The sequence below is a fragment of the Streptomyces sp. NPDC057136 genome, from assembly GCF_042670885.1.
Taxonomy (GTDB): domain Bacteria; phylum Actinomycetota; class Actinomycetes; order Streptomycetales; family Streptomycetaceae; genus Streptomyces.
Map to the genome: position 1 here is coordinate 165,302 of NZ_JBHUUV010000007.1, position 57,671 is coordinate 222,972.

The following is a 57,671-nucleotide window of genomic DNA, read 5'->3' on the forward strand; positions in this document are numbered from 1 at the left end:
GCCGCCACCGGCCCGGCCGCGGCCGACGACCCGCCGAAGAAGATCTCCGGCAGCGGGTCGGGCGGCAGCGCCGTGAGCGCGCCGTCGACCTGGTAGTGCTCGCCCGTGAAGTCGTACGGCCGCCCGCTCCACGCGCCCTTCACCACCGACAGGAACTCGGCGGTCCGTGCGTAGCGCCGGTCGTGGTCCAGGTGGTCACCGAAGCGCCGCTGCTCCGTGGAGTCGCCACCCGTCACGACATTGAGCAGCAGTCGCCCCCGCGTGATCCGCTGGTACGTGGCTGCCATCTGCGCGGCGAGCACCGGGGAGATGACCCCGGGACGGAAGGCCACGAGGAACTTCAGCCGCTCGGTGTGCTGAGCCAGCGCCACCGTCGTCAGCCAGGCGTCCTCGCACCAGGTGCCGGTCGGCGTCAGTACCGCTTCAAAGCCCAACTGCTCGGCGGCTTTGGCTATTTGGATCAGATACTCGATATCGGGAGCGCGCACCCCGCTCACCGGGGTGATCCGGTCCCGCTTGATTCCGCCGTCGGTGTACGCGTGTCGGTCGACCAGCGTCCGGCCGTCACCACCGGTCGGCAGGAACCAGTGCAGGGAGACGGTCATGAGGATGCCTTTCCGTAGGAACGGGGAGCCGTTGAGGACGGGGGAAGATCACGGTTGAAGCGGGTGTCGACGTACTCCTCGAAGGAGAAGCGGCGAGGGATCAGCTTCAGCTCGGCGAAGGTGTCGGCGATCGCCTGCTCGGAGGCGATCGCGGCCGGATCGATGGCGACCGGGACGCGTGTGCCGTAACTGCGCTTCACCGCGTCGAGCGCCACCTCGTACGGCAGTCCGGTCTCCTTCGCCCAGACCTTCGCCCAGGCTTCGGGGTGCTCGAAGACCCAGCTCAGCGCCCGCTCCAGCCGGACCAGCAGATCACCGATGGCCCGCGACTTCGCTTTGTCCTTCAGGGCGGAGGGCGAGGCCACCTGGAAGCCGAGTCCATTGACCACACCATCACCGGTGGTCAGCACCCGGGCCTTCGTGGTCCGCAGGATCTGCGAGGTGTACGGGTCCCAGATCGCCCAGGCATCGACCTTGCCCCGGCTGAAAGCGGCCAGCGCGTCGGCGGGCTGCAGATAGTTCAGCTCGACGTCGGAGACGGACAGGCCGGACTTCTTCAGGGAAGCGACCAACTGGTAGTGGGCGGAACTGCCCTGGGCCACCGCGATCGACTTGCCCTTGAGCTGCGCGGGGCTCTTCAGCGGCGAGTCCTCGGGGACCACGATCACCTCGCCGGCCGACGAGCCATGGGTGGCGCCCACCACGACGATCTTCGAGTCGGCGCCCGCGGCGAAGACCGGCGGGGTATTGCCGACCCCTCCGATATCGACGGCCCGGGCGTTGACCGCTTCCAGCAGCGGTGGCCCGGAGGTGAAGGTCGACCACCTGATGCGGTAGTCGAGGTCGTCCAGCTCCCCGGACGCCCGCAGGATGGCTTCGTAACCACCCTTCTGGTCGCCGACGTTGAGCGTGACAGCGCCTGAGCCGTCGGTGCTGTCCGCGGTGCCGGCGGAGGACGTCCCGCCGCAGGCGGCGAGCAGCAGGGTGAACGGCAGCAGCAGAGCGGGCAGGGTGCGGCGTCTCATGAGATGTCTTTCCTGTTCCTGGGAAGGTCGTACGGAGCGAGCGAAGGGCGGGGTCGGTTCAGGCAGCGTCGGCCTGGCCGGCCGGGCCCTCGACGCCCAGCTCGGACAGCAGCCGCGAACGCAGCGCGGCGAACCCGGGGCTGCCCACACCGCGCGGCCGGTCCAGGGTCACGGGTGTGTCGTAGGCGATCGCGCCGTCCCGCATCACCAGAGCCCGGTCGGCGAGCAGCAGCGCCTCGTCCACGTCATGGGTGACCAACAGCACCGCGCAGCCCCGCCGTTGCCACAGCTCGGCCACCAGCTGCTGAGCCTTGATCCTGGTCAGTGCGTCGAGCGCGCCGAACGGCTCGTCGAGCAGCAGCAGATCGGGTTCGCGTACGAGAGCCCGGGCCAGTGACGCGCGCTGTGCCTCGCCGGCGGAGAGCGTCTTGGGCCAGGCGCCCGAACGCTCCGACAGCCCCACTTCCTTCAACGCCCGTTCGGCAACGGCCCGTGTGGGATTGCCCGGCAGTCCGAGCAGCACATTGCGCCAGACCCGCTTCCACGGCATCAGCCGCGGCGCCTGGAAGGCGACGGCCCGCCGCCTGGGCACGAGCACCGTGCCCTCGATCTCACGGTCCAGACCGCCGAGCACCCGCAGCAGCGTGGACTTTCCGCAGCCGCTGCGCCCGAGCAGGGCGGTGAACTCCCCTGCCCGCAAGGTCAGATCGAGCCCGTCGATGACGGGCCTGCCGTCGAAGGACCGGGTCAGCCCCTCGATCCGTACAGCGGCCTCCGGCTCTGCGCCGGGGTCGGGGGAGAGGGCGGTCACTGGCCCGTGAAGGTCGGTCGCCATTGCAGCAGCAGCCTTTCGAGAATCCGGACGATGACATCGGCGGTGAGACCGAGGAAGGCGTAGACGACCAGGCAGACGACGATGACGTCCGTACGGAAGAACTCCCGGGCCTGGTTCATCAGGAAGCCGATACCGGCGTCGGCGTTGATCGACTCGCCGAACACGAGCGCCAGCCAGGCGGTCGCGAGGGAGTAGCGCAGCCCCGTCATGGCGCCGGGCAGTGCACCCGGCAGCACCACATGCCGGATCAGACCCCACCGGCCGAGACCCAACGACTGCCCGGCTTCGATGAGTTGGGAGTCCACGCCACGGATTCCGGCGTACACGTTGAGATACAGATGGAAGGCGACGCCGAGCGCGATCAGTGCCACCTTCGGGGCCTCGCCGATCCCGAGCCAGATGATGAACAGCGGGATCAGACCGACCCAGGGAACGGTCCGCAGCATCTGCACGCTCGCGTCCACCAGGTCCTCGCCGAGCCGGGAGAGCCCGGATACCAGCGCCAGTGCCGTACCGATGACCCCACCCAGCAGCAGCCCCACGGCCACCCGCCGGAGCGACACGCCCATCGCGGACGGCAGGGTGCCGTCCGCGACCAGATCCGCTCCGGCGCGGGCGATGGTGCCGGGGGAGGCGAGCACGTCGGGATGCAGGACCCCGGTGGCGCTGAACACCTGCCACAGCGCGAGAAGCAACAGCGGACCGATCGTGCGCCGCACCCACCGGGGCACGGAACCGAGCCGGAGACCCGACGTCGCGACAGGGACGACCGGCTCCAGATCGACCGACGGCGGGGAGGTCCGGGACGACGGGGGCGACGAGGAGAACTTTCCGGATACCGGCGATATATCCGGCGGGGCATGGTCAACGGTCATGAGGGCTCCATGAGCAGGTGAATGCGGGAACGCACCCCTCACGCCGCGTACGACGCCACGCCGAGCCGAGGCGCGGGCCCGCTAGGAGAAGCGGACGCGCGGACGCAACGGCAGGCGCAACGGGAAGGGGGTGGTGAGGTGGTGCACGGGCGCGCACGGCAGGAGCGGGCGCGTCGCGCGCCCGGTCACCGTGGGGAGAAGCGCTGAGAGAACGTCAGCAGCCGCGACAACACGCGGCGGATGCCACTCGCAGCAGGTCGATGTGACCGCGCGAAGTGAGCAGTGCTGAACGGAACATGGCGCCGAACGTAGCGACGCGGAACGGAACCGGTCAATGCCGTCTCGTTCCGTGGACGGGCGATCCCACTCCGCAAGCGGGAGAATGGGCGCCATGTCTGAAACCTTCACCACACGCGTCCTGAACATCGCCACAGGAGCGACCGAGACCGTCAGGGACCTGACGGCGGAGTGCGCACAGTTCCTCACCGCCGCCGCCCAGGGCCGCGACGGCCTCCTCAACATCTTCGTGCCGCACGCGACGGCCGGAATCGCCGTCCTGGAGACGGGGGCCGGCAGCGACGACGACCTGCTGGCCGCGCTCCACACCCTTCTCCCCGCCGACGACCGCTGGCAACACCGCCACGGCAGTCCGGGCCACGGCCGCGACCACGTACTCCCGGCCCTGGTGCCGCCGCATGCCACGCTGCCGGTGATCGGGGGGCGGCTGGAGCTGGGGACGTGGCAGTCGGTGTGCCTGGTCGACACCAACATCTCGAATTACAACCGTCAGGTGCGGTTGAGCTTCTTCGGATAGCGCGTCGCTTCGGCGGGACTGTAGAGGGGAAGTCCGGCCGCGCCAACTGAGTGGTGCGCACGGATGCCCACCGGTCCGCCGGCCCCTGAGCTTCGCTCCACTTCGGGCGCAGGGGGAATCCCCACTTCTGCGCCGTTCACCTGTTGCCGATGACCTCGCACGTGGAGTGCGTGGCTGTTTTGGAGCCTGTGCAAAAGGGCTCCTGACCTGCGGTTTCGCTGCCTGAGTGGTTCGCTCGACCTGTTTCCGGCCATCCAACGGGTCGAGTGGACGGATTGGCCGCTGGATGTGCTTTGACCTGCGGTTTCATGGCGGAACGGCCCTATCGGCGACGACTTCGGGGCCTCGTTCGAAGAATCTTGACGCTCGGATGACGCTGGCTTTGGCTCCGCATGGCTCTGGTTGGAACTCCGCACGATCCAGCGCCGGGACCTCGACGCCACGATCAAGATCCGTGCGGCCGGTCGTCCGAAGGGCAGCCGTCCTATTCCGGATCCGCAGGGACCTCCGAGTCACCCGGATGGAAGCACTTAAGAGAGCCCGCGCAGGCAGGTGCGGCTGTCCTTCCTCAGCTGAGGGATACCGGGGCACCGCCCCACCTCCCGCCGCGTCGGCTGGTCGCCGACGGGTCGTAGCCCGGGCAACTCCCGGGTGTGCTGTTCCCACGCCCGGCGTCCCTTGCTTTGCTGGATTCGTGACGTGATCGAACGTCGGAACGGAGGGGGCACGTGGAGGTCGGGAGTCTGACCGCCCTGGCGGCCGTCGTCGTCGGGTGCGCCGGGACGTTGCTGTCCGCGCTGCTGACCCAGCGCGCTGCGGACCACAGCCGGCAGCGTGAGCAGGAGCGTGCGGAGCTCGCACGGCAACGGCACAGCGACATCCGGGAACTGCGGGCCTGCTACGTCGGCCTCAACACCGCGTCGCGGCAGTACCTGGCCGCGCTCACCGACCAGGTGCATGCCCTGAGCCGCGGCGACGACATGAGTGCCGTACGGCAGCGGCTGACCGAGGCACGCGACCAGCATCGCGACGTGTACGCGGAGGCCCAACTGCGCGTCCCTGACCAGGTTCTCGACTTCGCGGGCGAGGTCAGCCGCGAACTGGGTACCGTCTACGGCATGGTGCGGCGCCTCGACGACGGGCTCGCGTACGAGGGCGACTCCGTGGCGGTGGTTCAGGAGCGCATCGACGTGCTCTGGCGCCGGTTGCGCGAGGTGCGGCGGGAGATGCGGGTCGAACTGGGTGTGCCCCGGGCGCCTCGTGGTCAATGCCAGGGATCTCGTCGCCCCGCGTCCGGGGGATCGGCATAGTGGAGTCGTTGTCCTGGGCGGGTCCGGGCTTCGGGGGAGAGGCAGTGCCGGTGAGCGACGAGGAGAGCGGCGGAGTCCAGGGGCTGCGCGCGTGGGCGGCGGAAGCGGCGGAGCGGGTCAGGAAGCTGATCCCGGCGATGGGGGCGCGAGCGGTGCCGCCGCGGGCGTACGACGAGTCGATCGCCGAACTCGACCAGTTGGTGGAGCTGTTGGACCACGACCCCGTCCTGCGAGGGTCCGTGGGCGTCTGGCTGGGCGGGGCACTCGCCCTGCGGCTGTCGGCGGGGGCGGGGGGCCCCGCCGACCGGGAGCGCGCGGAGCGGCTCCTGCGGGACGCACGGAACGCCCGTACCACGATCGGCGCCGCGATCGGAGCGGAGGATCGGCGCTGGGCGGCGCTGTTCCTGCTGACGCTCCTGACGCCGATCCGGTCGCAGCCGGGCGTCCCCGGGAACGTGCCCGACCTGACGGCGTTCTGCGACTGGCTGATGGGGGCCGGGCTCGCCGGGACGATGAGCGCCGCAGCAGAGATCCATGAACTGACCGACGAGATCGCCGAGTTGCCGTTGCCGCCGGAGTTCCTCGCGGAGTACCGGCGGATGAGAGAGCTGTTCCAGGCCGGCACGGGGCCGGAGTTCACCGCGATCCTTGCGGACCTGATGCCTCCTGGCGACCCGTTCGCGCAGACGCTGCTGCAGACGGTGGGGCAGATGGTCGGCGGGGGAGAGAGGGCGGCGACCGAGGCACCTGCGGGCGGTGAAGCGGCGGCGTCGACGTCCTCCGTCGCTGCGGAACCGGAGGACGCGCCCGTACTGGGGCTCGGTGACCTCCGGCGCATCGCGTCCGCCATGGATGCCGTGGGTGCCACGTCCCAGGGGTTCGACGAGATGCTCAGGAGCGGCGACCCCCAAGTCCTCAACGACCTGCTGGGGAAGTTGCAGTCCGTGCAGGAGCAGCAGCCGCCCGGCCCCGACCCGACAGCCGGGATCGAGGCCCTGAAGGCACTGCTCCTCAGCGTCAGCCCCGGCGTCGGAGGCACGATCCAGGACCGGTCCGCGGGCCGTGCCCACATGGACGCGATCGCGCGCTACTTCGAGGAGTACGACGGGCCGTTGCCTCCCGGGGTCCGGGACCCGGCAGTCATCGGGCGGGTGCAGGTGCTCTACGCCAAGGTGCTCGACGCGGGCGAGGCGCAGGATATCGGCGTACTGCGCGAACTCGTCGCGGAGGCAGAGGAATTGGGGCGGTCCATCGCCGACGATCACCCGCTCCGTTTCGTCGTGGACCTGACACTGGGCGCGGCCCACACCCAGCTCGGCGCCGCGACGGGCGACCTCGACCTGGTACGGCTGGGCACGCCCTTCCTGGAGAAGGGGATGACCGGCGCCCGCACGAGCGGCCTGGGGTTCACCGACGAGATGTCCCCGCCGCACGTCCCCGACTTCGGCCTGCTCAAGACGGCGCTCGCGGGCGGTGCGGCGCCCGTCTTCGACCGCGTCCCACCGCCGCCGGACGCGTCCGCGGACGAGGTGTACGCCGCCGCGCTCTCCACCGCCCTGCAGTACGGGCTCACCCATGACCCGGCCGTCCTGGACGTGCTCATCGGTGAACTGGAGCGGGTCCGGGACGCCGTGCGCGAGGGGAAGGCTCCACGGATCGCCGCCGAGGCGCTCTGGAGGCTGGCCGAGGCGTACCGGGAGCGCGGCGTGCTCAACCAGGACGTCAAGGACATCAGGGCCCTCGGCGCGGCCGACGAGGCGCTGACGGCGCTCGCCGCCGACGTGCTGCTTCAGGCCGGTGCGGAACACGGACTTCTCGCCGCCCGCTCCGGGGCGAACCGGGGCGTGCAGGCCGCGCTGTGGGCGACCTCGCAGGGGCGCCTGCACGAGGCGGTGGCCGCACTCGAACAGGGGCGGGCCCTCGTGATGCACGCCGTGTCCACCTCGTCCGCCGTGCCCGAACTCCTCGACGCGGGCGGGCACCACGAACTCGCCAGGGCGTGGCGCAGAGCCGTCGCGACCGGGTCCGGCGCGGAGTCGGGCCGGGCCGGGAAGCAGGGGGTGCCCAGCGAACTGCCGAGCACCCTGCGCCGCCGAGCCCTCGAAGCCCTCGGCTACCGGGACCACGACGGTCTGCTCGGCACACCCACACTGGCCGCCCTCACGGACGGGATCGAGGCGAGCGGTGCCGACGCGCTCGTCTACCTCGTGCCCGGGGAGGACGCGGACGCCGGAGTGGCGATCGTGGTGGCGCCCGAGCGCGGTGTCGCCTTCAAGGTCCTGCCGCTGCTGTCGGGCGCCGAGAACGGCCCGCTGGAGCGGTACCTGGACGCCACCGCCCTGCGGGACGCCGCGGACCCCGACGACGGGGCCGCCGCCCGGGCCTGGGAGGAGTCGCTGGCGGGCCTGTGCGACTGGGCCCACGACGTCCTCGCCCCGGTCGTCGCCGCCCTGGACGAGGGGCTGACGCGCGGCGGCGACCGGGGCGAGGACCCGCTCCGGATCGTCCTGGTGCCCTGTGGCCGCCTCGGCATCGTGCCCTGGCACGCCGCACGCATGCCCACCGACACCGGGCACGCCTTCCTGTGCGAGACCACGGTGTTCAGCTACGCATCGTCCGGCGGGCAGTTCCTGCGCACGGTGCGGCGCGCACCGCGGGACCCGGCGGCCGCTCCTGTGTTGCTCGCCGATCCCACGCTGGACCTGGCGTACGCCGAGGCCGAGGTCATGGCCCTGCGGAACGCCTTCTATCCGGGGGCCCGGCTGTGCGGCGAGGTCTGTGACGTGCCCGAGGAGGAGCTGGTCGCCGGTACCCCGGACGACATCCTCGCGTTCCTCGCCGACGGGGCCTCCCTGCTGCACGTCGCCTCGCACGGCTCGACGGGCACCCGGCCCACGGTCTCGGCCCTGCACCTCGCCGAGCCGCCCGGGCCGCCGCCCGCGGACGGGGACGGCACGGACCCGGGCGCGCTCACCGTGACCCGGCTGCTCGACCGGCCGACGGACCGACAGGAGCCCGTCGACGGGCCGTTGGTGGTCCTCAGTGCCTGCCGGACCGACCTGAGCACCCGTGACCACGACGAGGCCCTGACGCTCACCACAGCGTTCGTGTCGAGCGGCGCGCGGGACGTGGTCGGGTCTCGCTGGGCGACCGACGACGGTGCCTCCGCCCTGCTTATGACGGTGTTCCACCACTACCTGAACGCCGAGGGGCTCAGCCCCGTCGACGCGCTCCGGGCCGCCCAGCTGTGGATGCTCGACCCCGGCCGCGAGAACCCGGGACCGCTCGGCGGCGTGCTGCTGCGGCAGGCGGAACGACCAGACCTCGACCGCATCCCGCTGTGGGCGGCCTTCATCCATCAGGGGCACCCCGGCCCGACCGGGACGACGAAGAACGACGGAGGAGGGGGATCGGATGAACGCGAGCGGTGACGGCCCGGTCGGCCGGACGCTCAGACTGATCGGGGAACATCGCACAGCCGTCCGCGAGGCACTCGGTGACCAGCTGTACGCGTCCCTGCTCACCAAGCTGGAGGTGCTGGCCACTGTGGCGTCCGACGACGGCCGGGCGTTCCGCAGGGCCTGGCAGGGCGTCCGGCAGATCCTGCTGGAGCTGCCGTTCGGCCACCCCGCACGACTGCCCGACTCCGTACGGCTGGTCGGCACGGCGCCCGAACCGGCCGGGGTCGCGGGCGCGCAGGAGCTGCTGGCCCTGCTGCTGGCGACACCTGATCCCGCACCGGAACCAGGCATGTCGGACGGCACCCCGGACGACATCCTCCGCGCCCCGGCCCTCTCCGCGGACGAGGCGCACGCCCGGTGCGGTGGAGCGGCACCGCCGCCCGAACTGATCAGGCTCGCCGACCCGCAAGGCGGCGATCGCTACCCGGATTTCCAGTTCCCCACCGGCTGCGGAACCCCGTACGAGATCGTCCTGCGGATCAACCGGCTACTCCTCGCCGACATCGACCCCTGGGGAGCGGCGGCCTGGTGGCTCAGCGGGAACACCTGGCTGGGCGGGGCGCCCGCGGCGCTGCTGGGCCGACGGCCGGACCAGGAACTGGCGGTCGCGGCCGCCGCGTTGGTGGAGGGGGACTGATGACCGGCCTCTTTCCCATGACGTCGCTGGAACTGCGGCCCGTGAGGCATGTGATCCCGGCCGGTACGGAGCTGTGGCGGGTGCACAACATGCGGTACGCGCCGCACGAGTTCAACCCGAACCTGGCGGACCCGTTCGAGTTCACGGACGGCAACCGCTTCGACGGCACGCCGCTCGACCCGTACCACTGCCTCTACCTGGCGGACACCGCGACCACGGCTCTGGCGGAGAGCGTGCTGCGCTCCCGCCGCTTCGAACAGCCGGCCGGACGGCGGCGCATCCCGTACGCCACGGTCGTGCGCCGCTCGCTGAGCGTGCTGCGCACCCGGTGCGACCTGACCCTGGTCTCGTTGATCGAGGCCAAGGACCTCGCCGCGGTCTGCCAGGAGTCGACGCTCCTGGAGGACGAGCGCAACTATGTGTCCGCCCGGCGCTGGGCGAGCGAGATCCGGGCGCAGGCACCTGACGTCATGGGGCTCATCTGGCAGTCCCGGCACAACCGGCCGCAGAGTGCTCTGGTGCTCTTCCACGACCGGTTCCCGGACTGCGGCGGCAAGCCGCTGGACGTCGTGGCCGACTCGGGGATCGCGGAACTCGACTCCGACGCGGGGATCGGCCGGGCGAACGAGTACCTCGAACCGCTGCGCGCGGAGATCTCACGCCCACGTCGGGAGTGACGCTCGCAGACTCGCTTGTCCACAGAGAGGCATGGTGCCATGGTGAGCGCATGGCATCGCCGACTCCTGACCATGCGGCAGTTCTTCACGAAATCAGGGAAGTCCGGCGCATCGGTCTCGTTCGGTTGCGCGGACGCTCGCTGCCGCACCTGGAGTCGGCGGCGGAATCGGTGGCCGAAGAGGGCTCCCGCGCCCGAGGGGCGACCGTCGAGGCGCTGCTGCGGCGCGCAGTGTCGCTCCTGGACGGGGGCACCCTGCGCACGGCCGCCGAGTACAGCCTTGGTCTCGCGCAGGGCACCCGGGACTGGCCGGCTTCCTCGCGAAGGGCCAGGGCCGCGTCGTTGTACGGCGTGAGCGTCGAGCGCTTCCGCAAGGACCACGAAATGATGGTTCTGGGGCAGGTCGCCGAGTACGTCGTGCGCCTCGTGGCGGCGCGTGAGGAGCAAGGGGCCGGAGCGGGAGCGCCGTTGGGTGACTCGGGGGAGTGGGGTGTCGTCACGCACCGGACGGTCCGGGTGCTCGCCGGCGGCACACAGACCCTCACCGTGCACCTGCACCCCGTGGACCTGCTGCGGGACGTGGACGTCGTCGTCTCTCCCGCGAACGTCCACCTCGCGCTGCCCGCGCCGTACAAGTCCTCGGTCGCGGCGTCGCTGCGGCGGGCGGCGGCCGTGCGCGGGGTGACCGGAGACGTGAACGACGACCCGCTCCACGACGAACTGCGCAAGTGGGCCGCACGGCACGGTACTTCGGGCCGAGCCGTGCTGCCCGGCACGGTCGCGGCCACCGGCTCGGGCGCCATGATCGCCCAGGGAGTGCGACGGGTCTACCACGCCGCGATCGCCGTGCCCCGGGCGGGCACCAACGACTACCACGTGTTGCCTGCCGACGTGACGAGGGCGGTGTCCCGGGTCTTCGCGCTGCTGGCCGAGGAGTCCGGGCACAGCGATCCGCCGCTGCGCTCGGTGTGCTTCCCGCTGCTCGGATCCGGCCGTGGTGGACTGCCGTACCACGTCAGCCTGGGCGCCGTATGGGCTGCGGTCGAGGCGGAGTTGGCGCGCGGGGCGTCCTGGGACGTCCACTTCGTGATGCGCACGCGGGAGGCGGCGGCTCTGGTGGAGCGGATTCCGGCCGGGATCCGCCCGGAACGTGCCCGGCCCACGACCGGCTGACCCGCTGGAATAGAAGGACGCCGCTTCTTCCGGGACGTGCTCGAGGTGCGTGATCGGGTCAGGGCGCGGCGCAGTTCGGGTCGCCGGAACCACCGTCGGGCGTGCGCTGTGATGCGTGCCCTGAGGGTGCCGGCCGATGAGTGGCAAAGGCGGTGAGCAAGATCATGGGGTGGTGTGTCCGGGTGGTCGCGCCGGTACCGGGGAGCGGCGCGGCGCCGACGGGGACTGAGAGGCGGGATTCCATTCGTGAGCGCATGATGAAGCCCACGAGGAGTTCTGTCAGCGGTTCGCGGAAGTTGCCCGCACACATACCTGACTCGCCATCATGATGTGTCCTCTGAACGCCAGTTGGCCGTACACCGTAGTCGCACAGGCATGTTCTCGACAGCGGTCGGACCGCGTTGGTGCGCCAGGAGAAGAACGGATGACGGGGGGCTGTGATTTGAATGCTGCCTGTCCGGTGTGCGCCACTCCGGAGGGTCGGCGCGACGTCTGCGCGGTCTGCGGCTGGCGTCTCAACGGCGACCTGGTGCTCGGTGCGCTGACGGCCCAGGACCTCGCCGACGCCGAGGCTGTGCTGGGCGCGGCGGAACACACCTGGGACCTGCGGGCGGCGGCGCTCGCCGCACGCAACCCGGATGAGCACCGCCGACTCGGCGACATCGTCCGGGGAGGGCAACCGAAGCCGGACGAGGCGGTCCCAGAGACCACGGAGACCGTCCCCGCGACGTCCGGGCACGGTCCGGCGCTCGATGAGCTCTGCCAGGGCCGGCTGGAGGAACTGTCGTTCGTCGAGGCCGCGGCCGACGGACTCCACCTGACGCGGGTGGGCGTCACGGAGGCCGGGATCCCGGTGCCGTACGACGCGGGCAGTGTCACCTGGCGCGCGGTCCTGCCCTCATTCGACTCCGGCGAGGCACTGCGCCGTTTCCAGCTCGCGGGTGGCTGCGGCACGCTCCCGCCCGTGGACCGCGGGGAGTTCGACGCCGCGGTGGAGGAATGGCTCGCGGCGAGCCTGCCCGCCGATCCCGAGCCTGTGGTCGTCCTGCTGCGGCCCCCGCCGGGCTGGGAGTTGCTGCGGCGCGCCGCAGCCGTCGTGGCACGGACCTGCGCTGTGCGGCTCGAACTGGCGTTGGAGGAAGTCATGTTGTGCGGGCCCTCCGAGGACGAGGACTCCATGCCGTCGCCCTGGCGAGGCGGGGCTGAAGGCCCCCTGGAGCGCCCCGCCGTCTTGGGCAGGGTGCGCCGCCTCCTTCGTACGCTCCCGCTCCTGGCCGACCACACTCTGCTGCTGGCCCGCGCCGACCGGGACACCGGGGCCGTACGCCCGCACAGCCACGTGCTGTTCCCGGCGGGTTCCCGGCTCGGCCCGGGCGAGACCGCGACGACCGAGGTCACCGTGCACGGCGGCACCGCCGGACATGCTCCGCTCCACCTGCCCGTCCTCGCCGGTGCGCCGGCCGCCGACGGGAGCGGCGCCCCCATTGTGACGGTGCATCAGGTCACGGTCGGAGCGCTGGAACCGGCCCGGCTCACCTTCGTGCTGCGCGGGCCGGGCGAGGTGGACCTCGTCGCCTCTGCGGCCCACAAGGGCGGGCGACTGCCCGAGCCCGCCGTCCTCGACGTCCCCAGACTGCTGTCCCGCCTGCCGCGCCGGATGGTGCGCCCGCCCCGCCTCGAGCTGCTCTTCACCGTCGAACTCAGCGGCGCCGACCGGGCGGAGACCGAGGAACGCCTCACCTTCGTGCGGGACGTCGCCGCTCTGCTGGCCCACAGGGACCACGACGGCACCGCCGTCCGGGTCGGAGCCGTCGGCCACTACGACCACGCGGACTACGAGAGCGCCTGGGCCAAGGAGGGCACCCTGCTGCGCGCCCCGGTCCTCGCGCGCCCACCCGCCGAGCTGCCCGCGGCGCTGTCCGACTGGGCACCGGCCCCGCGGCGGCAGGACACCGTGTCCTCCCTGGAGGACGCGCTGCACCAGGTGGCTTCGCTGCCCGCCCGGCACCCCGGCGACACCGAGGTGTGCCGTGTCCTCCTGATCGTCGGCCGTCGGCCACCCGCCCCGCCCCGCCAGCACGGCGTCGTACCGGCCTGCCCGCGCGCCACGGACTGGCGGACCGCCCTGAACCGGCTGCGCGCCGACGGCTTCCGCGTCCTGGCCCGCGTGGACGCCCCGGCCGGTCCGGCGCCGGACGCGGCGAGCGTACGGGCCGCGCGCTACGCGGCCGAGGCATGGCGGGCCCTCGGCGCCGACGGGGCGTTCCGTCCCGGCACCGACTCGGCCCAGGACGTGGTCCGGGCCGTCGATCCGCCCTGGCGGCACGAGGGCCCGGAGTGCCCGCTCGCCTTCGCCGCCCCGCTCATGTGACACCACCCCACATCGTGGCCCCAGTACGAGGAGAGCCCATGACCGATCTCTACGACCCGAACCGGCACGGCCCGAGCCGCGACGAGCCGGACGGCACGACACCGGAGGCCACCGGCAACGGGGCGCGCCAGCCCGCGGGACATGGCGAGGGCAGCCCCCGGGCGACGCCCTCCGACCCGGCCCCGGCTCCGATCCCGGCCCCGGCTCCGTCCCCCGACCCGACGCACGCACGGGCGGGAGCGGACGAAGGTGCGCAGCTCCCGCCCGTCCCGGACTCCGTGTCGTCTTCGGAGCCCGCCCGCGTCCCGTCCGGCGGCGAGGACGCGGACCGCATCAGAATCGGCCTGTGGGGCGCGCCGCGTTCGGGCAAGACGACGTACCTGGCCGCCCTGCCCATCGCCGCCATGCAGTACCAGCGCCACCACGAGGGCGCCTGGAACATCAGCGGCATGACTCCCGAGGCCAACGCGTTCCTCAGCCAGGGCATCGACCTGCTCACCCGTCAACGGACCTTCCCCGAAGCCACCATGGGCATCAGGGACATGGCCTGGTCCGTCCAGGGTCCGCAGAGGAAGGGCAAGTGGGGGATCGGCGGCCGACGGCCCAGCTTCGTCCTCGACATCCAGGACGCCGCCGGCGAGGTCTTCGGTGACGGCCACCCCCAACAGGCGCAGCTCGTCGGCCGACTGGCCCGCGCCCAGGGCCTGATCTACCTCTTCGACCCGCTCGGCGACGCCGAAGAGGCCACCGAGAACTTCAACTTCCTCCAGTCGACCCTGACCCAGCTGACCGCGCAGGTCCGCAACCGCCAGGGGCTCATCGGGGGCAGGCTCCCCCACCATGTGTCCGTCTGCATCGCCAAGTTCGACCACCCGGACATCTTCAAGCCGAGCGCCGAACTGGGCTGGGTCAAGCAGGACACGGAAGGAGCCGCGCTGCCCCGGGTGCCCGAGGAGCAGGGCGAGCAGTACTTCCAGTGGATGTGCGACGACTTCCGCGGCTCCAACGCACGCCTCGTACGGGACGCCCTGTACGCCTACTTCGACCCTCGGCGTATCTCCTACTACGCGACCTCGGCGATCGGCTTCCGGTTCACCCCGCAGCACGTCTTCGACTACAACGACTACGTCCAGCCGGTCCTGGTGGAGAGGAAACAGCGCCTGCGCACCTCCCCCGTGCCGATCAACGTCCTGGAGCCGCTGATCGACCTGGAGGAACGCGTTCACCGGGACCGCAGCCGCGAGCGTCGCACGAACGTCCGGCGCGGGAGGAAGCAACGGTGAACGAGCGCCTCGGAGCGGAGCGGCTGACCGCCCACACGGCGGTGCTCGGCAAGTACCCGGGACGGACCATGGGGTACAAGGTGCTGCGGAGCAGCCTCCCTGACGGCCGTGCCGACGTCCACCTCTGGCGAGCTGCCGCCACCGGTGCGCCCAGTGGACACGAGGACCCCGACGGTGCGCTGCCCTGGCGGATGTTCCTCGGAGCGACAGAAGCCGTCCCCGACCCCGGCTGCGCTCGTGTCGAGATCAGCTGGGACGGGACGACCGACGGCACCGGCGCGCCCAGCTACACCTGGCGGCTGACCCTGCTCGACTGGGCGGCGACGCAGCGCGCCGCCCTGACCTGGTCCGGGATCGACCGGGCACGGTCGGCGGACCCGCAGGATCCGCCGGCCGACGACGCCCCGGCCGTGCTCACCGTGCCGGGCACGTCTCCGGACGCACTCGCCGCCGTCATCGACGATCTGGGGTTCGCCTGGGTGTCCGGCGTCGCCGCGCTGCTGCTGGACGACCGGCAGGTGGCCCTCACCCCGGCCCCCGGCCGACCGCTGCCGGATGTCGCGGAGCGGGTGCGCGTCCTCGACGCGGTCTGCGCGCTCCTGCCGTACGCCTGCCGGGCGTGGCTGAGCGCCGCCACGTGGACCGGCGAGGCGGGGCACGACCTGCGGCTGTTCTTCGCGTCGACGGCGCGAACCGGACAGACCGAGGCGGTGTTCGGCGGGGCCGTGCCGCAACAGCCGCGCGACGGAGCCGCCCTCGCCTACGTGCAGGACCTGCAACGGCTGCGGGCGAAGAACCCGGACACCGCGACACTCGTGAAGCACCTTCTGACCGCCGCGGAACCCGTCACGGCTGCACCCGACCCGCGCGCCGCCCTTGACGTCCTGCGCGAGGCCGATCTGCGGGACCTGGTGATCGAGGAGGTCCGCTCCGGTGCCGCACGGACGGCTGATGTCGCGCGAGTCCTTGCCACGCACCCGTCCGCGTCCCTCGACGATCGGCAACTCGGAGCCCTGACCGTCTACCTGGCCCGTCAGGCACGACGTGGGAACGCGGCCGCCGGCGCGCACCTCGCCGAGCACTGGTCCGCGCGTATGTGTTCCTTCCTCGCCCGGGACGTCCTGGCCGCCGGAGCGCCGGCCCAGTCCTTCGAACGGGCCGAGGACCACCTGGGCGTCGTCCACGACCAGGTCGAGGCGCACCGGACCGGAGGCTTCGACGACCTGTTCCACGCCCTGGTGGAGGTCGCTCCGGAGCCGACGCGAGGCTGGGCGGGATCGCTGATCTACATGGCGGAGGACCTGTGGGGCCGCAGCACGTACCGCGCCGACAGTCTCCTCGTCCGCGATCCGGCCGTCGGAAAGACATGGCTCGGGTACCTCCTGAAGGACAGGAAGCGCAGCAGCCTCGAACCGCTCGAACGGCTGGTGAACCGGGCCAGGACCGAGATGTCCACCGACGCCACCCCCGGCTGGCTGCGCTTCGGGGGCGTGCTGCTCGGCGGCCCGCCGGCCGGTGCCACAGCCACGGACGCCGCCGACTTCGCCGAGGCGTTCGAGAAGGGCTGGTCGACCACGCTGGACATCGCCCAGCTGCAGCGACGGCCGGCCGTACTCGGGCTGATGTGGCCCGGACTCTGGCGCGCCGCCCGCCAGGAACGCGCTCTCGGCTACGCCGTGGGGCGCCTCGTACCGGTCGATGAACCGGTCCCAGGGTCGGTGGCGGCTGACGCGGACCTCTTCTGCGCGGCCACCCGTACCGGCAGTGGGCCGGGCATGCCCCGTCTGGATCGACTGGTCCACGAAGAGGAACTGCAGGCGTACACCACCGCGCTGCTGGACCGTATCGACTCGGACTCGGAACTGGGGCGCCGCGCCCTCGACGCGCTCGTGGAGGGGACACCCGGCCGGAACAGCTGGTGGGTCATCGAGCAGCTGACCCGCTCCCGGCCCCACACCCTCCGAAGCGACCTGTGCGAGCGGTTGTACCGGCGGCTGACCGGTCACGGCGGGCCTCTCAACGACCTCGACGTACCGGACTACCTCATGGAACTGGTGGGCCGGCAGTTCGACATGGTGTGGCTGCGGGCCGTGCACGCCTTCCGCGAAGCGGTGCGTGAAACGGAGCCGTACGAGGAGGTGGCCCGCATCCTGCTGGCCTCCGCGCCCGACGGGCGGCTGCCCGCGCAGCTCGCCGACGCGGTCGCTGCCTGGACTGTCGCCCAGGGCCCGTACTGCCTGGAGCAGGTCGCCCACTACATGGACGGCCTCGCGGCGGGCCTGCCGGGGCTGCGGATGTACGAGTTCCTCGTGCGGGGCGACAGGCGCGAGGGGCTGCGCGAGATGCTGGCCGACTACAGCCGGGATCAGCAGACCTGGCACACGACGGTCCTGGCACACCTGCGGCGCGCGCCGGACGCTCCGCAGGTCGCGGTGGTCCCCAGCGGAGACGAACGCCGGGACAGCCGCAGAGGGTTGGGCCGGCTCATGCCGCGGAGGAACCGATGACTGCGCCCGCCGCTCCCGCCGTCGCTATCGACGTCGGCTCGCGCTTCCTCCGGGTGGCCCGCGTCGAGGCGGACGGGACACCCCGGCTGGTGGACCTGCCGGGTGCGGTGCCCGGGGAGGGTCTGCCCACACCGGCCGCGGCGTGCGAGGACCGCGACGCCGGCCTGCGCCTGGCGTACGCCGCGTACCGCGAACACTGCGGGACGCCCGATCGGCTGGTTCTGGTCGTGCCGCAGTCGGAGCAGGACAGACCTGCCCCGGACGTCGGGGTGCCGCGACCCCGGCTGCTCGGCACGCCGCACGCGGTACTGGCGCTGCTGCGCCATGCGGGCGGTCAGCCCGCATGGCCGCTGCTGGTGTGCGATCTGGGTGCGTCGGGGATCGACATCGCGCGGTGCGCCCTCGTCGGCAGGATGGTGGGCGTATCCCGGGTGACCCGGTACGAACCCGGTCCCCCCGGCTATGGCGCCGCGTTCGACGCGGCGGTGCTGGACGGGGCGGGAATCGCCGCCGAGGAGCCGGAGGTGCTGCGCGGACTCGCCCTGGCCAGGTCGGCGAACGCCCGGCGGATCGAGGCCGCGCTCGACCGGATGGCCCTGCGCCCGGACCGCGCGGAGCGGTTCGCGGACACCGTGGTGCACGAAGTGGCCGGCCGGGAGATCACCGCGGGCGTCGTGTACCGGGCCCTTTCCCGGCTCACCGACGGACTCGACCGGGCTCTCGCGGAGGCCCGCCCCGGCCCGGACCGCCTGCCCGTGATCGCCGTGGGCGGCCCCGCCCGGTCGGGAGCGCTGATCCGGCACCTGACGGAACGCCTGGGCCCTGCGGCCCCGCTGCCGGACGGCACCGACCCGGCGTCGGCCGCGGTGCTCGGCGCCGCTCTGGTGGCCGCCGGACGGGCCGACGCGGCCGACCGGTACTCGTACGCCGTCGCCGTGCGCGTCCACCGCACCGTCGCCGGACGGCCCCGGGACAGCGAGCTGCTGATCAGCCCGCCGGGGACGCTGGTACCCGGGGGAGCCACCGTGTTCGCCGAGGACCGTGGGGAACGGGTACGGCTCAGGACCGCTCCGGCCGCGGGCGGGGGCGACCGCGAGGTCCGGCTCGTGGTCCGCGACGCCGGGGCGGGGACCGCCGTGCCCGCCGGTACGGCGATGGTGCCCGCGATCGCCGACGCGCGCCTTCACGTAGGGCTCCGCATCACGAGGGACGGCACGGCCCGGCTCGTCCTGCAGCCGCTCGGGCGGAGCCCGGACGACGCGCACCCGCCACAACCTCCGCCCACGGAGATCCCGTTGGGCGCCCTGCCGGCCGACGCCCGGCCCGCGGAGACCGACCGCCCGCCCGATACCTGAGGAGTCCGCACGTGAAGCCATTCACCTGGTCACCGCGAGCCACGACCGCGCTGCGGCGCGGGGCAGCCGTGACCGCCGCCCTACTGGTCGCCCTGTCGGCGGCGGGCGTCCCGGCGGCGGCCGCCGAAGGGCCGAGCCGCGAAGAGGTCTACAGACAACTCGGCGTGGCGGAGCAGCCCGTCGACTACGTCATCCTGGTGGACACATCCGGCTCGATGAAGGCCAAAGGTCGCTACGACACGGTTCGTTCGACCCTGCGGACTTTCCTCGGCGGGCTGACCCGCTCCGACCACGTCGCCCTCGTCACCTTCGACGACCGGCCCGAGGCGCGCTACATCGGATCGGCCGGAGACCCCGCGGCCATCGTCTCCCGGCTACCCAAGAAGCCCGATGCGAACGGCGGCACCGACATCGGTGCCGCCCTCAACCAGGGCTTGCGCGAACTGGAGCGGGACGACGCGGCGAGCGTCGCCTCCGTCGTCATGCTCACCGACGGCAAGCACCAGCCGTCGGGGCGAAGCGCCTACCCCAAGTCGTCCGGCCCGCCGTGGAAGGCCCTGCGCAAGCGAGCGGACGCCCTCGCCGAGCGCACCGAACTCGCCGGATATGCACTGCCGTTGGCGTCGGGGGCGAGCGGCGCCGACCGGCTCGGGGACGTCGTCGACAACACGGTCGTCCTGCGCCCGGGAAGCATCCAGGACCTGGGCCGCTATCTCCAGCGGGCCGGGGACAGTACCCGGGCACGGTCGGCGGGGAAACTGCTCGCCGACGACAAGGGGAAGGGCGTTACCGCGTCCTGGAAAGCGGCCGATGTCCGGGACGTCACCGACGGCTCCACCACCGCCTCAGTCACGTTCCGGTCCGCCACCGCCCGTGTACCGCTCACCGTGAGCGACACTCGGGTCTCGGCGGCCGGTGCCCCGCTCGACGTCAGCGGGGTGCCGCGGCGGCTGACCCTCGAGCCCGGCGAATCCATGACCTACCCCGTACGCCTCGCAGGGAAGCCCGGCGGGGGCGGGCCCTTCCGGCACACCGAGGAGGCCTCGGCCGCGCTGCAGGTGAGCGGGCAGGTGTCGTCACCGTGGCAGAAGGCCCTCGCACCCGACGTGGACCTGAAGGTGCCCGCAGCGGTGGGGGCCACGGGCCGCCCCCTGCGCGTGCGCGCCGAGGTCGGCTCGGCGCTCCTGCTGCCGGGGATCCTGCTGGTCCTCGCCGCAGCCTTGGTGCTCGGCGCGCTGCGCTGGCTGAGCGTCAACCGCCCTGCCCTGACCGGCGTGCTGACCGCCGCACCCGTCTTCGCGAACGCGATCCCGGAACGGATCCCGCTCACCGGGAGGCGGGTCACGTTCCGCCCGCACGGCGGCGGACACGGCACCGTGCACGGACGCCGACGCCGCACGGCCCAGGGACCCAGGGTGGACCTGATGATCCGGTACGTGCCCGACGGCGCGACCGGCCGGCCGGACCGGGTGGTCTGCGCGCCGGGCGGCAGGGCCGTGGTCGGCGGCCTTGCGTTCACGCACCGTCTCGACAGCCCGGCAGCGGCGGGACCGGGTCTCGCCGGTGTCCGTCCCGAGGGCGCCCGATGACCGGGCGGCAGCCGCTCAACGTGGCCGCCACCCGCGTGGGCACCCGGGCGCTCGGGCCCGGGGTGCGTTCCGTGGTGTGGGTGCAGGGCTGCCCGTTCCACTGCGCCGGCTGTCTCGCCCCGGAGTGGATCCCCGACCGCCCGGCCCGCCGGGCGGACCCCGACGACCTCGCGGCCGAACTGCTCGCCGACCGCCGCGTCACCGGACTGACCCTCTCCGGCGGCGAACCCATGGAACAGGCCGCGGGCCTGGCCCGACTCGTCCGCCGGGCTCAGCAGATCAGAGAGGTGTCCGTGATCTGCTTCACCGGGCACAGGCTGGAACGGCTGCGTACCCGGCCGCCGTCCCCCGGGGTGCCCGACCTGCTCGCCGTCGTCGATGTCCTGATCGACGGCGTGTACGTGGCCGCGCTGAACGACGGGCGAGGCCTGCGCGGAAGCAGCAACCAGCGCGTGCACCACCTCACCCCGCGCCTCGTCGACAGCGGCTACGACTTCCAGGGCCGATCGCGCGACGTGGAGATCGTGGTCGACGGCCGGGAGGCGCTGCTCGTCGGGGTGCCGCCACGCGATCTTCCCGCCGCCTTCGAGCGAGCGGTCGACAAGGTCCGCGCCCGCATGACGGGCCCGGACCCTCATCGTTCCAGTGCGAGTCCGCAGGAGAGAGAGCTGTCATGAGCGGCAGGAAACTGATCCAGATCGACCAGTCGGAGTGGCACCGTCTGCAGCGCAGGGCGCGCCAGCTCCAGGCCGTGAAGCGGGACGTCCCGCGTCTGATCAAGGACGTGCGCAAGCAGACCAGAGCCGATGTCGACCGCGCGTTCTCCAGGGTGCAGGCACAGCAGCGCCGTCAGGACGAGGCGATCGGCAGGCTCAGCGACCAGGCCCGGGAAATGGAGGTCGAAACCACCCGCAAGCTGCGCGAACAGGCCGAACGCCTGCACCAGGACCTGCTGGAGACGGCGGGCCACATCGAGCAGCACACCCGGGAGCGCCTCGACGAACAGCGCCGGGAGACCGAGCGCGCCCTCGCCGCGGAGCGCGCCGAACGGCGGGCGGAGACCGAGCGCCTCACGCACGAGGTCGACGCGCTCAAGGCCGACCGGGCCCACGCCGAGGACACCGTGCGCACCTGGCTCGCCGACGCCGGCACCATGGCCGAACTCATCGACGGGACACTGCCCCACGACCGCTACGCCCCCGGCCGACTCGACGGAGTGTGTCGACGGGTCGCCACCGCTCGGAGCACGGCGGGGGAGGGCCGCTTCGACGCCGCGCTGGCCGTCGCCCAGGAGGCCTTCCACGAACTGAGCGATCTGCGGGTGGAGATCGAGCAGCGGGAGCTCGAGCGCTGCCTGGCCCAGCAGGAGGCCGTGGAGGCCCTCGTCCAGGTGCAGTCCCTTGCGGAGGACAACCGGCACGGCCCCGTCGTCGGACCGGACGGCCGGCCCGTCCCGGGATACTCGCTGGACGTCGTGCACTGGTCCGAGGGCGAGTTCGACCAGGTGCTCTCGGACACGGCCAGGGCGCTCGCCCGCGTCCGCGACCCCCACACCGACGTGACGGACCTGCACGCCCTGCGCGACGAGGAGGCACCCCGGCTCGAACGGGGCCTGGGCGAGGCCGTGGAGAAGGCCGGGATGCGCCAGCTCGCCTCGCAGCTGCGCGTCAACCTGGCCGATGTCGTGGCCCGCACCCTCCACGACATCGCCTACTACGACCTCGTCGAGGAGGAGTCCGGGTACGCCGCCGACGACCCCCGGGGGACGTTCCACGCCCGGCTGCGGAACACGGCCTCCGGCAACGAGATCAGGGTCGAGGTCGCCCAGGCCGACAAGGACTCGGAACGGTCCGTGATCCGGATCGAGTCCAGCGACCACGACGTCACGGCGGAGGCCGAACTCCGCAGCCGGGCCGATGCGGTGTACTCGGCGCTGCGGGAGCAGGGCGTGCCGATGGGCATGGAGCCCGCGCCGCCGGTGCCCGTTCCGGCGCAGGTGACCGATCCCTCCGGGTGGCAGCCGGTCCGGTCCGACGGACAGCCGGGCCGGGCCGGACAGGAGCGCCCCGCCCCATGAACGCCTCCCTGACGAAGGACGACCCCGTCGTCGCGCGCCCACCGGGCACGGAACGGCTCGCTCCGGAGAGCGTGCGGAACGGGGAGCCCTTCACGGTCTTCTACGGGCCGGGCGTGGGCGACATCTTCGTCGACAGCACCGGGCGGCTCCGCTCCATGGAGCAGTCGCTCTGGCGCATGCTGCGCACGGCGGGGTTCGAGCGGATCGTGTTCAGCACCCTGCAGGATCCGGTGTACTTCCGTGACCGGGCGTCCTGGGACCGCTCCCGCCGCCCCGCCCGCCGCACCCCGGGAGCGACCGACCGACCAGGGGCCCGCGGCATGCACTACGCCGGTCTGCGCGGCCCCCTCGGCGGGATGCAACTTCTGGGCGCCGCCTCCGCCGCGGAACCGGCCCGCGACACCGCGACGGGAGCCGGGGCCGCCCGCGCCTCCGGGATCTCCGACCCGTTCGGCGTGATGACGCTCACCGCGCATCTGCGCAGCAGCACACACCGTACGGCCGTGGTCTTCCCGCACGCGGACGAGTTCCTGCTGCACAACCGGGCTCCGCGCCAGCTCGCCGGCGCCCTGGCCGAGTGGGCGGCCGACGGGGTCGAGGGCAACCAGTGGATTTTCGTGTTCAACAGGCCGTCCCTGGGCCGGGTGGCCGAGTTCCTGGCCCAGCTCGGCCACTGCCCGCAGCTGGAGACGTTCGTCACCGAACGGCGCGACGAGCCCGTACGCGGCGGCACCCACCGGATCGAGCTCCCGCAGAAGCCGGAACTGGAACGGCTGGTGCACTCGGTACGGCTGCGCAAGGGGCTGCGGGTCGAATGGCGGGACCTGGACCGGGTGGTCAGGGGAATGGCCGGACAGCCCCAGACCGCCCGGGTCTGGCGGGAACGTCTCCACCATCTAAGGGAGCGTGAACGGACCTTGGACCGTGACTCGGTACGGGACTGGCTGGGCGGCTCCGTCGCCGACGAGCGCACTCCGTGGGAGCGACTGGCCACGATGCCGGGCACGGAGCAGCTCGTCCGCCGCTTCGAGGGCCTGCGCGCGGAGGTGGCGGCGAGCGAGGAGCTCCGGGCCCGGGGTAGGGCGTCGCAGACCGAACCGCCAGCCCGGCACCTGGTGTTCACGGGCAACCCCGGCACGGGCAAGACCACCGTGGCCCGCCTCGTCGGGGAGATGTACCGGGACGTAGGCATCCTGGAGCGGGGGCACTGCGTGGAGGCCAAGGTCAGCGACCTGGTGGCCGGGTATGTCGGGCAGACCGCGCTGCGCACCGACGCGCTCATCGACCGGGCCCTGGACGGTGTTCTGTTCATCGACGAGGCGTACGGGCTCAGCGACCAACGGGATGGTTTCGGCAGCCAGGCGATCGAGGTGCTGCTGAAGCGGATGGAGGACGACCGGGACCGCCTGGTCGTCGTCGTGGCCGGCTACCCGGACAAGATGGCGGAGTTCCTGGACGTCAACCCGGGCCTCAAGAGCCGATTCCCCGAGACCAACATCGTCCCGTTCCCCGACTACGGCCCCGACATCCTGCAGACGACCCTCCTGAACCGGCTGGAACAGCTCGGCCTGACGATCGAGGCGGACACAGCCCGGACGCTGCTGCAGATCGTCGAGGGAATGCACCGGACTCGCGACCAGTCGTTCGGCAACGTCCGGGAGACGCGGACCCTCGCCGACGCGATCCACTCGCTGTGGTCCGTGCGCGTCGGGAGGGACGTGGAGCGGCCCGTGAGCGCCGACGACATCCCTGAGACGTACCGCACGCACCTGCCCCGGCCGGCACAGGACCCCGGGCAACTCCTCGCGGGCCTCGACCAGTACGTCGGACTCGGGGCGGTCCGGCGGGAATTCACGGCGCTCGCGCAGCGGCTGCGGATGCGCCAGGAGCGCGAGGCCCGGAGCTTCGACCCGCCGCACCTGCTCTTCACGGGGCCACCGGGCACGGGGAAGACCACAGCGGCCCGGCAGCTCGGGAAGCTGTTCCGGGGCCTCGGGCTGCTGCGCTCCGGCCACGTCGTGGAGGTGACCCGTACCGACCTCGTCGCCGGGTACGTGGGGCAGACCGCGAGGCTGGTCCGTGCTGCGGTCGAACGGGCCCTGGACGGAGTGCTGTTCATCGACGAGGCTTACAGCCTGGTCCGGGACGCCGGAGGGAACGGCGGATTCGGCCCGGAGGCGGTGGACACCCTGCTGCGGGAGATGGAGCACCGGCGCGGTCGGCTCGTCGTGGTCGCGGCCGGATACCCCGAGGACATGGAGCGGCTGCTCGACTTCAACGAAGGACTGCGGTCGCGGTTCACCGTCGCGGTGTGGTTCCCCGCGTTCTCCCTGGACGAACTCGAGGAGATCCTGCGCCGGATGGCGACCGAGGACGGATACGTGATCACCGACGCCACCATGGACCGCGCCCGTCGTTGGCTGGAGGAGAAGCGAAGGGCCCATCCGCGCTCGTTCGGCAACGCCCGGGAGGTGCGGAAGCTGTTGGAGATCATGGAGGGCGGCAAGGCGGCCCGCTGGAGCGCCGGGAACAAGGGGAACGAACTGCTGCCCGAGGACGTACCGGATCCGGAGGAGGGCTGGGGCGGTGGTTTCCCGGACGGCAGGGGGTGGCCGGTGTGAGCCGGGCCGGTGCCTTGGCCCGGCTTCAGGCCGAGCCGCTGGTGATCTTCGCTTCGCCGTCGCCGTCCGAGGTCTCCTGGTCTGTCAGCGCGCGGCTCAGGACCCGGTCCGCTTCGGCGAGCCGCTGCTCGACGCTCTCGGTGAGCGCCACGACGTCCGCCAGGGACATGCCTCGACCGTCCGCCGGACCGACGCCGTCCGCGGCCGCCGCCGCACGCAGGGCCCGCGCCAGCTCGCCGTCGGCCCGGGCATGACGGGCCAGGGCGTCGAACACCGGGGCGTGCTCGGTCCGGACGTTCTCCAACTTGGCACGCAAGGTGGCCAGTTCCCTCGCGCTCTCGGCCAGCCCGCGCTTGGTGTCCGCCAGAGTCCGCTGCGCGGCGGCCACGTGCTCCAGGGACTGCCGGGTCCGCGGCGCGAGCACGGCCAGCTGCTGTTCGGTGAGGCTCAGCAGGGAATCGGCGCCGGCGCGCAGCTCCCGGTCGGCGGTGTCCGGGTCCTGGGCGCGCAGTTCCCGCAGTCGGCCGTCGATCTCCGTCCGCTGCACCCGCAGCGCGTCCAGCTCCGTCACCAACTGTTCGAGGCGGCGCAGCTCGTCGGCCTGGTGGCGCAGCTTCTCGTGCTCCGCGAGGCGCCGACGCAGCTCGGCCTCGCGCGCGTGCAACGCGTCGAGGGCGGCGCGCTCCCGCGCGACCCGCTCGGCCGCCTGGGTGAGTTCGTCCATCAGGTCCCGCGTGCTCTGCCCCAGTCGCTTGCCGGCCCGCGCCGCTTCGAGCAGCCCGGGCAGCGCGTCGCCGAGCACGCGGGCGTCGGTCAGCGCCTCGTCCAACGCGTAGAGGGCGGTGAGGGCGTCGGCTCCGTCGGCCGACTCCTCCGGGTCGCCCTGCGCGGGCTCGCGCAGGGCGTCGGCGGCCCAGCGCACGGCGTGGCCCAGCACCAGGAGGGCGGTCTCCCGGTCGCTGGGTCGGGACTTCGTCAGCGCGTCCGTGATCCGCTGCCTGGCTTCGTGCACGGTGCCGCCTCCCGGAGTCCTCGAAGGGGCCGCCGTGTGGCGGCCCCGGGCTGTTCCGATCGCCAGGGTAGCGCCGGGAGCAGGACCGGAGAGGAGAGTCGATGACCGACGAGAGGCCGAGGGGCGAGCGGGGCGCGGACGACGCAAGGGGAGCGGCGGAGCGACGGGATCGCGCGCAGGAACTCGTCCGTGTCACGGGTGGGCTCATCGAGGGCACGGGCTGGACCGTCGAGGGCGCGTTGGGCGATGCGATCCGCCGACTCACGGAGATGGAGCGCGAGTTGATCGCTCATGAGGAGGACTTCTCGCTCGTCTACATCCACCTGGGGCTGCTGCTGGGTACGCGCTGTCACGTGCGGCTTGAGGGCGGGGCGTGTGACCCCGATGAGCGGGCGGAGGCGATCCGGCGCCTGCGCTGGGTCGACCGGAACGGACCGCTTGACGCGCCTCGCACGGTCCTGTGCCGCATGCTCCTGATGTTCCTGCTCGTGCCCTGGGCCCTGCCGCGGGCCGACGGCTCCCGTACCGCGTTGCAGAACGCGCTGCTCGACGCGGGTGACGGACGACTGATGACGGACGCGCTGCGTCGTGACCTCACCGAAGCGAAGGGAGTGGTCGACCGCCTCGCCGAGGCGCCGGGTGACGAGGAGTTCCGCCTGCGGACCGAGAGCAACAGGGAGAACATCGAGCGGATGCTCTCCGTCAGGGGAGCCGGGACCACGTGGCCACGGTGGTCCACCGGGGGCGTCGGATCCCGCTCCATCGACGGGGCACAGGCCGAACTCCTCAGCGCCATCCGTGGTCTGGTGGATCTGGCCGGTACCTGCGGTACGGCCCGGTACACCCGTGTCCTCGTATGGCTGTCCGTCGAGCTCTCCTCCGGCCGGGGCCCCGGTTCCGTCAGCGACGAGCTGGCCTTCGGCCCGGAGGCCGCCGAGTTGCTCGGCCGGGCGGCCGCCGGCAGCGCGGCGGGCGCCGAGGGCGTACGTCTCGCCGCGGACCTGGCGTCGACGAGCCTGCGCGCGCTGCCGCCGGACACCCCGCAGCGGGCCCGGGTGGCACGACTGCACGCTTTCCTGCTGTTGGTCCTGGAGGACCTGACGGGCGAGTACGCCGACTACTCCGACGTGGAACGGCCCACGCCCGAACCCGACGGTGACCGCGCGGACCGCCTGGCCGAATGGCCGGTCCGTACGGCCGCGGACCCCGGGCTGCTCCCGCACCTTGACGGCCGCTTGCGGAACTTCATGGAGTCCACGGGCATTGAGGAGCGGGTCTCGGCGGCCAACAGGAATCGGCTGCTGGCGTACCGGACCGGTGACATCGGCTACATGGACGACGCCGCCGAACTGCTCAGGGAGGCGATCGACGCGAGCCCCGCCGGTTCCTGGTGGGCCGTGTCCCTCCAGGCGAATCTGGTCGACATCATGGACGCAGCCGCCCGTAACGGCGGCAGCTTATACGACGCCGACACCGCCCTCGTCACCCTGCGCAAGCTCCGCGCCGACCTGGAGCGAGACGGTTCGGTGCCGCCCGACGCGCCGTTCGCCCTCGATCTCGTGCTCTCCGCCGCCGGCTGCGAACTGCGCTACGCCCGGCGCACCAGGGACCACGGCGAACTGGCCCGCCTGAGCGAAGAACTGCGCGGCTGCCACGCCGCCCTGTCGCCGGACGACGAGCGGCGAGCGGCGCTGGAGGAGCGGATGATCGAACTGCACGAGCTTCTGGCACGCGTACAGCGGGACGGGCGGACGCCCGACGGCGGCTTCGACCCCACCGGACGCGAGGAGCCCGAAGCGGAGATCCTGCACACCGAGCTCTCCGTGTTCCGCCGCAGCCTCGACGAACCGCAGGTCTACCACGAACAGGAGTACGACCGGCGGTGCGCCCTCGGTCTGCGCATGCTCTTCGACGTGGTGCGCGGGGACACCTCCCGGGAACTGCTCGACGAAGCCATCGCCGAACTGACCCGCGCCCGCGCGCTGCTGGCCCAAGGGCGCGGCCGAACACAGAGCGCGGACGTCCTGACGAAACTAGCCGAGGCCCACGTCATGCGCGCCGCGCGCGGCGGCCCGAGCGCCCCCGACGACCGGCGCAAGAGCGTGGAGATCTTCCGCGCGGCCTTGGGCGAACTGGCCGCCGACGTTCTGCTCCAGACGGGTGCCGACCACGGTCTGTCGGCGGCGCTCAACGCATCCGTACTGTCGCGGCGGCTGGCGTACATCGCGTTCCTCGTCGGGCGGCCTGCGGACGCCGTGGCCGACCTGGAGCGCGGCCGCGCGCTGGTGCTGCAGGCGACCACCGCCACCCGCGGCATCCCCGCGCTGCTCGAAGCCGCCGGACACCCCGCACTCGCCCGGCAGTGGCGGTCCCAGGTCCCGGCACGCCCTCTGCGCCCCACCGCGCCGGACCGCTCCGGGGGCGCGGGAACCCCCGACGCCTCGGAGCCCGGCGGCAGTTCACCGATCCCCAGCGGGCTGCGGCGCAAGGTACTCGCGGCCCTCGGCGTGAAGCGGGGAGCCCCGGAGGGGTCGGGCACGCAGCGGCTCGTCGGCGCCGCCGATCCGGCCGAACTGTCCGCGGGGCTCACCGCCGCGGGCGCCGACGCGCTGGTGTACCTGGTGGCCGGCATGGGGAGGGTCGGGTTCCCCGGCCGCGCGCTGATCCTGCGTCCCGGCGCGGACCCGGTCACCGTCGACCTGCCCGAGCTGCTGTACCCGGGCAGCCCGCCGCTCGACCACTACCTCGACGTGGCGGCGGAACGCTCTCGCGCGCTCACCGATCCGGCCCTGGGACCCGCGGAGCTCGACGCCCGCGAGAGACGCTGGACGGACGCGCTCGGCACGCTGTGCGACTGGGCCTGGGACGCCGTGCTGGCGCCGGTGCTGGCCACCGTACGACCGGAACCCGCGGACCGGCCCCAGCGGATCGTTCTGGTGCCGTGCGGTCCGCTGGGCGTCGTCCCGTGGCACGCCGCGCGGAGCAGGGGCACCGACGAGCACGGGCACCGGTACGCCTGCCAGGAGGCGGTCATCAGTTACGCGCCCTCCGGCGCCCAGTTCCTGGCCGCTTCGGCCCGGCGGCGGATGCCGTTCGCCGCCGGGCCCCAGGTCCTCGTCGCCGACCCCGAACTCACCCTGCCGTGGGCCGAGGTGGAGGTCGAGGCACTGCGCTCCGGCTGCTACGGGCAGGCCCTGCGGTACGGGGAGTTCCTGAGCGCCGACGGGGAACGGGACGCCGAAGGGACGCCGGAGGACCTGCTCGCCGTGCTGCCCGGCGGCGGGACTCCCGCGTCCGTGGTCCACCTGTCGTGCCACGCCGTCGCCGCGCCCCGGCCCACCGACTCGGAGCTCCGGCTCGCCGCGCAGCCCGGCGCCGGACCCGATTCCGGGCGGCTCGCCGTGGCGGACGTGCTCGACGCCTGCGCCGACCGGGAACGGGATGCGGCGGGACCGCTGGTCGTCCTCAGCGCCTGCGAGACCGACCTGAGCACGGGCCACCACGACGAGGCACTGACCCTCGCTACCGCGCTAGTAACCGGTGGTGCCGCCGACGTTGTGGGCTCCCGCTGGGCGGTGCGCGACGGTCCGACCTCGGTGATGATGGCGGTCTTCCACCACCACCTCACCGCCCGCGGGCTGGCGCCGCCGGACGCCCTGCGCGCTGCCCAGCTCTGGATGCTCGACCCGCACCGCGAACCCCCGCCCACCCTCGACGGCCCCCTCCGCGCCGAAGCCGTCAGGCCCGACCTCCACCACCTGCACCACTGGGCGGCATTCACCCATCAGGGCAACCCGGCCGCGAGTTCACAGCCGGTTGGATTGGCGCCCTGAACGATCAACGGAATGTCGTGGGAGCCTGGCGCTGCCTCACCGGCTGGCTGAAGACGAACGCGCGGTCACCTACGCTTGTTGACGCGGCCGGAAGTCCCAGAACGTCCCAGTGGGCTACCAGCCCGACGCTCTTTCGGCGCTAGTCAGGGTGAGGCAGCGCGGTGAGGAGGATCAGCCGCTGCGCGGGAAGCTGAGGAAAGTGGCTGACTGCGGCTGGCTGCACAAACGCCCCGACGGGAAGTTGGCTGGCGATACGGGCGATGCCGACGCCCTTGTCGTACAGGGCGTGGGCCTTGGGGAGCACGCGCTGTGTTTCCGGTTCGGCTTCAGTCATGCTGCGGCAATCGGCGACATCGACCCATAGCTGGGCACAGGCGAGCAATGTGGGTCGGCTCGTGCCAGGGGGTCGGTGTGGGCCGACGGTTCAGCTCGACGCGAGTGTGCGCTGGTGATGGTCAGCGGCGGCCGGTGGCCAGGATGACGAGGAACTGGCCGCCGCCCGGCTCGATGTCGGCGGTCACCGGCAGCCCAGGTACCAGTCGGGAGAACCGGTCCACCAGCCAATCCGCCGCCTCTTGGGCGTCCCGCTGGGTCGGACAACGGCCCACCATCTCGCGGCCCCCCTTGCGCTCCAGCCTCCCGGCAACGGTGATCAGCGGCGCGGGTTCGACCACGTACAGGCGGTCCGGCCAGGCGATGACCACCTTGACCGCGCCCTTGCGGGTGTTGCATCCGCGGTGCGCGAGCCGCTCGGCGACCTTGGCCTTCCGGTCGGCAGTCCGGCTGTCGACGCTGGGCCCGCGCGGGTCGTTCACCGACTCGTCGGGGTCGACCGCTTCGTCACACACCCAGCACCGCCAGCCGTCGCGCTCGGCCACATCATCAAGGAGACTCATCCGAGCAAACTAGCCTGCCCGGCCGCCACCCCACGCACCAGGGCCCCGGCAAGGTCTCAACACCGGCCGACAATGCTGCAACGCCTGGCAATCAGCGTCACCGATGCTTTGACCTGTGTGAATGCCGATACGTTGATGGCCCACCAAGGCATCGGGGCGGTGGGCCCGAGGGCCATCAAGGCATCGACGGGGAACTCTGGTGGGCCTGGGCCGTCGCCTTGATGACCAGGGGCACCCAGAGGGTAGTGACGGCCCGGTGCGGCGTGGAGCGTGCGGCGGATCTGCTGGATGTCGTGGTCGCCGGTGAGTAGGTATCGCGGGCCGGGGCGCGGGTGAGGCAGAGCCGTCGGCGGCGCTCGTGGCGTCGGGAGTACGGCAGCCGGTTTCGAAGTTGTCGACGTGCAGGCCGATGTGGCGTCCGGTGGTGGTGGCCTGGTTGCCAGGGCTGGCCGCGCAGCCCAGGCGTTCGGTGGGCCAGCGACCAGTCACATCGGGAACCTGGCAGGCTGAGCCCACTGCGGTCGGTTACCGGCCCTGACCGCCCACCCTCACACCAGGCTTCCCCGGCCGGGCCAGGGCCTCCGGGAACGGCTTCGGCGTCCGGGTCGCCATGCCCGGGGAGTGGGCTGGGTCACCGCTCTCGCAGTGGGAGATCTATCTGCACAGGCGGATCCGGCGGTCGAGATAGACCTCCTGCCCGATGTGGGGCGCCGTGCCGGCCGACCGGGACGAGGCCGCGAAGGAGGCGCTGCGTGCCCTCGATGCCCTGATGCCCCTGGCCCCGTGGCGCACCGCCATGCTCAGCAGTGCGTTCCCGGTGGTGACTGCCGACAATGCTGGAGCACGACCTTCGCGCGGAACCCCGGACGAATTGGCGCAGGTGCTGTGAACTATTGGACAGCGGCCGTAGCTACCTACGGTGGCTCAGCCATGGCGCCTACGGGACCCAGTCCGTTCAGGCCCTCGCCCGCGAGGTGCCCAGCGGCCGCGGCGGCCCGCCTTGGGGAACGCTCCGCTAGACCACCGAGGAGTCGTTCGTCGTTGCCAAGGTCCTCGCTCGCGGTGAGAACCGCGACACCGTCCACCGGACGCCAGCTCGCCGAGCTCCCCGCGCGCCAGAGCGCCCCCGGTCCCTGGTGGGGGCCCGGGCGCCCTGGCGTACGGGCTGGGTCACGCGGCGCCAGCCTCCTCCAGCGCCACCACGACCATCACCGGAAGATCGGTGTCCTGCTGGATCACACCGGCGGTCAGGGTCCGGCCGCCGAGGGTCCACTTCTTCACCCTGATGAACTCGTCCTTGTCCGCCGCTGTCTGTTCGGCCTCGACGAGGTGGCCGGCGAGAGAGGATTCCTCGATCTCGGGCAGGAAGCCGGCCAGCACTTGCTCCCCCTGCTCATAGACGGCCTCCAGGTCGTCGAAGTAGCCCGACTCGTCGACGTCGCGGATCCAGACGGCGAACGAGACGCTGACCGCCCCTCCGCTGAACGTCTGGATCCAGCCCCCGACGCCGTCCTTGTCCCACGACGTCTCCACGCCGTCACGGGGCTTGCCCCCGGGCGTCCACTCCTGAGCCAAGAACCGCGCCGCCGAACCCTCGGCGGTCAGCGGGGCGAGGCCCCTGAGATCTTCCAGCATTGCGATCACTGCAGCCATGAACTCATTCCACTCATGCCATTGCCGGGCACGTGATACGCCTTCAGCTGCCCGCTGGCACAGGCCTCGGGGAAGGCCTTGGACAGCACCACTTCGTTCACCATCGCCGGTCCACTTCGCCTCCGTGATCCAGCCATCCCGTGGGGCGTCGTAGACGTGGACGGCCGGACCAGAGGCCGGGCCCGTACCGCGACTGGCTGGCCGTTTTTGCTCGTTGCTCTTGGTAAGCGTGCCGTGGCGGCATTCGATAGATGTTCGATAACGGGGATGCCTCAAGGCCGCCTGCCCAGCGTTCAAAGATCTCTGACTTGGCCGACTGGCCTGCGCCGACGTTTGGATACGACATCTTCGACGAGCTGGCGGCGGTCACCGGCCCGGACGCACAGGATTCCGCAGAGACTCACTTTGATCGCTTCCGCCCCCCTACCAGGCTCCGCGCACTACGATCTGACGGGGGTCTCGGTGTCCCGGCACGCGCCGGGGGCCGGAACGTATGTGCGTCGCGTGAGCACCTCCGACGACCGACTACTTCGCAGTCCGCCAGGAGCGCAACGTGCCGTACACGGCCGAGATCAGCCGCAGTAATCCGACGAGCATCATCTTCCTCGTCGACCAGTCGACCTCCATGACCGACCCCATCGGCGGTGAAGTCCCCCAGCAGAAGGCCGATGTCGTCGCTGACGCCATCAACCGGCTCCTCACCGAGCTCTCGGTCAAGTGCGCGAAGGAAGAGGGCGTACGCGACTACTTCCACGTCGCGGTCGTCGGCTACGGCGCCACCGTCGGTTCCGCGTTCGCCGGTGCGCTCGCCGGCCGGGACATCGTTCCGCTCAGCGAGGTGGCGGACAACCCGGCCCGCGTCGACGAGCGAAGCAAGAAGGTGCCGGACGGTGCGGGCGGCCTGGTCGAGACCTCGGTCAACTTCCCTCTCTGGATGGACCCGGTCGCCCACGGCGGGACACCGATGAACCGTGCCCTTCAGTACGCCGAGAGCCTCGTCGCCGGCTGGACCGAGCGCTACCCCGCGAGCTTCCCGCCGATCGTCATCAACCTGACGGACGGGGAGTCGACCGACGGCGACCCCACGGCGGCGGCCGAGGCCATCACCTCCCATGCAACAGCCGACGGTGCGGCCCTGCTGTTCAACCTGCACGTCTCCGCCGCGGGCGGGACACCCACCGCGTTCCCGGACACCGCCGACGGACTCCCCGACAGCTACGCCCGCACCTTGTTCTCCATGTCGAGCCCTCTGCCGAGCCACATGCGTTCGTACGCGGCCTCGCAGGGGCAGCGCGTGAGCGAGACCACCCGTGGCTTCGTCTACAACGCGGACATCACCACGGTCGTGCAGTTCCTCGACATCGGCACCCGCGCCACTGAACTGCGGTGACGCAACCGCCTTCCTGCGTGTACGTCACGCACCTCGTAGCCCCCAAGCACGGCAGCACGCAGGCGGAATGCGAGGACGCCGTCGTCGTGCTGCCCGACCATCCGCATGACCACATGCTGCGGGAACCGATCACCGCCGGTGTCTGCGACGGGGCTACGGAGAGCGCCCTGGCGAAGGACTGGGCCCGGCTTCTGTCCCGTGCAGTGGCCGAGCATGCCTTGGAGCGGCCCGAACTGCTGGAAGGCGGGGCCGCCTTCGAGGAGTTCGCGTCGTCGGCCGTGGACCAGTGGGAGCCCTGGCTCGAGCAGTACACGAAGGAGCGCGTCGCGGACGGGCGCCCGTTGAAGTGGTATGAGCACACTAAGCTCGCCGAGGGTGCGTTCGCGACCCTGCTCGCCGTGCGGGTGGACCCGGACCCCGTCCCTGAGCCTGACGCCGACGTGTCCGCCCCGGCATGGCGGTGGCGGTCTGCCGCCTTGGGGGACAGCTGCCTGTTCCACCTGCGGAACGACCGGCTCGTCGAGGCGTTCCCGGTGGAGTCCGCCGATGAGTTCGGTACCGTGCCCGACCTCTTCGGTAGCCGCAACCGTGATGCGGCCTTGCTTGCGAGCCGCACGCGTTACACCGGAGGCCGGTGCCTGCCGGGCGACCGGCTGTTTCTCATGACCGACGCACTGGCGGCATGGTTCCTGTCGGCACCCGACCAAGCCGAGGCGCTGAAGGAGCTGCTGGAGTTCTCCGCTCCCGAGGACCTGGGCGCGTTCGTGGACTGGCTGACCGGTCTTCGGGAGCGTCAACAGCTTCGCAACGACGATGTGGCCGTCGTACGGATCGATTTCGAAGGGCGGTGACCGTGGGATCTCCCACCGCTCCGCAGCGGCAGTTCCCCAGTGGCGCCGCCTACGCGGAGGCGCTGCAGCACACCCAGCTGTGCTTCCAGCACCCCGAACTCAAAGGTGCTCGGCCCGAACTGACCAAACTCGGCCTGCCACGCGCGATCTCCGGCGCCTTCGCGAGCGTGTTCTCGCTGACCTCGGCTACCTCGGGCCGCCGGTATGCCGTCAAATGCTTCACCCGTTACGTCCCCGATCAGGAGCGTCGCTACCAGGCCATCAGCGCCCGTCTGGCGCGGCTGGACCGGGCCGAGCTCTCCCAGCCGTGGAACCTCGGCTTCGACTACCTCCCTGACGCGATCACTGTGGGCCAGGAGCGCTATCCGGTCCTGAAGATGGAGTGGATAGAGGCCGTCACTCTGTCCTCCTGGCTGGACGACAATCACGGCGACCGGTTCGCCGTCGATCGTCTGGCCGACCGGTTCGCGGCTCTGACCAGCGACTTGTCCCAGCATGAGATCGCCCACGGAGACCTTCAACACGGCAACCTGCTGGTCGCGAGCGATGACACCCTGCGCCTGGTCGACTACGACGGCATGTATGTGCCGGCGCTGTCCGGGCTGGGCGGCACGGAGCGGGGCCACCGCAACTATCAGTCGCCCCTGCGCGGAAACGACGACTTCGGGGTGACGCTGGACCGATTCTCCGCCTGGGTCATCTTCATGTCGCTCAAGGCGATCGCGACCGACCCGGCCTTGTGGAGCCGACTGCACGAGCCGAGTGGCGAATTCCTGCTCCTCACGGAGGAGGACTTCAAGAGTCCGGGCGGCTCCACAGGGCTGCAGACGCTGCTTGCCCACCCCGACCGGACGGTGAGTGGTCTCGCGGACCGGCTGAGATCCCTGGCCTTCCAACCACTGGATCGGCTCCCCCCGCTCTCCGATGCCATCCCCAAGCAGCGGATGGCCGCGAGAACCACCACCAAGACACCCGCTCCACCCGCGGCCACTGCCTCCGGTAGCACGGGCGGACTGCCCGGCTGGATGAACGGACACGTTCCGCCACAGGCGGCGGCACCATCGGCCGCGCCGCTCGGGGCGGTGCCGGACGGTTTCCGCACCCGGACCGCCCTGGACGTCGTCACGGCCCTGCTGTGGCCGCTCCTCCTGGCGGTGACATGCCTGCTGGTCGTTGCAGGAGTCCCGCAGCCGCTGATCGGAGCGGGGGTACCCGTCTTGGTGGCCGCCGTCATCACCGTGTTCGCCCGGAGTCGCCGCGCCGAGCAGACACAGTCACGGGCTGACCTGGCCAGGCTGACGAAACAACTGGCCCAGCTCGACGACCCGGCCAAGGCAGCCGAGAAATTGCGCAAGGAGAAGACCAAGTTCGACGCCGAGGAGGCGAAGCGGGCTGCTGCCTATCCCAAGGAGCAGGACAAGCTCAAGGCCAGATATCACGGCGAGCTGAAGGAGGCTGAACAGCGGAAGGCTCGCAAGCAGCGCGATCTCAGCAAGAAGATCGACGGGCTCTCGGAAGATCTTCGTAGGGCTCTGTCGAAGGCGCTCGCCGATAAGCAGAGCACGTTCGTCCGGGATCGGCTCGTCCAGCGGCGCATCGCCCAGTCCCCACCGCACGGCATCGGGCCGAAACTCACCGCTCACCTCGCTGCCGCTGGTATCCGGACAGCAGCGGACTTCACGGGCTACCGGACAGTGCTGAACAGCTCCTATAACAGCACCGGCGCTGAACTCAAACTGAGTACGGGCGGTTTCGTGAACATCCCGGGCATCGGTGAGGCCAAGGCCATCGCCCTCGACGTCTGGCGCAAGGACCTGGTCAACTCCGCCGTCGCTCGGCAGCCCGGCGACCTCAGCGCGGCTGAGCGGAAGCCGTTCGAGCAGGACAACGCCCGCCGCCGTGCCCAGCTCGTCGACCAGCGCAAGGCCGTTGAATCCGCCACCGAATCCTTGCGCGAGAAGGCGCGGAAGCAACTGGAGGACGGCCAGAACCGGCTCGCCCGGGAGCACACGCTCGCAGGTGAACGCGCCGGACTGCGAAGGCAGGAGTTCAGTCAGCGTGCCGTCGCGCTTCAGCAGAACAGCGCGCTTCACGGAGCGTTGAGCGACTCGGTGGACGCCGCCAAACTCCGTCGGCGCGGGCTGTCTTACGCGCGGTACGTACGGTTCCTCTACATCGGGCGCTGAGAAGTCGCGCCGTGCCGCCGATCGTCGCGACGAACCTGCCAACCGGCGTGGTGACTACTTCGCGGTCCGGACCGGCTACTCGGCAAGCGCTCGCAGTCCCCGAATGATCACCGTCCAGAGGGCGGCGACGCCACTCCGCCGTACAGCGGGATGCGGGTGGCCGGAACCGGCCACTGGCCGACTTCGGGTCCTACTCGTGCTGCGCCTTGTTGGCCAGACTGCTGGACGGGAGCGAGGGGGGAGGCGCGCATGGCAGCACGGCGGGGACGGGGTGCGGCTGCACCGAGGCGGAGGGCGGCCCGGCTGAAGCGAGTGACCGTGGGCGGGGCCGCTGCGAGCATCCTCTTGATGGTGTTCTGGTCTGCGGTCTGGCCCTATCTCGTCGGCGCGTTGGTGGTGGGCGGCGCGGGCGTGGCCGCCTGGTGGCTCTGGCGCACGGACCGGGAGGTTCGCGAACGGGACCACCTGTGGCGGCAGGCTGACAGGGTCGAGAACGGGCTACGGACACTCGCCGACATGGACGCGATGACGGGGTACGGAGTTTGAGGAGCAGGTCGCGGCCCTGTGCCGGAGGGACGGGTGCACCGGCGTACGTCGAAGTCCATCGCACCCCTTGAGCTGGGGTGTTGCGACGATCACTAGAACTCAAGCCTCTTGGCGGGGCTTCGTCGTGTGCGGCACGGGAGCAGTCCTGGGCTCCCTGTTCGTCACCCGCTTTGCTCTGCCGTACTGCCCTGCGGCTAGTTTGTGTGCAGGACAGGTACGCAGGCCCGTGGTGGCAGAGATGCACGGGGGACGGGAGGTCGGGAAGAGTGTCGCTGCGCGGAGGTGATCCAGCCGAGATCGGCGGCTATCCGCTTGAGGCGCGGCTCGGCTCGGGTGGCATGGGCACGGTCTTTCTGGCCCGTACGAGCTCGGGGCGACCTGTCGCGATCAAACTGATCCACCAGCAGTTCGCGGGGGACGACGAGTTCCGCATCCGCTTCCGACAGGAGGTGGCGGCGGCGAGGCGGGTGAGCGGTGCGTTCACCGCCGCCGTGGTCGACGCTGCCCCTGAGGCCGAGCAGCCGTGGATGGCGACGACCTATATCGAGGGGCACACGCTCGCCCAGCGCATCGCCGCGAAAGGCCCGCTGAACGGAGCGGAGCTGAGGAGGCTCGCCATCGGGCTGGCGGAGGCGCTGCGCGACATCCACCGGGTGGGGGTCGTCCACCGTGACCTGAAGCCCTCGAACGTCGTGCTCTCGCCCGAGGGCCCGCGCGTCATCGACTTCGGCATTTCGCGCGCCGTGGACCAGCAGACGCTGACGATGACAGGGCGGGTCATCGGTACGCCGCCCTTCATGTCGCCGGAGCAGTTGCAGGCGCCGCGTGGTGTGGGGCCGCGGTCCGATGTCTTCTCGCTGGGGACGCTGCTGGTGTACGCAGCGACGGGCCACGGGCCCTTCGACGCGGACAGCCCATACATGACGGCGTATCAGGTGGTGCACGAGGAGCCGTCGCTGGGTGCCGTGCCAGTGGCCTTGCGCGCGGTCGTCGAGTCGTGCCTGGACAAGGAGCCCGAGGGGCGCCCCTCGGCGGACGAACTCCTGGTGCTGCTGCGGGACCTGCCGGCCGACCTCGGCGGGACCGACGCGAACGGGGCCGGCGCGGGCCGCACTCGCGACATGATCACCCAGCATCACTTCGCGACGCGGGCCACCCCGGCGCCGACTGCCCCGACCACCGCCCCGGCCGGTCCCCATACAGGGAGCACTGGCACCCCCATCGGCCGCCGTCTGCGTCGCCGATGGCGTCCCGTGCTCGCGGCCGCGGTCGCGGTGGCAGCGATCGGCGGGGGAGTCGCCGCGCTGAAGGCGGGCGGCTTTGGGGGGAACAGCGGCGGCGACAAGGGCAACAGCGTTGCGGCGCCGGGTGCCGCACTTCCGGACGGCTTCGGGCCGTGGCGCAAGACTGTGCAGGGCGGTCGCGAGGACATCCCCGACGAGCTGCGTTGCGTCGCGCGCGGCGACGCGCTGTTCTGTGGGGGCGGCGGTGTTGTCGCGACCCGTATCAGGGCCTTGGACGGCTCGCGGGTGTGGACGGCGAAGAGTCCGGGCGTCCCCGTCCAGGGCATGCACCTGGTGGGCGCCACCGACGACACGGTGCTCGGTTACCGCTTCGCCGCCCAGGACGCCCCGCAGGACCCTCCCAGCGAGGTGGTGGCCATCGACGCGAACAACGGCCGGGAGCTGTGGTCCGTGCCGTCCGGCGCCCAGTCGACGGCCGTCACGGGTCGGACTCAGGACGCCATTGTGGTCGGCTCCGCCGTCGTGACGGTCGACGCTTCCAACTCCAGCTTCGAGGCCCGGGACGCGCACAGCGGTAGGGTTGCCTGGAAGACGCCGTTCCCCGCGGGCACACAGTGCGCTCCCGTCCCGGCGGGCCCGCAGCTCTTCGCGATGTGCGCGACGGAGGCGGAGGTGGATGCCTCAGAGGTGCGCCACCCCACCCTGCACACGGTCGACCGCGCCTCGGGGACACTGGGCAGGCCCATCGCGGTTAACGGCCCCGCCGTGCCGATGGGCGTCGCCAACGGCAGGCTCGTACTCCTTCAGGGGCACATGGAGGGAACGGCGCTGGCCGGCTACGACGGGGTGGCGCGGGTCGACCCGGCCTCGCGGAAGGTCACGTACTCCCGACTGACCAAGACATACTCGGGGACGCCCGGCATGGCGGACGGCACCCTCTACGTGAGCAGGCAGACCGGCCTCGTCACGGCGCTCGACCCCGCGACCGGCCGGAAGAAGTGGTCCCGGCAGACGGGCGTGGAGGGCGCGTCGGGTCCCGTGGCGGGAGCTGGCGCGCTGTATTTCAGCTCGGCCACCGGCCGGGTGGTCGCGCTGTCGCCGTTCGATGGCAAACCCCTGTGGACAACAGATCCGCAGGCCGATGGTTTGACGGGCGAGCAAGGCGCAAGCCCGCGCGTGACCGTCGCGGGGCGTGCAGTGATCGTGGCCGCGGCCATGAACACTCTCTTCGCCTTCGACGCGCAGAACCCGCCGACGTCGGGCTGACCCCGGCGGCACCGGACGCCGGCCGCCTTCCTTGCCGTGCGGACACCTCAGCGGCTCACTCGGTCGCCTACGCAGCGAGGTCGCGTCTTGTGCGAGTGCGCCGAGCTCAGCCCTGAGCGCGTCCATGCGGCCGTCCCACAGGCGTACCACCGGGCCTTCGCCCCCGTGGCGAGTGTGCGGCCGTCGGGTGCGAACGCCAGGGAGTGGACGCGGTCTTCGGTCCCGGTGAGGCGATGGAGCACCTTGCCCGTGCGCGGGTCCACCAGACGGACGCCCGAGTGGCTGTGGCTGGTGGCGAGGGCCCGGCCGTCGGGGCTGAATGCCAACGCGTCGACGCAACCGCCGGATGTGCTCTACAGCGTGCGGAGCAGGTCGAATACGAGGCTCGCGCCGGCGTCCTGTGCCGGGTTCGCCGCGAGCGTGGGCGTGCGGGGTGTCCGGGGCCGTCGGCCGCGGTCGTGCCGGGAATCCCGCACGGAACCGGCCGCCGCGGCCGGCAGGGCGTCCCGGGAGGCCGGCTCCGCCAGTCCCCCGGCCACTTCCCGGGTGTCCGGCGGCGTGCCTCGTGACCGCACCGGGTCGCGTGCCGGTGAGCCTGTTTCAGAGATTCTCGGCGGACGCGGGCAGGCCGACCAACGCCTTCAGCTGTTGGGGCCGGAACGGGGTCGGGCCGTGCCACTCCACCAGCATGACGGTGGCGTCGTCGTTGAGGCGGCCGTGGTGATAGTCCAGATGGTGTCTGATCAGCCGTCGCAGGGTCTCCGGCACGGGGAGGCCGTCGGCGTGGTGGCGGACGAGGAAGTCGATCAGCCGGTCGAGGCCGAACTCCTGCCCGTCCTGGTTCCGCGCCTCGGTGATGCCGTCCGTGTAGAGCAGCAGGCGGTCCCCGGGCTCCAACTGGTCGCGGCGCAGGGTGCCGGGCAGGCCCAGCCCTGTTCCCATGGGAGGAGCCGGCGGGCAGGACAGGTGCACGACGGTCCTGTTGCCGCGGATGACGACCGGGGGATGGTGGCCGTAGTTCGTCCAGGTCAGCACGCCCGTGGGCAGGTGCAGTTCGGCCAGGAGGCTCGTGGCGTACCGGCGGCCGGCGAACTGCTCGGTCAAGGTCTCTTCGACGCCCTCCGCGGTCTGCAGGAGATCGGCGCCCTGACGGCGCCGGTTGCGGGCTGCGGCCAGCGCGAGATTCGCGGTCAGTCCGGCGGCCGTGTCGTGCCCCATGGCGTCGAAGATCGAAAGATGCAGGGTCTCATCGGCCAGGGCGTAGTCGAAGGCGTCTCCGCTGACCTGGTATGCCGGTTCCATGATCGCGCTGACCAGGACCCGGTCGGTGGCGAAGGTTCGCGGCGGCATCAACTGCCACTCCATCTCGGCGGCCACCTTCATCTTCCGGCGGCGGACCAGCTGGGAGTACGAGTCGCTCGCTTCACGCTTGCTCACAAGGAGGAGAGCGATCAGTCCGGCGAGAACGTTCAGATCCTGGTCCACCTCCACCGGTGCCCCGGGGACACCGACCCGGAGTACCCCCAGACGTTCGGCGCCGTCCAGCAGGGGGACCCACCACTCGCCCTGCGTGGCGGCCGAGGCCGGAAGGATCCGTCCCAGCTGGAACGCCCGCCCCGCCACGGTCCCTTCCACGGAGCACGAAGGCTGCGCGTCGGGATCACCGGGATCAGCACCGGCACGGGCGGTCAGCAGATACAACTGTTCCTGCTGGAGATCAGCCAGATAGATCAGCACACGGGGCCAGCCCACCCGGGCGGCACGCGACGCCACCGCGTCCGGCAACTGCTCCAGGGTCATCAGATGGCTCCCGGAAATCAGCTCCGCCATCACCCCTGCACGCGTCATTCCCGCGCTGTTCATCCACGAGCACCTCTCTGGACGGCCGACCTTCTCGACGGCCGAGCTACCGGCGTCACCTAGGAGAATGACCGATTTCGCCGCGGAAACCCGTGACCGCCCCCCGTGGCCGGTGAGCCGCATCGGCCCGGCCGCTCCGTGAAGAGCGGCCTTCCGCTCAGCCGGGCGGCCGCCCCGCAGCCACGAGCCCCGTACCCGACAGCCGTGATGCCGGGTACGGGGCTCGTGGCTGCGGGGCGGGCTGCCTCGTGGGCGCCCCGGTCCGCCGGCGGGTCAGGACGCGACGAAGTTCGCGATCTGGCCGAGCACGATCGTGTCCGTCAGGTACCCGATGTGGGTCTGGCAGGCCACGTTGTTGTTCGTCGCGCCATCCAGCTTGGTGCTGGTGTACGGGAGGATGATGCCGTCGCATGCCGAGTACCAGGTGGCGTACTTGGTGGTGCCCGGCGTCTCGTCGCCAGAGGTGATCTGGGAGATGAACGACGAGCCCGGGTACATCTGCTGACACGTGGTGTAGATCAGGCAGGCGCTCGCGTACGTGGTCCCGTGCTTCGCGCCGGCGATCGAGGCGAGGTGGCTGACGCTGGTGTTGCCGCCGAGCACCTTGCACAAGAAAGAACTCCATGATCTTGGAAACCGTGCCTGACCTGCTTTCAGACCCCCGCCGATCACCAAGAACCGGTCATCAGACGACTACGTCGACCCTGGTTGCTGGGTACACCGGGGGTCCGGGTTTCACCGGCGCTGCGGGTGTCCGGGTCTCCGCGTCAGCGCCTTGGTTCCTCCGAGCCGACATGACGTACATCACAGGGGTTGTCAGGGGTGGGGCTGTCCGTGCTTCGATCATCCCCGCCATTGGGTGATTCCCACCTGCGGTTTTTTCCTCCGCTTTGCCCGGTACGGAATGCATGCGTCCGGGGCGGGGCAGGTTTGGGCAACCTGCCGACCCCGCGTGGAAGTTGACCGGTCAAGGGGTGGGAATTAGCCTTCAGCCATGCTTAGTACGGGGGGTAATCACGGCCGTTCGCGGCGGTGCGGAAGGTGTCTTGAAGTGCGAGACAAACATCATCGGTTCGGGCGTTCCTGGGGGGTCGTCTTCTCTGGCGGGTGTTGTTCTGTTCTTCATTCGCTCCGTTATGCCTGCGCCTGATCCTCGGGTTTCTTGATCCCTGGACCAGGGCTGTCGGGCCCGGTCGTCTCCTCGGTTCCGCATTGTCGGCGCCGAAATTTTCCCTGCATGCATCGCCGTGGAGGGACGCTGTCCCGTTTCTGCGGAATGCTGCACTCCGTGCTCAGATGTGGGAGCGAAATGAAGATTTATCTGCTCGGTTCACAGGAATTGGCGGACGAGCACGTCTCGCTGCAGATTCCGGGGGAGAAGCTGCGCGCCATTGTTGCCACTCTCGCCCTGAGTCCGAACCGGCCCGTCTCACGCAACGATCTCATCGACGAACTCTGGGGAGAGAATCCGCCGCGCAATGCCGAGAATTCGCTGCACGGCCACATAGCACGATTACGCAGAATTCTTGCAGCGCGTACCGGAAGGGACGATCTGCGGGATCTCATCGGAACCTCGAATTTCAGCTACATGCTCTCGCTCCCGGAGAGCGACATCGACGCCTCCCTGTTCTGCGATCTCGTGCGCAGGGCGGCGGCACTCCGGGCATCCGACCCGGCCGAGGCGGTCACCCTGCTCACCGAGGGGCTTGGCCTGTGGCGCGGCCCCGCCCTCCTCGACGCGGGCCACGGCATGCTCTGCCGGATGGCCTACACCAGGCTCACCGAGACCCGGCTGACGGCCTACGAGCAGCTTTTCGACGCCCGGTTCGCGCTGGGGTTGCACCGCAGTATCGTCACCGAGCTGGAGCAGCTCCACGCGCAGTACCCACTGAGGGAGCGTTTCTGCGAGCAGTTGATCACCGCTCTGTACAGCTCGGGCCGGCAGGCCGAGGCGCTCGACGCCTACCACCGCACCCGACAGCGGCTCTCCCATGGCCTGGGCCTCGAACCGGGGCACGCACTGCAGGCGAGGTTCCACGAGATCCTGCGCCAGGACCCCGTACGGCTCTGACAGGGTGCCCCGACCGCCCCCGGCAGCGCGCGGAGGGGCGGTCGGCGTAGTACGCGGCCGTGCCCGGACGGACTCAGACGGACTTTGTCACCCGCAGGATCTGCCAGATTGCCCCGAACCGCGCCCGGCCGTGGAAGGCCAGATACTCGGGCAGCACCAGCTGCGGCGCCCATTTCTCCTTGTACGCGAGCTGTGTTGCCGCCGGGTAGACCGCCTCGCCGTGGTCCGCGAGGAAGCGCATGAACCAGCCGGTCACGGAGCTGGCCGCGGACACCTCGTTGCCGGGGGCGAGGCGCGTGAACGGGGTGAAACCGAAGTGGAGCCACTCGGCGTTCTCGGACCGGAAGGTGTCGATGGCGTGCGCGTTGATGGCCTCCATCACCCCGGGGGACACCTCGGGGTGGCGGCGGCTGAGGTCGTGCAGCCAGCCGGCCCGGGAGCCGTAGGCGGGGGAGTACGAGATGTACGCGACGATCGCGCCCCCCATGCTGCCGACGAACAGCCGGCGCTCGCTCTGCGCCCGGCCACCGCACTGCCCGACCAGGAACTCGATCTCCTTGACGTGCTTGCCCTTGCCGCGCAGCCATTTCTGGTCGAGGGCCGCGACCTCGGCGGCGACGTGGTCAAAGGCGACCTCCGCGACTTCGAGGCCGCTGCGCTTCGCGCGCGAGATCTTGTTGCGCAGTTTCACGAACTTCGAGCCCTTGAGCGTGAACTCGGGAAGGTGCAAAGAGAACGAGGACCCGACCTGGTTCACGGTGAAGCCGCAGCGTGCGTAAAGATCGGCGTCGGATCGCTGGAGCTGGATCGCGCAGACTTTGCGCCGCTTGTGTCGCGCAAAACCGAGAAATTCCGTCAGGAGCTTCTCCTGTTCGCCCTCGGGACCGAACGCGCCGCCGAACTGGACCAGATAACGGCCCGCCGTACGGTACGCGATGACGCCCTCCGTGCCGGGCGCGCTGAAGTATTCGCTGCCGGTGTTCAGCGCCAGGAAGGCGCTCGGGTTCTCGGCGTACTTCCGCAGCGGCTGCACAACGGAGTCGAAAGCTACTGAATCCTCAGTCGTTGACATGTCGTTCCCCTGTCGCCCGGACACGTACTGCGTCCGGTTTCCCGGCATCCGGGGGAATGCGGGGCGGTGGAGACGCAGAATCGCAGGATTTTCTGTCACCTGTCCCGCCACATGGTCCTGCGCCCTGCTTCGATGCCCCTGAACCCGCCGTCTCCGAGCCGTCTCAGATCCTTCTCAGCCCGCGCTGGAACATTACTGAGAGCAGCCGGAGGAAATCTGCCGGATGTTCGACGCGCAGAAAGAAAGCGGGGATCGCGTGAACGGCACGCAAATGGCGGGGGGTTCTCCGCAATCTCAGGAAGATGTCGTCCTCGCCTCTGGGGCATCGACGTATCTCTCCTATGTCGACGGAAAGAGCATCCCGAGTGCGGAATGGGTCTATGTACTGGACGCGGCAGCGCTGCTCGACGACGCGTTCGCCAGTCTGACCCTGAAGAGGAAGCTGGAACAGGGCAGGATCACCGGCGGGCAGCTGCCGCCCACGATCGTCGGCCGGATCGCGAAGGCGGACCGCGAGACGATCGAGTACGCACTCCAGGCCGCCGCGCGGGCCACCCGCGAGTGGTCCGCCGTCTCGCTGGACGTACGCCTGGACCAGGTCGGCACGCTGCTGCACGAGCGGCTGGCGGAGCGGGCCGAGGAGATCACCCGGATCCTGGTGAAGGAGGGTCACCCGCTGGCGCTGGCCCGCTGGCAGGTGTCCGGCATGCTGGAGTGCTTCGGCCCCGAGTCGCTCGGTTTCTACCGTTCGCAGATGCTGCAGGAGTTCCGGCACGGCGCCCGCGAGATCTCCGTGCGCAGGCAGCCGGACGGTGTCGTCTGCCTCAACCCGCCGCAGAACGCGCCCCTTTCGAGCGCGCTGCTCGGTGTCACCTCAATCTTCGCGGGCAACGCCCTGGTCGTACGGGCCCCGCGCAGCGCACCGCTCGGCGTGATGTATGTGCTGCACGAGGTCGTGGCACCGGTCCTGGAGGAGGTCGGGGCACCGCCCGGCACCCTCTCCGTGGTCTGCGGCGACCCGGCGCCCATGCTGAACGCCTGGCTGGACAGCCCGCACGTCGACGACATCATGTACTTCGGCAGCAGCGAGAACGGCATCCGCTTCCAGGAGCGCTGCGTCGCCGCCGGCAAGAAGCCGATCCTCGAACTCGCGGGCAACGACGTGGTGGTGGTCTGGAAGGACGCGGACGTCAGCCTCGCCGCCGAGGCGCTCACCGAGAGCTTCTACGGCTCCGGGCAGCTGTGCATGATCCCGAACCAGGTAATCGCCCACCCCGACATCGCCGGACCGCTGACCGCCGAACTCGCCCGCCAAGCAGCCCTGGTGAGGCCGGGCCACGCCGGCGACGAGGGCGTGCTCCTCACCCCGGTGCTGCGCAACGAGAAGTTCTTCTCCTGCCTGGACGACGCCCTCACCTCGGGTGCGGAACTCGTCTGCGGCGGCCACGCCATGCAACTCGACGGCACCCGGGACTCCTCGGGCATCTTCCTCGAACCCACGGTCGTCCTCGTCCGCGGTCTCGACCGGGCGCGCGAGGTACGGGCGGTGCGGCACGAGACGTTCTTCCCGCTGCTGCCCGTGGTCGTCGCCGAACGCGCCGACGGGGAGGACGACGAACTCCTCGAACGGTTCATCGACTGGGTGAACACCAACGAGTACGGGCTGCGCAACTCCCTGTGGGCGGACGACCGTGCGGTGATCGACCGGTTCACCTCCCGTGTCACCAAGGGCGGGCTGCTGAAGGTCAACGACTCGCACATCGGATTCCTGCCCTACCTCCCGACCCACGGCGGTACCGGTCTGACGGGCGGCGTGTTCGGCGAGGCCAACTACCCGATCCTGCGCACCTCCCACGTCCAGGGAGTCAGCGTCGCCGCCCAGGGTCTGCGCCCACGCGAAGCCGTCTTCGGCGGCGGCAAGTCCCAGTAGCGGCAGCACCAGCGGCACCAGCAGCCGTAGCGGCAGGCCCGTTCCCGCAGATCTCCCGTGGCCGTGGCCGGTTTACTCTCAGCGGCCGCGACCCGTTCCCCGGGCTGCCCCGCCCGCGGCCGGCCGGACCTCCGTGCACTGCCCGGCCGCCCGATCCCGGCGGCCCGTACCTCCGCGTACGCACCCGCACCCGGCACCGACCCGTGACACCCGCCCGCGACAACGGACCCGAAACCGAGGAAGCACATGCGTTCAATGGATGCGGCCCGGGAGATCTGTGAGAGCTTTCTCCCCGGCCTGCTGAAGAACCTCGACGACATTCCCCTGGCCGACCTGGAGAAGCCGGGGAGCCCGGGCCTCACCCACTTCCGCACAGCCAAGGGCCCGGGGCTGGTGATCCCCAAGGAGTACCAGGGCGCGGGCGCCGACCCGTTGCAGGCGCTGGGGGTGGTGCGTGCCCTGGCCGCCGTGTCGCCGTCGCTCGCCGTCGCGACGACGATGCACCACTTCTCCGTAGCCACGCTCTTCACGCTCGCCGACAGCATCAAGAGCAGCGGCATGGAGTGGGCGCTGCTGGAGGGCATCGCCGAACAGAACCTGCTGGTGGCCTCCGGCTTCGCCGAGGGAAAGCCCTCGCAGGGCATCCTCACGCCGACGATGACGGCGACGGCGGCCGAGGGCGGCTTCGTCATCAACGGGTCGAAGAAGCCGTGCAGTCTCTCGCAGTCGATGGACCTGCTGACCGCGAGCGTGGCGCTGCCCACCGCGGACGGCGGCTCCGAGATGGCTGTCCTGCTGGTGCCGCACCAGACGGAGGGCATCAGTACCCACCCGTTCTGGCAGAGCTGGGCGCTGGCCGGCGCGGAGAGCCACGAGGTGCGGCTGACGGACGTGCTCGTCGACGAGCAGCTCATCATGCGGACCGAACTCGGCGCGGCCGGTGAGCTCGACGAGCTGCAGACCGTCGGTTTCATCTGGTTCGAACTCCTCATTTCCGCCTGCTACTTGGGCATGGTCTCGGCGCTGGTCGAGCGGCTGTACACGACGCGCCGTGGCAGCGAGTCGGACCGCGCGAACCTGATCGCGAAGCTGGAGACGGCGGGCCTGCTCCTCGATGGCGTCGGCCGGATGGTGAGGGACGGCGAGCGCGCCAACGACGCCCTCGCGAAGACCCTCGTGGCCCGCTACGCCGTGCAGGACGCGCTCGGCGAAACCGTCAACACGGCGGTGGAGATGCTCGGCGGTATGGCCTTCATCGGCTCGCCCGACGTGGCCTACCTCGCCGCGGTCTCGCACGGTCTGACCTTCCACCCGCCGTCCCGCGCCAGCTTCCACGGTCCCTTCCTCGAGCACGTGGCGGGCAAGCCGCTGCGGCTGGCCTGAAGGGCGTACGGACATGACGAGCGCACCGATCAAGCCGGCCGTCGCCGGGGACATCCCCGACCGCCACGAGCTCGGCCGCCTGTACCGCAGCCGCCTCAGCAAGGGCCGCGCCACCCTCGGCGAGTTGTTCGGCGGCCACGTCGAGGTCGCCTCCGAGGGCGCCCGCGTGCACACCAGTGACGGCCGGAGCTTCCTCAACTGCGGGGGGTACGGGGTCTTCCTGACCGGAGCCCGCCACCCCACCGTCGTCCGCCGCGTCGCCGAGCAGCTGCACACGCACCCCGTCGCCACCCGGATCTTCCTGGAGCCGCAGGCGGCACTGGCCGCCGACGCGCTGGTGTCCGTGGTGCCCGAGGGACTCAGCCGGGTGCACTTCGCGAGCTCGGGCGCCGAGGCCGTGGAGACCGCGATCAAACTCGCCCGCACCCGGGGCAGGACGCGCCTCGTCGCCACGGACGGCGGCTACCACGGCAAGACCATGGGCGCCCTGTCCCTCACCGGCAAGAGCCTGTTCCAGGACCCCTTCCGGCCGCTGCTCCCGGGCACTTCCCATGTGCCCTACGGGGATGCCGAGGCGCTGCGTGCGGTGCTCGCGCAGATCCCCGGCGAGGGCTGCGTGTTCGTGGAACCGGTGCAGGGCGAGGCCGGGGTGGTCATCCCGCCGATTGGGTATCTGCGGCAAGTTTCGGACCTGTGCCGGGAGTTCGGTGCGCTGTTCGTCCTCGACGAGATCCAGACCGGCCTCGGCCGCCTGGGTACCTGGTGGGGCGCCGACGCCGAGGGTGTGGTGCCCGACGTGCTGCTCGTTGGCAAGGGGCTCAGCGGCGGCGTCGTCCCGGTGTCGGCGGTCGTCGCCACCCCGGAGGCCTTCACCGCCTTCGACCAGGACCCGTACCTGCACACCTCCACGTTCTCCGGCGCACCGCTCGCCATGGCCGCCGCCCGCGGGGCCATCGAGGCCATCCAGGAAGACGACCTCGTCACCCGCTCCAAGGTCCTCGGCGAGCAGATCCTCACCGAAGTGCGCTCCGTGGTCACCCGCCACTTCGGCGATGCGGTCCGTGAGGTCCGCGGCCGAGGGCTGATGCTCGGCATCGAATTCGCCGAGCCGGGACCCGCCGGAGACCTGCTCATCGAGCTGATCCAGCAGGGCGTGATCGCCAACCACTCGCTCAACTCCCATCTGGTCCTGCGCCTCACCCCGCCCGCCGTGCTCCAGCCGGCGGACGTGGACTTTCTGTGCGAGGCGATGGACCGCGCCTGCCGGGCACAGGCAGCCCGCTACACACCGACTTCAGGAGGCGTCTGACCATGCGCAGCGCACAGGTGACTATCCGCGCGGTCGCCGTCGAGCCCGGCGAGGCGTTCGACCGCGTCAAGGACTTCGCCACATACCCCGGGTTCTCCCCCGTCGTCCGCTCCGTGACTGTCCTTCAGAGCACGGGCGACGAGGAGGGACACAGCGACTGGGAGGTGTACTTCCGCAACGGCATCCTGCGCTGGAGTGAGACGGACACCTTCGACCGCGCGAACCTCGCCATCGCCTTCACTCAAATCGACGGCGACTTCGCCGCGTTCACCGGTACATGGCAGGTCCGAGCGGACGGCGACGACAGTCTGATCGACTTCTACACCGAGTTCGACTTCGGCATCCCCTCCCTCGCCGGCATCCTCGACCCGGTCGCCGAGCGGGTGTTCCGCGAGACCATCGGCCTCGTCGTCAGCAGCCTCTTCGGCAAGGCCGAGGTCGAGGGCGACGAAGCCCTCGTACGCGCCGTCGAGATCGCTCGCGAACGGGCGCAGGAGATGCGTGCCCAGGAGGCGGAACAGGAGCAGGCGCAGGCGCAGGCCCCGGCGATGACGGCGGGGACCGGCTGATGGATGCCAAGAACATCTTCGAGACGCCCGTCACCTACCGGCTGATCCGGCTCGAGTACGCGGTCGGCCTCGCCGTCGCCCTCGGCTTCTTCTTCACCCACCTCACCGACGTGCGCTGGCTGCCGGCCGTCGCCCTCTTCCTCTACATCGACCTCATCGGCTACCTGCCCGGCGCGATCGCCTACCACCGCAGCCGCGACAAGCAGATCTCCAAGGTCTACTACGTCCTCTACAACACGATGCACAGCCTGGCCACGCAGACCATCGTGCTGCTGGCCTGGATCTGGCTCTTGGGCGCCGAGTGGGCGCTGCTCGTCCTGCCGATCCATCTCTTCGGCGACCGAGCGCTGTTCGGTAACTTCCTCAAGCCCTTCGGCCTCGACTTCGAGCCCGTCACCCACCCGGCCTTCCAGCGCTTCCGGAACGAGTTCGCCGCCTCCGCCACCGACCCGGGCCGGGTCATCGAGCAGCTCGACGCGAGGACGACATGAGCCCGGCAGACACCCGTACCCTCGTTGCCGCGTGGCCCGACGGCAGCCGGACGGCCACCGCCGGCGCCACCACACGGGAGTTCGCCACCGGGGTGACCGTACTGACCTGCGGCGGGGACGAGAGCACCCACGGCGTGACCGTGAGCACCCTCACGCTCGCCTCGATGAAGCCGCCGATGGTCTCGGTGGCCCTGCGCCGGGGCAGCCGCGGCCTGACCGCCCTGCTCGGTGCCAAGACCTTCGTGGTCAACGCCCTCTCCGACCTCCAGGAATCGCTGGCCCGGCACTTCGCGCGCCCCGACCGGGGCGAGGGCCTGGACGGACCGGGCCTCGACGTCTGGGACGGCCGCACCGCCGACGGGGTCCCGCTGCTCGGCGGCGCCGTCGGCTGGCTGGAGTGCCGGGTGGAGCGGACGGTCGCGGCCGGCGACCACGAACTGATCCTCGCCCGTGTGACGTCCGCCCGCCTGGGCAACGCCGCCGCGCCGCTGCTCAATTTCGCCGGAACCCTGCACCGGGTTCCGCCCGCGCGCGCCCCGTCCGCACCCGACGCGGCCGCCGCCCCGACCGACGACGACACCAGGAGCCCCCGATGACCACCACCCCGATTCCCGCCGAGGCCGACTGGGACCGCGCCCCGACCCTCGTAGACGGCGCGAGCACCCTCGAACTCACCGCTGCCTCCTGCAACTTGCAGTACTGGTTCGGAGCAGTGCCCCAGGGCACCCTGCGCGGCAAGGTCCTCGGCCACGACGAGAGCGTGGTGCCGCTCGAGGTCACGAGCCGTCCCGGGCCGCTGAACCAGGCGCTCACCCAGGAACTCGCCTTCCGCACCATCGCCGAGGAGAAGGCCACCCGCGCACTGGGGTACATGGTGGCCCTCGCCCCCGACAACGACTCGATGGAGTTCTACGCCACCCAGCTGATCGACGAGGCCCGGCACGCGATGGTCTTCCGCAGTCATCTGCTGAGCCTCGGGGTCGCCGAGCCCGAACTCTTCGACGTCATCGAGAAGCTGGCCGCCGCAGACCGCGACGCCGTGCTGGTCCCGTTGGAGACCCTCGGCCTCGAAGTCCTTCGCGATCAGGGCGACTTCATCGGCGGCGTAGTGGTCCTCACGATCCTCGTCGAAGGTGTGCTCGCCCCCGCCGCGCAGCTCAGCGAGCTCAAGTGGCGCATCTTCGACCCGGCCGCCGCCGACGTCGAACGCGGCGCCGGTATCGACGAGATCCGCCACCTCACGGTGGGCAGCTCCATCGCCCGCGAGCACCTCCAGAAGCACCCCGAGGACAAGCCACGCGTCATCGAGCTCATCACGCGCGGCCGGAAGTTGTGGGACTCGCTGCCCGCGGCGGACATGGTGCTGCGCCGTGAGGCCCTCTTCCAGGAGGGCCTGGACCAGCACGCCGACCTGGTCGGCGACTACGAGATCTGGCCCGGCCGCCGGCTGGTGGACACCACTGTCGAGGAGCGGGTGCGCACCGCGCACGAGTGGGCCGAGTCCATGCAGCAGAAGCGGCTGGTCTACATGGGCCTGGAGGAAGCGATATGACCACCGTCGAAGAACGAGGCGCACCCGGCGCCGGCACGCTGGATGAGGTCACCCGGCTGGTCAAGGAAGCCGGGCTGATGGACACCCGCCCGGGCTGGTACGTATACAAGATCACTCTCAACTTCCTGCTCCTGTGCGCCGGATGGACCGCCTTCGCCCTGCTCGGTGACTCGTGGTGGCAGCTCGCGGTGGCCGCCTGCCTGGCCCTGATGTTCGGCCAGACCGCCCTCGTCGGGCATGACGCCGGGCACCGCCAGATCGTGCGGACCCGCGATGGCAGCAACGCGATCGGCTACTTCCACGGCAACCTGCTGACCGGCGTCAGCTTCGGCTGGTGGGTCAAGCACCACACTGCCCACCACAACTTCCCCAACCACCTCTCGTTGGACCCGGACATCCTGCGCCGCCAGGTCATCTTCGAGGCGGGGGACCGCCGCAAGCGCACCACGCCCTTCCAGCGCTTCGTGGTCCGCCACCAGTCCTGGATGTTCTTCGTCCTGATCATGATGGAGGGCCTGCGCCTGCACCTCTCGGGCTACGTCGCCGCGAGCAAGGGCGCCATCACCAAGTACAAGCGCGCCGAACTGACCGTCATCACACTGCACTTGGTCGCCTATGTCGCCGCGCTGTTCTATGTGCTCCCGCCCGGCAAGGCAGTGGCCTTCCTGGTCGTCCACCAGGCCCTGTTCGGGATCTACATGGGCCTGATGTTCGCCCCGAACCACAAGGGACTGCCAGTGCGCGACGGCCAGAAGGAGGACCTGGACTGGCTGACGCGGCAGGTGACCACCTCCCGCAACATCAAGCCGAGCCGGTTCAGCGACTTCTTCTACGGCGGTCTCAACTACCAGATCGAGCACCACCTGTTCCCGTCCATGCCACGCACGAATTTGCGCAAGGCGCAGCCCCTCGTGAAGGACTTCTGCCTGCGCAGTGGCCTGCCGTACGTGGAGGTGGGGATCGTGCAGTCGTACGCGGAGGTGGCCCACTATCTCGACCAGGTCAGCGACGAGGTGGCCGAACTGGAGAGCGGGGCGTCATGAGCGATCCGGCCGGAGGCGGGGGAGTGGGCGGCGTGGCAGCGGGAGACGGGGAATCCGTCAGCAGGGGCGCGGGCGGCCGGGCCCCCTTCGGCCGGGCATCCGTTCTGTGCGGCCTCGGCACCTGGGTGCCCCCGTACGTGCTCACCAACGAGGAACTGTCCCGGCTCGTCGACACCTCCGACGAATGGATCCGCAGCCGCACCGGCATCGGGCAGCGCCACATCGCCGACCCCTCGACCGCGACGAGCGATCTCGGGGTCGAGGCGGGCGGGCGGGCGCTGAAATCGGCGGGCAGCGACCGGGTGGACGCCGTCATCGTGGCCACGACCACTCCGGACCGGCCCTGCCCGGCGACGGCGCCCCTGGTGGCCGCGCGGCTCGGGCTCGGCACGGTGCCGGCGTTCGACGTGGGGGCGGTGTGCACCGGCTTCCTCTACGGGCTCGCCGCCGGCGCGGGGCTCATCGCAGCGCAGACGGCCGACCGCGTTCTGGTGATCGGCGCGGAGACGTTCTCCCGCATCCTCGACCCCGAGGACCGTTCGGGGCGGGCCATCTTCGGCGACGGCGCCGGAGCGGTGGTTCTGCGGGCCGGGAACCCCGAAGAGCCGGGGGCACTGAGCGCGTTCGACCTCGGCAGCGACGGCAACGGCAGCGACCTGATCACCGTACGGACGGGTGGTTCGCGCCTCCCGTACGCCACGGCCGGGGACGAGGCCGACCCGTACTTCCGGATGAGCGGCAAGGCGGTCTTCCGCAATGCCGTCGAGCGGATGGCCGAGTCGGCGCACCGTGTCCTCGCCCGCACCGGGTGGCCCGGCGACCGTCCGGACCTGGTCGTCGCCCACCAGGCCAATCTGCGGATCCTGCACGCCGTCGCCGACCGGCTCGGCGTCCCGCGTGAGGACTGCTTCGTCAACATCGACCGCGTCGGCAACACCGCCGCCGCTTCCATCCCGCTTGCCCTCGGTGACGCGGCGCAGTCCGGCGCCCTGCACCCGGGCGACCGCGTCCTCATGACCGCCTTCGGCGGCGGGCTGACCTGGGGCGCCTGCACCCTGAGCTGGCCCGACGTCGAAGCCGCCTGAGACAGGCCCGCCCCGGATCCGGCGTGGCCGCATCCCGCGGTACCCGAGCCCGTACGAAATCCGCCATCCGTACGACATCCACCGCCACGCCGCACGCTTGCGCCGTCGGCATACGAAACGCGCCACCGGCTGGAAACGCACCGTCCGCACCACACGCGGACATCCGTCACACACCTGCGAACAACCGAGAACAAAGGGAGCTTTCGTCATGAGCGACGTCTACAACCGTATGGTCAAGCTGCTTCAGACCGGATTCGGTCTCGAGGCCGACGAGATCACCCCCGACCAGACCTTCAGCGACCTGGAACTGGACTCGCTGGCCCTGGTCGAACTGTCCCTGGCCGCTCAGGAGGAGTTCGGAGTGCCGGTGAACGACGAGGACATCAGCGCCCAGGACACCATCTCCCAGGCCGCGGAGGTCATCGCGGCAAAGGGAGTGACCGTCTGATGGCAGCCACCTCCCGCTTCGACGCCGCCGTCACCGGGGTCGGGATGGTGAGCTCCGCGGGGATCGGTGCCCGGACGGCCTGGGAGCGCATCCGCGCCGGAGAGAGCACGGCCGCCGGCCTTGTCCCCGCTCTCGAGGGCACACCCGCCGACTTCGGCTGCGCCGTGCCCGCCTTCGACCCGGCCAAGGCGGTCGGCAGGCGCAAGGTCTGGCGCCTGGACCGCAGCAGCCAGTTCGCCATCGCGGCCGCCGCCGAGGCCCTCGCGGACGCCGGTCTTGACCCGTCGACGTGGGACGGCGCCCGGGTGGGCGTCGTCCTTGGCAACGGCATCGGCGGCGCCGCCACCTGGGAGAAGCAGCACAACGTGCTGCGCGACGAGGGCCCGTTGAAGGTCTCGCCGCTGCTGATCCCGATGCTGTCCCTCAACATGTCCGCCGGCTATGTGGCGATGGAGTGCGGGGCCCGCGGCCCCAACTTCGTGACGGCGACGGCCTGTGCCTCCGGCACCACCGCCGTCGGCATGGCGCGCGAGCTGCTGCGCAGCGGCCAGTGCGACGTCGTCGTGACCGGCGGCACCGAGGCCTGCCTCGTACCCTCGATCGTGTCCGGCTTCAGCCAGATGGGAGCCCTTTCCAAGCGCCGGAAGGCACCGAGCACGGCCTCCCGCCCCTTCGACGCCGACCGAGACGGCTTCGTCCCCGCCGAGGGCGCCGCCGTCCTCGTCCTGGAACGCACCGAGCACGCGAAGGCCCGCGGTGCCCGTATCCGCGCGTTCGTCAGCGGTTTCGGTGCCTCGGCCGACGCTCACCACGCCACGGCGCCCGATCCGAAGGGCACCGGCGCCGAACTCGCTGTACGCAACGCTCTGTCGGACGCCGGGCTGGGCCCCGCCGATGTCGATCACGTCAACGCGCACGGCACGTCCACCCCGCTCAACGACGTCGCCGAGGCCCGGATGATTCGCCGGGTCATCGGGGACCACCCGGCGGTAACCTCCATCAAGGGGGTGGTCGGTCACGCTCTCGGAGCCGCGGGGGCGATCGAGGCCGTGGCGACGGTGCTCACGATCGAGGACGGTCACGTTCCGCCGACGGCAAACCTGGAATGCCTCGACCCCGAGGTCGAGGTCGACGTGGTGGCCAAGGCGGGCCGGGACCTGACGGTCGAGGTCGCCGTCAGCAACTCCTTCGGGTTCGGCGGGCAGAACGCCGTGCTCGTGTTCAGCAAGGCGTGAGAGCAGGGTCTGACAATCCGTCAAGGCCCCGGAGACCGGCGGGGCCTTGACGGAGAGGCGCTCGCTGGCGGGCGACCAGGAGACCGAGTTCATGACGGAACAGGATGCCGTGCAGGGCGAGTCCGGCGTACGCAGATGGCAGGTCGAGGAGAGCGTGCTCGTGCACACCTCGCCGGGCCTCGCCTACCGCGCCATCAGCGATGTCCGCCGTATGGGGACATTCTCACCGGAGTGCCGCGTGGTCTGGGTGCACGGCCGCGTGCCCGTCACCGTCGGCACCAAGTTCACCGGCTTCAACCGCAAGGGCCTGTGGCTGTGGTTCACGGACTGCCGGGTCGTACGGGCCGAGGAGGGGCGGGACTTCGCCTTCCGCGTCACCAGCTTCGGGCTGCCGATCGCCCTGTGGGGGTACCGGTTCGCCGAGGAGGAGGGTGCCACCCGGGTCACCGAGTACTGGGAGGACCTGCGCACAGGACGCAAGGGCAGGCCGGCCGAGCTGCTCGGGTTCTTCACAGGGACCAAACCGGCGGTGCGGCACGAGGCCAACAGCGCCGGGATGCGGGCGACGCTGGGGCGGTTGAAGGCGGTGCTGGAAAACTAGAGCGTACTGAGAACCCCTGTGGGTGGCGCGGCTGCCAGGGCTGTCGCCGGCGCGAACTTCTTCATCCGGTTGCTTCTGAGTCGTGGTGGTGGGGGCACAGCGCAGTGGCGCCTCTCCACTCGTTCCAACGCTGCCGGTGCCGGGACCGGATGACATGAACAGGGAACGGAAACGGAGTAGTTTCCGCCGGAGGGCTCAGTCCGTCAGGGACGCCGGTCCGAGACGAGGGCGGCCATCGCCTCGGACCGGCACCCGGCTCACTTCTTCAGCACCCGCGCCAACGCCCGCACCACGGCGGCCGCCGCCACCGCGTGACCCCGACTGCTGAGCCGCCCCGGCTTCGTCCCCCACAGGCCGGTGGGCGCGGCGCCCTCGTGCTTGGCGAGATCGATGTGCAGGCAGCCGTGGCGCAGGGCTACCGCCTCCACCCGTTCGGCGAGCAGGCGCTGCCGGGCGCGTACCGCCGGGCGTCGCGCCTCCGGTACGTGGCCGGACTTCGCGAGGTCGAACGGGCTGACGACTGCTACCACTTGATACGTCGCCCCGCGCAGGGACGTGAGTATCCGGCTCAACTCGATCTCGGTGGCGTCCGGGTCGAAGGTCGCCGCCCTCAACTCGGTGCCGCCGCAGGACAACAGGGCCAGGTCACCACTGAACGCCAGGGCGTCGGTGAGCTGGCCGGACCGTACCTGGGAGAGCGACAGATCCCGCCTGGCCCGCGGATTGAGGCAGGCGAGCTGCGGATCGGCATCCCGCAGCGCGGCCGCCACGCGGTCGGTCCACGAGCGGCGGGCATAGCCCGGCACCACCGCCATCCCGGCGGACTCCGCCGCACTGTCCCCGAGCACCACGGCCCGGCGCCACACCGCGTTCACGAAAAGCCCTGCCCCCTCGGCGGGGTTGAGGCACTGCGGGTCGGTGAGTTCGCCCG

Annotated in this window: 47 protein-coding genes and 2 pseudogenes (1 of these 49 cut by a window edge); 34 read left to right on the top strand and 15 right to left on the bottom strand. The window is 71.1% G+C overall.

Annotated elements, in window-relative coordinates:
- The 5 genes from ACFT7S_RS11910 to ACFT7S_RS11930 all read right to left on the bottom strand — a co-directional run.
- Positions 1 to 605: the 5' portion of an LLM class flavin-dependent oxidoreductase gene (locus tag ACFT7S_RS11910; protein ID WP_382730030.1), read on the bottom strand. The gene continues 604 nt to the left of window position 1, outside the view; only the first 605 of its 1,209 coding nucleotides appear in the window; the start codon lies at positions 603 to 605; its stop codon lies off the left edge, out of view.
- Positions 602 to 1,630, bottom strand: coding sequence for an ABC transporter substrate-binding protein (locus tag ACFT7S_RS11915; RefSeq protein ID WP_382730032.1), 1,029 nt, complete (start codon positions 1,628 to 1,630; stop codon positions 602 to 604). Before ACFT7S_RS11915 ends, ACFT7S_RS11910 begins: the two co-directional genes overlap by 4 nt.
- 58 nt (positions 1,631 to 1,688) lie before the next feature.
- The gene (locus ACFT7S_RS11920; RefSeq protein ID WP_382730034.1) at positions 1,689 to 2,465 is read right to left on the bottom strand and encodes an ABC transporter ATP-binding protein; all 777 of its coding nucleotides are present in this window, start codon (positions 2,463 to 2,465) and stop codon (positions 1,689 to 1,691) included.
- Positions 2,438 to 3,340, bottom strand: coding sequence for an ABC transporter permease (locus ACFT7S_RS11925; RefSeq protein ID WP_382730036.1), 903 nt, complete (start codon positions 3,338 to 3,340; stop codon positions 2,438 to 2,440). Before ACFT7S_RS11925 ends, ACFT7S_RS11920 begins: the two co-directional genes overlap by 28 nt.
- 214 nt (positions 3,341 to 3,554) lie before the next feature.
- Positions 3,555 to 3,638 carry a putative leader peptide gene (locus ACFT7S_RS11930; RefSeq protein WP_311307964.1) on the bottom strand — a complete coding sequence of 28 codons (84 nt, stop codon included), beginning with the start codon at positions 3,636 to 3,638 and terminating at the stop codon, positions 3,555 to 3,557.
- A gap of 93 nt (positions 3,639 to 3,731) precedes the next feature.
- Between ACFT7S_RS11930 and ACFT7S_RS11935 the strand changes: the two genes are divergently transcribed.
- From ACFT7S_RS11935 to ACFT7S_RS12000, 14 genes are all read left to right on the top strand, one after another.
- Positions 3,732 to 4,154, top strand: coding sequence for a YjbQ family protein (locus ACFT7S_RS11935; RefSeq protein ID WP_382730038.1), 423 nt, complete (start codon positions 3,732 to 3,734; stop codon positions 4,152 to 4,154).
- A 728-nt stretch (positions 4,155 to 4,882) separates the two neighbouring features.
- A complete protein-coding gene (locus tag ACFT7S_RS11940; RefSeq protein ID WP_382730040.1) occupies positions 4,883 to 5,464 on the top strand; it encodes a hypothetical protein in 582 nt (193 codons plus the stop codon).
- 50 nt (positions 5,465 to 5,514) lie between these two features.
- On the top strand, positions 5,515 to 8,895 hold the full coding sequence (locus tag ACFT7S_RS11945) for a CHAT domain-containing protein (protein ID WP_382730042.1): 3,381 nt from the start codon (positions 5,515 to 5,517) through the stop codon (positions 8,893 to 8,895).
- The gene (locus tag ACFT7S_RS11950; protein WP_382730045.1) at positions 8,879 to 9,562 is read left to right on the top strand and encodes a hypothetical protein; all 684 of its coding nucleotides are present in this window, start codon (positions 8,879 to 8,881) and stop codon (positions 9,560 to 9,562) included. The genes ACFT7S_RS11945 and ACFT7S_RS11950 overlap by 17 nt, the downstream gene beginning before the upstream one ends.
- Positions 9,562 to 10,239, top strand: a complete 678-nt coding sequence (locus ACFT7S_RS11955; protein WP_382730048.1) for an RES family NAD+ phosphorylase — start codon at positions 9,562 to 9,564, stop codon at positions 10,237 to 10,239. Before ACFT7S_RS11950 ends, ACFT7S_RS11955 begins: the two co-directional genes overlap by 1 nt.
- 50 nt (positions 10,240 to 10,289) lie before the next feature.
- Complete coding sequence (locus ACFT7S_RS11960; RefSeq protein WP_382730050.1) at positions 10,290 to 11,411, top strand: macro domain-containing protein; 1,122 nt, start codon at positions 10,290 to 10,292, stop codon at positions 11,409 to 11,411.
- A 460-nt stretch (positions 11,412 to 11,871) separates the two neighbouring features.
- Positions 11,872 to 13,782 (top strand): hypothetical protein, encoded by a 1,911-nt coding sequence (locus ACFT7S_RS11965; RefSeq protein ID WP_382730053.1) that lies wholly within the window; start codon positions 11,872 to 11,874, stop codon positions 13,780 to 13,782.
- Between the two features lie 38 nt (positions 13,783 to 13,820).
- On the top strand, positions 13,821 to 15,065 hold the full coding sequence (locus ACFT7S_RS11970) for a hypothetical protein (RefSeq protein ID WP_382730056.1): 1,245 nt from the start codon (positions 13,821 to 13,823) through the stop codon (positions 15,063 to 15,065).
- Entirely contained in the window at positions 15,062 to 17,572 is a 2,511-nt protein-coding gene (locus tag ACFT7S_RS11975; RefSeq protein WP_382730058.1) for a hypothetical protein, read from the top strand. The genes ACFT7S_RS11970 and ACFT7S_RS11975 overlap by 4 nt, the downstream gene beginning before the upstream one ends.
- Positions 17,569 to 18,927, top strand: a complete 1,359-nt coding sequence (locus tag ACFT7S_RS11980) for a sugar kinase (RefSeq protein ID WP_382730060.1) — start codon at positions 17,569 to 17,571, stop codon at positions 18,925 to 18,927. Before ACFT7S_RS11975 ends, ACFT7S_RS11980 begins: the two co-directional genes overlap by 4 nt.
- 11 nt (positions 18,928 to 18,938) lie before the next feature.
- Complete coding sequence (locus ACFT7S_RS11985; RefSeq protein ID WP_382730062.1) at positions 18,939 to 20,516, top strand: VWA domain-containing protein; 1,578 nt, start codon at positions 18,939 to 18,941, stop codon at positions 20,514 to 20,516.
- Entirely contained in the window at positions 20,513 to 21,193 is a 681-nt protein-coding gene (locus ACFT7S_RS11990; protein ID WP_382730065.1) for a 4Fe-4S single cluster domain-containing protein, read from the top strand. The genes ACFT7S_RS11985 and ACFT7S_RS11990 overlap by 4 nt, the downstream gene beginning before the upstream one ends.
- Entirely contained in the window at positions 21,190 to 22,593 is a 1,404-nt protein-coding gene (locus tag ACFT7S_RS11995) for a hypothetical protein (RefSeq protein WP_382730067.1), read from the top strand. The genes ACFT7S_RS11990 and ACFT7S_RS11995 overlap by 4 nt, the downstream gene beginning before the upstream one ends.
- A complete protein-coding gene (locus ACFT7S_RS12000; protein WP_382730070.1) occupies positions 22,590 to 25,214 on the top strand; it encodes an AAA family ATPase in 2,625 nt (874 codons plus the stop codon). The genes ACFT7S_RS11995 and ACFT7S_RS12000 overlap by 4 nt, the downstream gene beginning before the upstream one ends.
- 25 nt (positions 25,215 to 25,239) lie before the next feature.
- Here the strand turns inward: ACFT7S_RS12000 and ACFT7S_RS12005 are convergent, their stop codons facing one another.
- A complete protein-coding gene (locus tag ACFT7S_RS12005) occupies positions 25,240 to 26,226 on the bottom strand; it encodes a hypothetical protein (protein ID WP_382730071.1) in 987 nt (328 codons plus the stop codon).
- Positions 26,227 to 26,327: 101 nt separating this feature from the next.
- Between ACFT7S_RS12005 and ACFT7S_RS12010 the strand changes: the two genes are divergently transcribed.
- Positions 26,328 to 30,059 carry a CHAT domain-containing protein gene (locus tag ACFT7S_RS12010; RefSeq protein WP_382730073.1) on the top strand — a complete coding sequence of 1,244 codons (3,732 nt, stop codon included), beginning with the start codon at positions 26,328 to 26,330 and terminating at the stop codon, positions 30,057 to 30,059.
- Between the two features lie 139 nt (positions 30,060 to 30,198).
- Here the strand turns inward: ACFT7S_RS12010 and ACFT7S_RS12015 are convergent, their stop codons facing one another.
- Positions 30,199 to 30,393 (bottom strand): hypothetical protein, encoded by a 195-nt coding sequence (locus ACFT7S_RS12015; RefSeq protein ID WP_382730076.1) that lies wholly within the window; start codon positions 30,391 to 30,393, stop codon positions 30,199 to 30,201.
- Between the two features lie 121 nt (positions 30,394 to 30,514).
- On the bottom strand, positions 30,515 to 30,955 hold the full coding sequence (locus tag ACFT7S_RS12020) for a hypothetical protein (RefSeq protein WP_382730078.1): 441 nt from the start codon (positions 30,953 to 30,955) through the stop codon (positions 30,515 to 30,517).
- Between the two features lie 712 nt (positions 30,956 to 31,667).
- On the opposite strand from ACFT7S_RS12020, the gene ACFT7S_RS12025 reads away from it, so the two are divergent.
- Positions 31,668 to 31,844 (top strand): hypothetical protein, encoded by a 177-nt coding sequence (locus tag ACFT7S_RS12025; protein ID WP_382730080.1) that lies wholly within the window; start codon positions 31,668 to 31,670, stop codon positions 31,842 to 31,844.
- A gap of 281 nt (positions 31,845 to 32,125) precedes the next feature.
- Here the strand turns inward: ACFT7S_RS12025 and ACFT7S_RS12030 are convergent, their stop codons facing one another.
- Positions 32,126 to 32,608, bottom strand: a complete 483-nt coding sequence (locus ACFT7S_RS12030) for a hypothetical protein (RefSeq protein ID WP_382730082.1) — start codon at positions 32,606 to 32,608, stop codon at positions 32,126 to 32,128.
- A 553-nt stretch (positions 32,609 to 33,161) separates the two neighbouring features.
- On the opposite strand from ACFT7S_RS12030, the gene ACFT7S_RS12035 reads away from it, so the two are divergent.
- From ACFT7S_RS12035 to ACFT7S_RS12055, 5 genes are all read left to right on the top strand, one after another.
- Positions 33,162 to 33,998 carry a vWA domain-containing protein gene (locus tag ACFT7S_RS12035; RefSeq protein ID WP_382730085.1) on the top strand — a complete coding sequence of 279 codons (837 nt, stop codon included), beginning with the start codon at positions 33,162 to 33,164 and terminating at the stop codon, positions 33,996 to 33,998.
- Positions 33,995 to 34,849, top strand: coding sequence for a hypothetical protein (locus ACFT7S_RS12040; protein WP_382730087.1), 855 nt, complete (start codon positions 33,995 to 33,997; stop codon positions 34,847 to 34,849). Before ACFT7S_RS12035 ends, ACFT7S_RS12040 begins: the two co-directional genes overlap by 4 nt.
- A 2-nt stretch (positions 34,850 to 34,851) precedes the next feature.
- Entirely contained in the window at positions 34,852 to 37,035 is a 2,184-nt protein-coding gene (locus tag ACFT7S_RS12045; RefSeq protein ID WP_382730089.1) for a hypothetical protein, read from the top strand.
- A gap of 348 nt (positions 37,036 to 37,383) precedes the next feature.
- Entirely contained in the window at positions 37,384 to 37,581 is a 198-nt protein-coding gene (locus tag ACFT7S_RS12050; protein ID WP_382730090.1) for a hypothetical protein, read from the top strand.
- Positions 37,582 to 37,847: 266 nt separating this feature from the next.
- Positions 37,848 to 40,091, top strand: a complete 2,244-nt coding sequence (locus ACFT7S_RS12055) for a serine/threonine-protein kinase (RefSeq protein WP_382730092.1) — start codon at positions 37,848 to 37,850, stop codon at positions 40,089 to 40,091.
- Between the two features lie 47 nt (positions 40,092 to 40,138).
- On the opposite strand, the pseudogene ACFT7S_RS12060 reads toward ACFT7S_RS12055, so the two are convergent.
- From ACFT7S_RS12060 to ACFT7S_RS12075, 4 genes and pseudogenes are all read right to left on the bottom strand, one after another.
- Positions 40,139 to 40,426 (bottom strand): annotated as a pseudogene (locus ACFT7S_RS12060) (WD40 repeat domain-containing protein); the annotation flags it as partial.
- An 18-nt stretch (positions 40,427 to 40,444) separates the two neighbouring features.
- The gene (locus ACFT7S_RS12065; protein WP_382730095.1) at positions 40,445 to 40,630 is read right to left on the bottom strand and encodes a hypothetical protein; all 186 of its coding nucleotides are present in this window, start codon (positions 40,628 to 40,630) and stop codon (positions 40,445 to 40,447) included.
- Positions 40,631 to 40,691: 61 nt separating this feature from the next.
- Complete coding sequence (locus ACFT7S_RS12070) at positions 40,692 to 41,954, bottom strand: PP2C family protein-serine/threonine phosphatase (protein ID WP_382730097.1); 1,263 nt, start codon at positions 41,952 to 41,954, stop codon at positions 40,692 to 40,694.
- A gap of 270 nt (positions 41,955 to 42,224) precedes the next feature.
- Positions 42,225 to 42,572 (bottom strand): annotated as a pseudogene (locus ACFT7S_RS12075) (lipase); the annotation flags it as partial.
- A gap of 688 nt (positions 42,573 to 43,260) precedes the next feature.
- Between ACFT7S_RS12075 and ACFT7S_RS12080 the strand changes: the two are divergent.
- Positions 43,261 to 44,022, top strand: coding sequence for a BTAD domain-containing putative transcriptional regulator (locus tag ACFT7S_RS12080; RefSeq protein ID WP_382730099.1), 762 nt, complete (start codon positions 43,261 to 43,263; stop codon positions 44,020 to 44,022).
- 73 nt (positions 44,023 to 44,095) lie between these two features.
- Here the strand turns inward: ACFT7S_RS12080 and ACFT7S_RS12085 are convergent, their stop codons facing one another.
- Positions 44,096 to 45,094 carry a bifunctional lysylphosphatidylglycerol flippase/synthetase MprF gene (locus ACFT7S_RS12085; RefSeq protein WP_382730101.1) on the bottom strand — a complete coding sequence of 333 codons (999 nt, stop codon included), beginning with the start codon at positions 45,092 to 45,094 and terminating at the stop codon, positions 44,096 to 44,098.
- Positions 45,095 to 45,365: 271 nt separating this feature from the next.
- On the opposite strand from ACFT7S_RS12085, the gene ACFT7S_RS12090 reads away from it, so the two are divergent.
- From ACFT7S_RS12090 to ACFT7S_RS12145, 12 genes are all read left to right on the top strand, one after another.
- Positions 45,366 to 47,024: an aldehyde dehydrogenase family protein gene (locus ACFT7S_RS12090; protein ID WP_382730261.1), complete on the top strand. Its 1,659-nt coding sequence runs from the start codon at positions 45,366 to 45,368 to the stop codon at positions 47,022 to 47,024.
- Positions 47,025 to 47,270: 246 nt separating this feature from the next.
- Positions 47,271 to 48,407, top strand: a complete 1,137-nt coding sequence (locus tag ACFT7S_RS12095; protein ID WP_382730103.1) for an acyl-CoA dehydrogenase family protein — start codon at positions 47,271 to 47,273, stop codon at positions 48,405 to 48,407.
- 13 nt (positions 48,408 to 48,420) lie between these two features.
- Complete coding sequence (locus tag ACFT7S_RS12100; RefSeq protein WP_382730106.1) at positions 48,421 to 49,716, top strand: aspartate aminotransferase family protein; 1,296 nt, start codon at positions 48,421 to 48,423, stop codon at positions 49,714 to 49,716.
- 2 nt (positions 49,717 to 49,718) lie between these two features.
- A complete protein-coding gene (locus ACFT7S_RS12105; protein ID WP_382730108.1) occupies positions 49,719 to 50,285 on the top strand; it encodes a type II toxin-antitoxin system RatA family toxin in 567 nt (188 codons plus the stop codon).
- A complete protein-coding gene (locus ACFT7S_RS12110; RefSeq protein WP_382730110.1) occupies positions 50,285 to 50,776 on the top strand; it encodes a hypothetical protein in 492 nt (163 codons plus the stop codon). Before ACFT7S_RS12105 ends, ACFT7S_RS12110 begins: the two co-directional genes overlap by 1 nt.
- Positions 50,773 to 51,372 (top strand): flavin reductase family protein, encoded by a 600-nt coding sequence (locus ACFT7S_RS12115; RefSeq protein ID WP_382730112.1) that lies wholly within the window; start codon positions 50,773 to 50,775, stop codon positions 51,370 to 51,372. Before ACFT7S_RS12110 ends, ACFT7S_RS12115 begins: the two co-directional genes overlap by 4 nt.
- Complete coding sequence (locus tag ACFT7S_RS12120) at positions 51,369 to 52,328, top strand: VlmB-like protein (protein WP_382730114.1); 960 nt, start codon at positions 51,369 to 51,371, stop codon at positions 52,326 to 52,328. The genes ACFT7S_RS12115 and ACFT7S_RS12120 overlap by 4 nt, the downstream gene beginning before the upstream one ends.
- Positions 52,325 to 53,371 carry a fatty acid desaturase family protein gene (locus tag ACFT7S_RS12125; protein WP_382730117.1) on the top strand — a complete coding sequence of 349 codons (1,047 nt, stop codon included), beginning with the start codon at positions 52,325 to 52,327 and terminating at the stop codon, positions 53,369 to 53,371. The genes ACFT7S_RS12120 and ACFT7S_RS12125 overlap by 4 nt, the downstream gene beginning before the upstream one ends.
- A complete protein-coding gene (locus ACFT7S_RS12130; RefSeq protein WP_382730119.1) occupies positions 53,368 to 54,456 on the top strand; it encodes a beta-ketoacyl-ACP synthase III in 1,089 nt (362 codons plus the stop codon). Before ACFT7S_RS12125 ends, ACFT7S_RS12130 begins: the two co-directional genes overlap by 4 nt.
- A 208-nt stretch (positions 54,457 to 54,664) precedes the next feature.
- The gene (locus tag ACFT7S_RS12135) at positions 54,665 to 54,904 is read left to right on the top strand and encodes an acyl carrier protein (RefSeq protein WP_382730122.1); all 240 of its coding nucleotides are present in this window, start codon (positions 54,665 to 54,667) and stop codon (positions 54,902 to 54,904) included.
- On the top strand, positions 54,904 to 56,139 hold the full coding sequence (locus ACFT7S_RS12140) for a beta-ketoacyl-[acyl-carrier-protein] synthase family protein (RefSeq protein ID WP_382730124.1): 1,236 nt from the start codon (positions 54,904 to 54,906) through the stop codon (positions 56,137 to 56,139). Before ACFT7S_RS12135 ends, ACFT7S_RS12140 begins: the two co-directional genes overlap by 1 nt.
- Before the next feature lie 91 nt (positions 56,140 to 56,230).
- Positions 56,231 to 56,740, top strand: a complete 510-nt coding sequence (locus ACFT7S_RS12145; protein ID WP_382730126.1) for an SRPBCC family protein — start codon at positions 56,231 to 56,233, stop codon at positions 56,738 to 56,740.
- Between the two features lie 257 nt (positions 56,741 to 56,997).
- Here ACFT7S_RS12145 and ACFT7S_RS12150 read toward each other — a convergent pair whose 3' ends face one another.
- The gene (locus ACFT7S_RS12150; protein WP_382730129.1) at positions 56,998 to 57,615 is read right to left on the bottom strand and encodes a GDSL-type esterase/lipase family protein; all 618 of its coding nucleotides are present in this window, start codon (positions 57,613 to 57,615) and stop codon (positions 56,998 to 57,000) included.
- Positions 57,616 to 57,671: the final 56 nt, after the last annotated feature.

Excerpts from the sequence above, each read along its gene's own strand:
- ACFT7S_RS11915 (WP_382730032.1), bottom strand. The coding sequence starts at position 1,630 with ATGAGACGCCGCACCCTGCCCGCTCTGCTGCTGCCGTTCACCCTGCTG.
- ACFT7S_RS11920 (WP_382730034.1), bottom strand. The coding sequence starts at position 2,465 with ATGGCGACCGACCTTCACGGGCCAGTGACCGCCCTCTCCCCCGACCCC.
- ACFT7S_RS11925 (WP_382730036.1), bottom strand. The coding sequence starts at position 3,340 with ATGACCGTTGACCATGCCCCGCCGGATATATCGCCGGTATCCGGAAAG.
- ACFT7S_RS11930 (WP_311307964.1), bottom strand. The coding sequence starts at position 3,638 with ATGTTCCGTTCAGCACTGCTCACTTCGCGCGGTCACATCGACCTGCTG.
- ACFT7S_RS11935 (WP_382730038.1), top strand. The coding sequence starts at position 3,732 with ATGTCTGAAACCTTCACCACACGCGTCCTGAACATCGCCACAGGAGCG.
- ACFT7S_RS11950 (WP_382730045.1), top strand. The coding sequence starts at position 8,879 with ATGAACGCGAGCGGTGACGGCCCGGTCGGCCGGACGCTCAGACTGATC.
- ACFT7S_RS11955 (WP_382730048.1), top strand. The coding sequence starts at position 9,562 with ATGACCGGCCTCTTTCCCATGACGTCGCTGGAACTGCGGCCCGTGAGG.
- ACFT7S_RS11960 (WP_382730050.1), top strand. The coding sequence starts at position 10,290 with ATGGCATCGCCGACTCCTGACCATGCGGCAGTTCTTCACGAAATCAGG.
- ACFT7S_RS11970 (WP_382730056.1), top strand. The coding sequence starts at position 13,821 with ATGACCGATCTCTACGACCCGAACCGGCACGGCCCGAGCCGCGACGAG.
- ACFT7S_RS11980 (WP_382730060.1), top strand. The coding sequence starts at position 17,569 with ATGACTGCGCCCGCCGCTCCCGCCGTCGCTATCGACGTCGGCTCGCGC.
- ACFT7S_RS11990 (WP_382730065.1), top strand. The coding sequence starts at position 20,513 with ATGACCGGGCGGCAGCCGCTCAACGTGGCCGCCACCCGCGTGGGCACC.
- ACFT7S_RS11995 (WP_382730067.1), top strand. The coding sequence starts at position 21,190 with ATGAGCGGCAGGAAACTGATCCAGATCGACCAGTCGGAGTGGCACCGT.
- ACFT7S_RS12000 (WP_382730070.1), top strand. The coding sequence starts at position 22,590 with ATGAACGCCTCCCTGACGAAGGACGACCCCGTCGTCGCGCGCCCACCG.
- ACFT7S_RS12010 (WP_382730073.1), top strand. The coding sequence starts at position 26,328 with ATGACCGACGAGAGGCCGAGGGGCGAGCGGGGCGCGGACGACGCAAGG.
- ACFT7S_RS12015 (WP_382730076.1), bottom strand. The coding sequence starts at position 30,393 with ATGACTGAAGCCGAACCGGAAACACAGCGCGTGCTCCCCAAGGCCCAC.
- ACFT7S_RS12020 (WP_382730078.1), bottom strand. The coding sequence starts at position 30,955 with ATGAGTCTCCTTGATGATGTGGCCGAGCGCGACGGCTGGCGGTGCTGG.
- ACFT7S_RS12030 (WP_382730082.1), bottom strand. The coding sequence starts at position 32,608 with ATGGCTGCAGTGATCGCAATGCTGGAAGATCTCAGGGGCCTCGCCCCG.
- ACFT7S_RS12050 (WP_382730090.1), top strand. The coding sequence starts at position 37,384 with ATGGTGTTCTGGTCTGCGGTCTGGCCCTATCTCGTCGGCGCGTTGGTG.
- ACFT7S_RS12070 (WP_382730097.1), bottom strand. The coding sequence starts at position 41,954 with ATGAACAGCGCGGGAATGACGCGTGCAGGGGTGATGGCGGAGCTGATT.
- ACFT7S_RS12080 (WP_382730099.1), top strand. The coding sequence starts at position 43,261 with ATGAAGATTTATCTGCTCGGTTCACAGGAATTGGCGGACGAGCACGTC.
- ACFT7S_RS12085 (WP_382730101.1), bottom strand. The coding sequence starts at position 45,094 with ATGTCAACGACTGAGGATTCAGTAGCTTTCGACTCCGTTGTGCAGCCG.
- ACFT7S_RS12090 (WP_382730261.1), top strand. The coding sequence starts at position 45,366 with ATGGCGGGGGGTTCTCCGCAATCTCAGGAAGATGTCGTCCTCGCCTCT.
- ACFT7S_RS12095 (WP_382730103.1), top strand. The coding sequence starts at position 47,271 with ATGCGTTCAATGGATGCGGCCCGGGAGATCTGTGAGAGCTTTCTCCCC.
- ACFT7S_RS12100 (WP_382730106.1), top strand. The coding sequence starts at position 48,421 with ATGACGAGCGCACCGATCAAGCCGGCCGTCGCCGGGGACATCCCCGAC.
- ACFT7S_RS12105 (WP_382730108.1), top strand. The coding sequence starts at position 49,719 with ATGCGCAGCGCACAGGTGACTATCCGCGCGGTCGCCGTCGAGCCCGGC.
- ACFT7S_RS12110 (WP_382730110.1), top strand. The coding sequence starts at position 50,285 with ATGGATGCCAAGAACATCTTCGAGACGCCCGTCACCTACCGGCTGATC.
- ACFT7S_RS12115 (WP_382730112.1), top strand. The coding sequence starts at position 50,773 with ATGAGCCCGGCAGACACCCGTACCCTCGTTGCCGCGTGGCCCGACGGC.
- ACFT7S_RS12120 (WP_382730114.1), top strand. The coding sequence starts at position 51,369 with ATGACCACCACCCCGATTCCCGCCGAGGCCGACTGGGACCGCGCCCCG.
- ACFT7S_RS12125 (WP_382730117.1), top strand. The coding sequence starts at position 52,325 with ATGACCACCGTCGAAGAACGAGGCGCACCCGGCGCCGGCACGCTGGAT.
- ACFT7S_RS12130 (WP_382730119.1), top strand. The coding sequence starts at position 53,368 with ATGAGCGATCCGGCCGGAGGCGGGGGAGTGGGCGGCGTGGCAGCGGGA.
- ACFT7S_RS12135 (WP_382730122.1), top strand. The coding sequence starts at position 54,665 with ATGAGCGACGTCTACAACCGTATGGTCAAGCTGCTTCAGACCGGATTC.
- ACFT7S_RS12140 (WP_382730124.1), top strand. The coding sequence starts at position 54,904 with ATGGCAGCCACCTCCCGCTTCGACGCCGCCGTCACCGGGGTCGGGATG.
- ACFT7S_RS12145 (WP_382730126.1), top strand. The coding sequence starts at position 56,231 with ATGACGGAACAGGATGCCGTGCAGGGCGAGTCCGGCGTACGCAGATGG.